57 protein-coding genes, 1 tRNA gene and 1 pseudogene (2 of these 59 running past the window's edge) are annotated in these 57,671 nt (G+C 37.7%); 45 read left to right on the top strand and 14 right to left on the bottom strand.

Going from position 1 to position 57,671, the window contains the following annotated elements; genetic code table 11:
* Both A8M50_RS04550 and fabA read left to right on the top strand, forming a co-directional pair.
* Positions 1 to 93 carry the 3' portion of an AAA family ATPase gene (locus tag A8M50_RS04550; protein ID WP_005644706.1) on the top strand. Its footprint begins 1,683 nt before the window's first position, so only the last 93 of its 1,776 coding nucleotides appear in the window; its start codon lies beyond the left edge, outside the window; the stop codon is at positions 91 to 93.
* Between the two features lie 168 nt (positions 94 to 261).
* On the top strand, positions 262 to 795 hold the full coding sequence (gene fabA, locus A8M50_RS04555) for a bifunctional 3-hydroxydecanoyl-ACP dehydratase/trans-2-decenoyl-ACP isomerase (protein WP_005631615.1): 534 nt from the start codon (positions 262 to 264) through the stop codon (positions 793 to 795).
* Positions 796 to 903: 108 nt separating this feature from the next.
* Here the strand turns inward: fabA and A8M50_RS04560 are convergent, their stop codons facing one another.
* Complete coding sequence (locus A8M50_RS04560; RefSeq protein ID WP_005633591.1) at positions 904 to 1,470, bottom strand: YceB family lipoprotein; 567 nt, start codon at positions 1,468 to 1,470, stop codon at positions 904 to 906.
* Positions 1,471 to 1,543: 73 nt separating this feature from the next.
* On the opposite strand from A8M50_RS04560, the gene A8M50_RS04565 reads away from it, so the two are divergent.
* The 6 genes from A8M50_RS04565 (at position 1,544) to infB (ending at position 7,272) form a co-directional block, all read left to right on the top strand.
* Complete coding sequence (locus tag A8M50_RS04565) at positions 1,544 to 2,266, top strand: BUD32 family EKC/KEOPS complex subunit (RefSeq protein ID WP_005633593.1); 723 nt, start codon at positions 1,544 to 1,546, stop codon at positions 2,264 to 2,266.
* Positions 2,266 to 2,400, top strand: a complete 135-nt coding sequence (locus tag A8M50_RS09060; RefSeq protein ID WP_005645009.1) for a hypothetical protein — start codon at positions 2,266 to 2,268, stop codon at positions 2,398 to 2,400. The genes A8M50_RS04565 and A8M50_RS09060 overlap by 1 nt, the downstream gene beginning before the upstream one ends.
* Positions 2,401 to 2,502: 102 nt before the next feature.
* Positions 2,503 to 2,579: transfer RNA gene (locus tag A8M50_RS04575), tRNA-Met, on the top strand.
* 186 nt (positions 2,580 to 2,765) lie between these two features.
* On the top strand, positions 2,766 to 3,221 hold the full coding sequence (gene rimP / locus A8M50_RS04580) for a ribosome maturation factor RimP (RefSeq protein ID WP_005633597.1): 456 nt from the start codon (positions 2,766 to 2,768) through the stop codon (positions 3,219 to 3,221).
* Positions 3,222 to 3,238: 17 nt separating this feature from the next.
* Entirely contained in the window at positions 3,239 to 4,726 is a 1,488-nt protein-coding gene (gene nusA, locus A8M50_RS04585; protein ID WP_005645077.1) for a transcription termination factor NusA, read from the top strand.
* A gap of 11 nt (positions 4,727 to 4,737) precedes the next feature.
* Entirely contained in the window at positions 4,738 to 7,272 is a 2,535-nt protein-coding gene (infB, locus tag A8M50_RS04590) for a translation initiation factor IF-2 (protein WP_005644748.1), read from the top strand.
* Positions 7,273 to 7,350: 78 nt separating this feature from the next.
* Here the strand turns inward: infB and A8M50_RS04595 are convergent, their stop codons facing one another.
* From A8M50_RS04595 to A8M50_RS04610, 4 genes are all read right to left on the bottom strand, one after another.
* Positions 7,351 to 10,515, bottom strand: a complete 3,165-nt coding sequence (locus tag A8M50_RS04595) for a type I restriction endonuclease subunit R (RefSeq protein WP_005644827.1) — start codon at positions 10,513 to 10,515, stop codon at positions 7,351 to 7,353.
* A gap of 198 nt (positions 10,516 to 10,713) precedes the next feature.
* Positions 10,714 to 11,346: a hypothetical protein gene (locus A8M50_RS04600; RefSeq protein ID WP_005644839.1), complete on the bottom strand. Its 633-nt coding sequence runs from the start codon at positions 11,344 to 11,346 to the stop codon at positions 10,714 to 10,716.
* Between the two features lies 1 nt (position 11,347).
* Complete coding sequence (locus A8M50_RS04605) at positions 11,348 to 12,691, bottom strand: restriction endonuclease subunit S (protein WP_005644713.1); 1,344 nt, start codon at positions 12,689 to 12,691, stop codon at positions 11,348 to 11,350.
* On the bottom strand, positions 12,684 to 14,360 hold the full coding sequence (locus A8M50_RS04610; RefSeq protein WP_005645054.1) for a class I SAM-dependent DNA methyltransferase: 1,677 nt from the start codon (positions 14,358 to 14,360) through the stop codon (positions 12,684 to 12,686). The genes A8M50_RS04605 and A8M50_RS04610 overlap by 8 nt, the downstream gene beginning before the upstream one ends.
* 164 nt (positions 14,361 to 14,524) lie before the next feature.
* On the opposite strand from A8M50_RS04610, the gene rbfA reads away from it, so the two are divergent.
* The 3 genes from rbfA (at position 14,525) to tyrA (ending at position 17,045) form a co-directional block, all read left to right on the top strand.
* Positions 14,525 to 14,911 (top strand): 30S ribosome-binding factor RbfA, encoded by a 387-nt coding sequence (rbfA, locus tag A8M50_RS04615; protein ID WP_005628626.1) that lies wholly within the window; start codon positions 14,525 to 14,527, stop codon positions 14,909 to 14,911.
* Entirely contained in the window at positions 14,911 to 15,831 is a 921-nt protein-coding gene (gene truB / locus A8M50_RS04620) for a tRNA pseudouridine(55) synthase TruB (protein ID WP_005644751.1), read from the top strand. Before rbfA ends, truB begins: the two co-directional genes overlap by 1 nt.
* A gap of 89 nt (positions 15,832 to 15,920) precedes the next feature.
* Positions 15,921 to 17,045: a bifunctional chorismate mutase/prephenate dehydrogenase gene (gene tyrA / locus A8M50_RS04625; protein WP_005645059.1), complete on the top strand. Its 1,125-nt coding sequence runs from the start codon at positions 15,921 to 15,923 to the stop codon at positions 17,043 to 17,045.
* 30 nt (positions 17,046 to 17,075) lie between these two features.
* Here tyrA and queF read toward each other — a convergent pair whose 3' ends face one another.
* The 5 genes from queF to A8M50_RS04650 are packed head-to-tail and all read right to left on the bottom strand — an operon-like array spanning position 17,076 to position 20,806.
* Complete coding sequence (gene queF, locus A8M50_RS04630; RefSeq protein ID WP_005644763.1) at positions 17,076 to 17,915, bottom strand: NADPH-dependent 7-cyano-7-deazaguanine reductase QueF; 840 nt, start codon at positions 17,913 to 17,915, stop codon at positions 17,076 to 17,078.
* A gap of 54 nt (positions 17,916 to 17,969) precedes the next feature.
* A complete protein-coding gene (locus A8M50_RS04635; RefSeq protein ID WP_005644930.1) occupies positions 17,970 to 18,755 on the bottom strand; it encodes a Zn-ribbon-containing protein in 786 nt (261 codons plus the stop codon).
* Positions 18,746 to 19,126: a SufE family protein gene (locus A8M50_RS04640; protein WP_005645018.1), complete on the bottom strand. Its 381-nt coding sequence runs from the start codon at positions 19,124 to 19,126 to the stop codon at positions 18,746 to 18,748. Before A8M50_RS04640 ends, A8M50_RS04635 begins: the two co-directional genes overlap by 10 nt.
* Positions 19,123 to 20,322 carry a cysteine desulfurase gene (locus A8M50_RS04645; protein WP_005644694.1) on the bottom strand — a complete coding sequence of 400 codons (1,200 nt, stop codon included), beginning with the start codon at positions 20,320 to 20,322 and terminating at the stop codon, positions 19,123 to 19,125. Before A8M50_RS04645 ends, A8M50_RS04640 begins: the two co-directional genes overlap by 4 nt.
* Complete coding sequence (locus A8M50_RS04650; protein ID WP_005628640.1) at positions 20,312 to 20,806, bottom strand: thermonuclease family protein; 495 nt, start codon at positions 20,804 to 20,806, stop codon at positions 20,312 to 20,314. Before A8M50_RS04650 ends, A8M50_RS04645 begins: the two co-directional genes overlap by 11 nt.
* A gap of 118 nt (positions 20,807 to 20,924) precedes the next feature.
* On the opposite strand from A8M50_RS04650, the gene A8M50_RS04655 reads away from it, so the two are divergent.
* The 4 genes from A8M50_RS04655 to A8M50_RS04670 all read left to right on the top strand — a co-directional run bounded on the left by A8M50_RS04655 (position 20,925) and on the right by A8M50_RS04670 (position 25,586).
* Positions 20,925 to 21,356 (top strand): CidA/LrgA family protein, encoded by a 432-nt coding sequence (locus A8M50_RS04655; RefSeq protein WP_005645063.1) that lies wholly within the window; start codon positions 20,925 to 20,927, stop codon positions 21,354 to 21,356.
* Between the two features lie 19 nt (positions 21,357 to 21,375).
* Complete coding sequence (locus tag A8M50_RS04660; RefSeq protein ID WP_005631777.1) at positions 21,376 to 22,071, top strand: CidB/LrgB family autolysis modulator; 696 nt, start codon at positions 21,376 to 21,378, stop codon at positions 22,069 to 22,071.
* 92 nt (positions 22,072 to 22,163) lie between these two features.
* On the top strand, positions 22,164 to 23,549 hold the full coding sequence (locus A8M50_RS04665; RefSeq protein ID WP_005644684.1) for an anti-phage deoxyguanosine triphosphatase: 1,386 nt from the start codon (positions 22,164 to 22,166) through the stop codon (positions 23,547 to 23,549).
* A 93-nt stretch (positions 23,550 to 23,642) separates the two neighbouring features.
* Positions 23,643 to 25,586 (top strand): ABC transporter ATP-binding protein, encoded by a 1,944-nt coding sequence (locus A8M50_RS04670; protein ID WP_005644986.1) that lies wholly within the window; start codon positions 23,643 to 23,645, stop codon positions 25,584 to 25,586.
* Between the two features lie 26 nt (positions 25,587 to 25,612).
* Here A8M50_RS04670 and can read toward each other — a convergent pair whose 3' ends face one another.
* Both can and asnS read right to left on the bottom strand, forming a co-directional pair.
* A complete protein-coding gene (gene can / locus A8M50_RS04675; protein ID WP_005645039.1) occupies positions 25,613 to 26,302 on the bottom strand; it encodes a carbonate dehydratase in 690 nt (229 codons plus the stop codon).
* A 75-nt stretch (positions 26,303 to 26,377) separates the two neighbouring features.
* Positions 26,378 to 27,781, bottom strand: coding sequence for an asparagine--tRNA ligase (asnS, locus tag A8M50_RS04680; RefSeq protein ID WP_005644835.1), 1,404 nt, complete (start codon positions 27,779 to 27,781; stop codon positions 26,378 to 26,380).
* A gap of 225 nt (positions 27,782 to 28,006) precedes the next feature.
* On the opposite strand from asnS, the gene ribH reads away from it, so the two are divergent.
* From ribH to dapB, 6 genes are all read left to right on the top strand, one after another.
* Entirely contained in the window at positions 28,007 to 28,480 is a 474-nt protein-coding gene (ribH, locus tag A8M50_RS04685; RefSeq protein WP_005644746.1) for a 6,7-dimethyl-8-ribityllumazine synthase, read from the top strand.
* 3 nt (positions 28,481 to 28,483) lie between these two features.
* Positions 28,484 to 28,918 (top strand): transcription antitermination factor NusB, encoded by a 435-nt coding sequence (gene nusB / locus A8M50_RS04690; protein WP_005628659.1) that lies wholly within the window; start codon positions 28,484 to 28,486, stop codon positions 28,916 to 28,918.
* 66 nt (positions 28,919 to 28,984) lie between these two features.
* The gene (gene thiL / locus A8M50_RS04695) at positions 28,985 to 29,965 is read left to right on the top strand and encodes a thiamine-phosphate kinase (protein ID WP_005644924.1); all 981 of its coding nucleotides are present in this window, start codon (positions 28,985 to 28,987) and stop codon (positions 29,963 to 29,965) included.
* 2 nt (positions 29,966 to 29,967) lie between these two features.
* The gene (locus tag A8M50_RS04700) at positions 29,968 to 30,459 is read left to right on the top strand and encodes a phosphatidylglycerophosphatase A family protein (protein WP_005644973.1); all 492 of its coding nucleotides are present in this window, start codon (positions 29,968 to 29,970) and stop codon (positions 30,457 to 30,459) included.
* Positions 30,459 to 31,088: a LysE family transporter gene (locus tag A8M50_RS04705; RefSeq protein WP_005645079.1), complete on the top strand. Its 630-nt coding sequence runs from the start codon at positions 30,459 to 30,461 to the stop codon at positions 31,086 to 31,088. The genes A8M50_RS04700 and A8M50_RS04705 overlap by 1 nt, the downstream gene beginning before the upstream one ends.
* Positions 31,089 to 31,104: 16 nt before the next feature.
* Positions 31,105 to 31,917 (top strand): 4-hydroxy-tetrahydrodipicolinate reductase, encoded by an 813-nt coding sequence (gene dapB, locus A8M50_RS04710; protein WP_005644928.1) that lies wholly within the window; start codon positions 31,105 to 31,107, stop codon positions 31,915 to 31,917.
* Here the strand turns inward: dapB and yfaE are convergent.
* Positions 31,912 to 32,160 (bottom strand): class I ribonucleotide reductase maintenance protein YfaE, encoded by a 249-nt coding sequence (yfaE, locus tag A8M50_RS04715; protein WP_005644791.1) that lies wholly within the window; start codon positions 32,158 to 32,160, stop codon positions 31,912 to 31,914. The two genes, dapB and yfaE, sit on opposite strands and share 6 nt — an antisense overlap.
* Positions 32,161 to 32,208: 48 nt before the next feature.
* Here yfaE and A8M50_RS04720 point away from each other — a divergent pair, with 48 nt between their 5' ends.
* The 10 genes from A8M50_RS04720 (at position 32,209) to A8M50_RS04765 (ending at position 41,294) form a co-directional block, all read left to right on the top strand.
* A complete protein-coding gene (locus A8M50_RS04720; RefSeq protein ID WP_005644971.1) occupies positions 32,209 to 32,886 on the top strand; it encodes a hypothetical protein in 678 nt (225 codons plus the stop codon).
* Between the two features lie 148 nt (positions 32,887 to 33,034).
* Positions 33,035 to 34,024: a phenylalanine--tRNA ligase subunit alpha gene (gene pheS / locus A8M50_RS04725; RefSeq protein WP_005644831.1), complete on the top strand. Its 990-nt coding sequence runs from the start codon at positions 33,035 to 33,037 to the stop codon at positions 34,022 to 34,024.
* Positions 34,025 to 34,057: 33 nt separating this feature from the next.
* Positions 34,058 to 36,445, top strand: coding sequence for a phenylalanine--tRNA ligase subunit beta (pheT, locus tag A8M50_RS04730; RefSeq protein ID WP_005637840.1), 2,388 nt, complete (start codon positions 34,058 to 34,060; stop codon positions 36,443 to 36,445).
* Position 36,446: 1 nt separating this feature from the next.
* Positions 36,447 to 36,737: an integration host factor subunit alpha gene (locus A8M50_RS04735; protein WP_005637839.1), complete on the top strand. Its 291-nt coding sequence runs from the start codon at positions 36,447 to 36,449 to the stop codon at positions 36,735 to 36,737.
* Between the two features lie 52 nt (positions 36,738 to 36,789).
* A complete protein-coding gene (locus A8M50_RS04740) occupies positions 36,790 to 37,275 on the top strand; it encodes an NlpC/P60 family protein (RefSeq protein ID WP_005637838.1) in 486 nt (161 codons plus the stop codon).
* Positions 37,276 to 37,340: 65 nt separating this feature from the next.
* A complete protein-coding gene (locus A8M50_RS04745) occupies positions 37,341 to 38,294 on the top strand; it encodes a helix-turn-helix transcriptional regulator (RefSeq protein WP_005637837.1) in 954 nt (317 codons plus the stop codon).
* A 58-nt stretch (positions 38,295 to 38,352) separates the two neighbouring features.
* Positions 38,353 to 39,243, top strand: coding sequence for a 5' nucleotidase, NT5C type (locus A8M50_RS04750; protein WP_005637836.1), 891 nt, complete (start codon positions 38,353 to 38,355; stop codon positions 39,241 to 39,243).
* A 3-nt stretch (positions 39,244 to 39,246) separates the two neighbouring features.
* Positions 39,247 to 39,957 (top strand): SIR2 family NAD-dependent protein deacylase, encoded by a 711-nt coding sequence (locus A8M50_RS04755; protein WP_005637835.1) that lies wholly within the window; start codon positions 39,247 to 39,249, stop codon positions 39,955 to 39,957.
* A gap of 112 nt (positions 39,958 to 40,069) precedes the next feature.
* Complete coding sequence (locus A8M50_RS04760; RefSeq protein ID WP_005637834.1) at positions 40,070 to 40,564, top strand: opioid growth factor receptor-related protein; 495 nt, start codon at positions 40,070 to 40,072, stop codon at positions 40,562 to 40,564.
* A gap of 13 nt (positions 40,565 to 40,577) precedes the next feature.
* Positions 40,578 to 41,294, top strand: a complete 717-nt coding sequence (locus A8M50_RS04765; RefSeq protein WP_005637833.1) for a hypothetical protein — start codon at positions 40,578 to 40,580, stop codon at positions 41,292 to 41,294.
* A 57-nt stretch (positions 41,295 to 41,351) separates the two neighbouring features.
* Here A8M50_RS04765 and A8M50_RS04770 read toward each other — a convergent pair.
* A pseudogene (locus A8M50_RS04770) lies at positions 41,352 to 42,353 on the bottom strand (virulence RhuM family protein/type II toxin-antitoxin system death-on-curing family toxin).
* 218 nt (positions 42,354 to 42,571) lie between these two features.
* Here A8M50_RS04770 and A8M50_RS04775 point away from each other — a divergent pair.
* The 14 genes from A8M50_RS04775 to recB all read left to right on the top strand — a co-directional run.
* A complete protein-coding gene (locus A8M50_RS04775; protein ID WP_005637831.1) occupies positions 42,572 to 42,772 on the top strand; it encodes a DNA translocase FtsK in 201 nt (66 codons plus the stop codon).
* Positions 42,769 to 43,614, top strand: a complete 846-nt coding sequence (locus tag A8M50_RS04780; RefSeq protein ID WP_005644863.1) for an SIR2 family NAD-dependent protein deacylase — start codon at positions 42,769 to 42,771, stop codon at positions 43,612 to 43,614. Before A8M50_RS04775 ends, A8M50_RS04780 begins: the two co-directional genes overlap by 4 nt.
* The gene (locus A8M50_RS04785; protein ID WP_005644771.1) at positions 43,614 to 44,366 is read left to right on the top strand and encodes a PP2C family protein-serine/threonine phosphatase; all 753 of its coding nucleotides are present in this window, start codon (positions 43,614 to 43,616) and stop codon (positions 44,364 to 44,366) included. Before A8M50_RS04780 ends, A8M50_RS04785 begins: the two co-directional genes overlap by 1 nt.
* A 38-nt stretch (positions 44,367 to 44,404) precedes the next feature.
* A complete protein-coding gene (locus A8M50_RS04790; RefSeq protein ID WP_005644869.1) occupies positions 44,405 to 45,730 on the top strand; it encodes a DUF262 domain-containing protein in 1,326 nt (441 codons plus the stop codon).
* Between the two features lies 1 nt (position 45,731).
* On the top strand, positions 45,732 to 47,723 hold the full coding sequence (locus A8M50_RS04795; RefSeq protein ID WP_005644660.1) for a DUF262 domain-containing protein: 1,992 nt from the start codon (positions 45,732 to 45,734) through the stop codon (positions 47,721 to 47,723).
* Between the two features lie 78 nt (positions 47,724 to 47,801).
* Entirely contained in the window at positions 47,802 to 49,853 is a 2,052-nt protein-coding gene (locus tag A8M50_RS04800) for an AAA family ATPase (protein ID WP_005644765.1), read from the top strand.
* Positions 49,854 to 50,056: 203 nt separating this feature from the next.
* A complete protein-coding gene (locus A8M50_RS04805; RefSeq protein ID WP_005644906.1) occupies positions 50,057 to 51,736 on the top strand; it encodes a solute:sodium symporter family transporter in 1,680 nt (559 codons plus the stop codon).
* Entirely contained in the window at positions 51,736 to 53,181 is a 1,446-nt protein-coding gene (locus A8M50_RS04810) for a sulfatase family protein (protein ID WP_005637825.1), read from the top strand. Before A8M50_RS04805 ends, A8M50_RS04810 begins: the two co-directional genes overlap by 1 nt.
* Positions 53,182 to 53,264: 83 nt before the next feature.
* The gene (locus tag A8M50_RS04815; RefSeq protein WP_005637824.1) at positions 53,265 to 54,077 is read left to right on the top strand and encodes a D-hexose-6-phosphate mutarotase; all 813 of its coding nucleotides are present in this window, start codon (positions 53,265 to 53,267) and stop codon (positions 54,075 to 54,077) included.
* Positions 54,078 to 54,254: 177 nt separating this feature from the next.
* Positions 54,255 to 54,752 carry a translation initiation factor IF-3 gene (gene infC / locus A8M50_RS04820; protein ID WP_428844780.1) on the top strand — a complete coding sequence of 166 codons (498 nt, stop codon included), beginning with the start codon at positions 54,255 to 54,257 and terminating at the stop codon, positions 54,750 to 54,752.
* Positions 54,753 to 54,968: 216 nt separating this feature from the next.
* The gene (gene rpmI / locus A8M50_RS04825; RefSeq protein WP_005596065.1) at positions 54,969 to 55,166 is read left to right on the top strand and encodes a 50S ribosomal protein L35; all 198 of its coding nucleotides are present in this window, start codon (positions 54,969 to 54,971) and stop codon (positions 55,164 to 55,166) included.
* A gap of 65 nt (positions 55,167 to 55,231) precedes the next feature.
* Positions 55,232 to 55,585 carry a 50S ribosomal protein L20 gene (rplT, locus tag A8M50_RS04830; RefSeq protein ID WP_005596075.1) on the top strand — a complete coding sequence of 118 codons (354 nt, stop codon included), beginning with the start codon at positions 55,232 to 55,234 and terminating at the stop codon, positions 55,583 to 55,585.
* Positions 55,586 to 55,923: 338 nt separating this feature from the next.
* On the top strand, positions 55,924 to 56,250 hold the full coding sequence (locus A8M50_RS04835; protein ID WP_005637823.1) for a tetratricopeptide repeat protein: 327 nt from the start codon (positions 55,924 to 55,926) through the stop codon (positions 56,248 to 56,250).
* A gap of 93 nt (positions 56,251 to 56,343) precedes the next feature.
* A protein-coding gene (recB, locus tag A8M50_RS04840) for an exodeoxyribonuclease V subunit beta (RefSeq protein ID WP_005637822.1) crosses the window boundary here: on the top strand, positions 56,344 to 57,671 show its 5' portion. Its footprint extends 2,281 nt past the window's final position; only the first 1,328 of its 3,609 coding nucleotides appear in the window; it begins with the start codon at positions 56,344 to 56,346; its stop codon lies off the right edge, out of view.

Below are 57,671 nucleotides of genomic sequence, written 5' to 3' on the forward strand. Positions count from 1 at the left end.
AAAACTGAGCCTTTATCTCGTCTCATTCAACGTCGAATTGAGGGAAGAGCTGATTCAGAAAGAAAAGGTTTTTGGAATTTTTTCCGCCCTTAATAGATAAAAGCGAACATTTGTTCGCTTTTATTTCTTCTATAATCTATCAAAGTGACTGCTCCGACAAGTTTTGCGAACAAGTGTTAGCTATTTACACTTTGCTATGTTCTCTTTAGAATGTTTTATATCAGTTTTAAACTGAATTTCTCATATATAAAGGAACCTAAAATGCAAAACACTTGTACACCTAATAAAAAAAGTAGCTATTCTTATGATGATTTGCTCGCGTCAGGTCGCGGCGAATTATTTGGCAAAGAAGGGCCACAATTGCCCGCTCCAACCATGTTGATGATGGATCGCATTATTGAAATGAATGAGGAAACAGGTGCTTTTAGCAAAGGGTATATTGAAGCTGAACTTGATATTAAGCCTGAATTGCCGTTTTTTGGTTGTCATTTCATTGGAGATCCAGTGATGCCTGGTTGTTTAGGATTGGATGCTATGTGGCAGCTTGTTGGGTTTTATTTAGGCTGGATTGGTGGCAAAGGAAAAGGCAGAGCATTAGGGGTTGGCGAAGTAAAATTCACAGGACAAATTTTGCCAACGGCTAAAAAAGTGGTGTACCGAATTCATATGAAACGAGTAATTAATCGTAAACTAGTTATGGGAATGGCTGATGGTGAAGTTGAAGTTGATGGCCGCGTTATTTATACAGCAACAGATTTAAAAGTTGGGCTATTCCAAGATACCTCTGCATTTTAATTTTTCTTTATTAATTCATACAAAAGGGCGGTGAAAATTTTTCTTAGATTTTCATCGCCCTTTTTATCCTTCTATCAACAAGCAACGTTCAATTACATCATATGAATATCATTGGAACATGCTGGTCTCTAAGGATAGTTGTCCTTTTTCTATACGGATTTCTTTAGCAAATTTTTTTATAAGCACATCACGCATATTGTTTTTATCTAATGTATAAACCGGAATATGTTCCAGTAATTTAGCGACATTCTCATTTAAAAAAGGCATGATTGCTTGCATTTGTTGCATATATTGCTGTGGTTCTCCTGACCAACGTAAAATACGCATTTTCTTTAAATAAACCGCGCCTTCTTCAGGATTATAATAAGGAATTGTATCGAAGGTCAGATTTAATTTTCCAGGCAGTTTTTTATTGCCAAATTGAAATAAACCCTCTAAAGTACCGCTCATTTCTACACGTTTATCATTAGTTTGCCCAATTTTCGTACTCAAATTTCTTATTTGATAATCAAGAAAAAATAATCCGGGTAAGCCAAATTTATCTGCAATAGCTCCTTTCTCTTGTAGATATTGATTGATTTGAGATTCAGTTATTGAAAAAGGTGAGGCCAATATATTAGGGGATATCGCTAAAATAGACATTGACGTAAGAAATAATAATTTAATTTTTTTCATATCTAATTTTTAGTTAAATTAAAAGCAAAATGGTGGATTAATATACCATAAATAGAAATGGAGTGATGTAATAATGAGCCCTGAGTTTAGGCAATATGTTAATCAATTAGTTATAGAGCATCGTGATGAACGCATTTACCCTTTTCAATATGAAGGAAAGAAATTTTGGTTGAAGCAACCTGAAAAATTGAAAGGTATTTGGTTATTATTGAAACCGTATCCGAAGCAATCTTTTAAAAATGAACTACAAACTTTGTTAAATCTTGCTGAAAAAAAAGCACCTGTTCCAAAAGTCTCTTATTATGATGAGGATTTTTTTGTATTGGAAGATGCGGGAATCACTTTATCACAATGGTTATGTGATAAGGAGGTAAATAATCAGCAAAAATTTTCGATTATTTATGACGCTTGTCTCGCTTTGATTGATTTACATACTAAAAATCTGGTGCATGGTCGTCCTGCTATTCGAGATATTACTTGGGATAAGGGAAAAGTTACTTTTCTTGATTTTGAATCTCGTTCAAGTAGTCAAAATCAAAATTGGTTAATCGTTCGAGATATGCTATTTTTCTTTGATAGTTTATGTCGAGAAGAAGATATTTCAGATGATTTTATTCAAAAAGTGGCATTGTATTATAAAGCACATTGTGAGGTACAAAATTGGCATAATATGATTATGTATTTGCAGCGTTTTCGCTGGATTTACTATCTTTTGTTACCTTTTAAACCTATTGCAAAGACAGACTTAATTGCAGTTTATCGCTTATTTGAAATTTTATTAATAAAGGAAAAATGATGAAGAAAACACTTTCTATTATTGTATTATCAAGCATATTAGCTGCTTGTACTGTAGGTGGTGGCGTCAGCGCTGGTGGCGGAAGTAACGGCGTTGGATTAGGACTAGGGATTGGCTCTGGTATTCGATTCTAGTGATGATGAAAAGTGCGGTAAGTTTTAGTAAAGTTTTTAAGGAACTTGTAAAACTTCTTGCATTTTAAATTTTTATCACTATAATGCACCCCATATTTCGGACGCGGGGTGGAGCAGCTTGGTAGCTCGTCGGGCTCATAACCCGAAGGCCGTCGGTTCAAATCCGGCCCCCGCAACCAATAATAAGTTCAGTAAAAGAACCCCAGTATTGGGGTTTTTTTCTATAAGAAATTTAATAAAAACTGGGCTTAGGTTCCTGTGAACCTAACCCTTTTTTTATGCCTAAAATTTTTTGTAGAAGTTTTTAGATTAATCAAAAGAAGTTATTTTGACTAAAAACTGACACTACAGTATAGGAGTAGAAATTGGCTACATTAGAACAAAATTTACAAGAAATGCTACAAGGTGCAGTAGAGGATTTAGGCTGTGAACTTTGGGGCATTGAATGTCAACGCGCAGGCCGTTTTATGACTGTGCGTTTATTTATTGATAAAGAAGGTGGCGTAACTGTCGATGATTGTGCTGATGTAAGTCGTCAAGTGAGCGCAATTTTAGACGTAGAAGATCCAATTGCGGATAAATATAATCTAGAAGTGTCGTCACCAGGTTTAGATCGTCCACTATTTACCTTGCAACAATTTGAACGCTATATTGGGCAAGATATCATAGTGCATTTGCGAATTCCAGTGATGGAACGCCGTAAATGGCAAGGTAAGTTAGAGCGTATTGAAAACGATATGGTTATTTTAATCGTTGATGGACAGGAACAAGTTTTAGTCTTTGGTAACATTCAAAAAGCGAATGTTGTTGCAAAATTTTAAAAGGAGCAAAAGAAAAAATGAGTAAAGAGATTTTACTGGCGGCAGAAGCCGTATCCAATGAAAAGTTATTACCACGTGAGAAAATTTTTGAAGCGTTAGAAAGTGCAATTGCGCTTTCTACCAAGAAAAAATATGAATACGAAACTGATATTCGTGTATCAATCAACCCAAAAACAGGTGATTTTGATACTTTCCGTCGTTGGTTAATCGTTGATGAAGTCAAAGTGCCAACGAAAGAAATCACTTTAGAAGCGGCACAATTTGAAGATCCAAATCTTCAACTAGGCGATTATGTAGAAGATCAAATCGAATCTATCGCATTTGACCGTATTGCAATGCAAACTGTACGCCAAGTAATTAGCACTAAAATTCGTGAAGCTGAGCGTGCAAAAGTTGTAGAACAATTCCGTGCTGAAGAAGGCAAAATTGTCACCGGTACTGTGAAAAAGGTAAGTCGTGACAGCATCATCTTAGATCTTGGCAATAAAGCAGAAGCGATGATTGCTCGTGAAGACATGTTACCACGTGAAAATTTCCGTCCAGGTGACCGTGTGCGTGGTGTGCTTTATAAAGTAAATCCTGAAGGTAAAACTGCACAATTATTTGTGACACGTTCTAAACCAGAAATGTTGATCGAATTATTCCGTATTGAAGTGCCTGAAATTGGCGAGGAAATGATTGAAATTCGTGGTGCGGCTCGTGATCCCGGCTCTCGCGCTAAAATTGCTGTGAAATCAAACGATAAACGTATTGATCCAGTTGGTGCTTGTGTGGGTATGCGTGGTGCGCGTGTTCAAGCCATTACCAATGAACTTGGTGGTGAGCGCGTAGATATCGTGCTTTGGGATGATAATCCAGCACAATTTGTGATCAATGCAATGGCACCAGCTGATGTGTCTTCTATCATTGTTGATGAAGATAACCATTCTATGGATATTGCTGTTGAAGCAGCTAACCTTGCGCAAGCAATTGGTCGTAATGGTCAAAATGTGCGTTTAGCAACACAATTAACAGGTTGGACACTAAATGTAATGACTACTGATGATTTAAATGCAAAACATCAAGCAGAAGATAACAAAGTTTTAAACTTATTTATGAACGCATTAGAACTTGATGAAGAATTTGCACAAATCCTTGTAGAAGAAGGCTTCACAAGTTTAGAAGAAATTGCTTATGTTCCAATGAATGAATTGACTGCAATTGATGGTTTAGAAGATGAAGATCTTGTAGAAGAGCTTCAAACTCGTGCTAAAAATGCGATTACAGCCGCAGCAGTTGCTGAAGAAGAAGCATTGAAAAAAGCGAATATTGAAGATCGCTTATTGAATTTAGATGGCATGAATCGCCATGTGGCATTCAAATTAGCTGAAAAACAAATTACTACTCTCGAAGAACTCGCCGAACAGGGTGTAGATGATTTAGCAGATATTGAAGAATTAACAGCAGAACAGGCAGCAGATTTAATTATGGCTGCACGTAATATCTGTTGGTTTGGCGAAGAATAAGGAGAGTAGTAATGACTGAAGATGTTAAGGCTGATGCGCCAAAGAAATTAAGCATTCAACGCAGAACAAAAACAACAGTGAGCAGTACCACAACTGGCGGTAAAAGCAAAGAAGTACAAGTAGAAGTACGTAAAAAACGCACAGTAAAAACTGATATTGCTCAACAAGAAGAAGCAAAATTAAAAGCACAGCAAGAAGCGGAAGCGAAAAAAATTGCCGAACAAAAAGCGGCAGAAGAAAAAGCTCGTTTAGAAGCTGAAAAAGCGGCTGCTAAGAAAGAAGCTGATGAAAAAGCAAAATCTGAAAAAGCGAAAGCAGAAACAGCTAAGCCAGCAAAAAGTGCGGTAGATTCTAAAGCTAAATCTGTTGATCCTGAAAAAGAGAAACGTAAAGCAGAAGAAGCAGAACTTCGTCGTAAAGCTGAAGAATTAGCTCGTCAAAAAGCAGAAGAACAAGCTCGCCGTGCAGCAGAAGAAGCGAAACGTTATGCTGAAGCAGATGATTCAGACAATGAGTCTTCTTCAGAGGACTATTCTGATTACAACTTAAGTTCAAGATATGCACTTGAAGCAGAAGATGAAGAAGATCGTCGTAACGAAAATCGTGGCCGTGGCAAAAATAAAGTAGCGAAAGCGAAAAAAGGCGGTCGCGACGATGAAAATAGCAAAAACTCAAAAAATGAGCGCGAATCTAATCGTAAAAATCAAAAAGACGCTAAGTTTGGTAAAGGTAAAAACGGCAAAAAAGGTGCCGCACTTCAACAAGCCTTTACTAAACCAGTTCAAGCTGTAAAAGCAGATGTTGTCATTGGTGAAACCATCACCGTTGCTGAATTAGCGAATAAGATGGCTGTAAAAGCGACTGAAATCATTAAAACGATGATGAAGATGGGCGAAATGGTTACTATTAACCAAGTTATCGACCAAGAAACCGCTCAATTAGTAGCGGAAGAACTTGGTCATAAAGTGATTCTTCGTAATGAAAATGAGCTTGAAGAAGCGGTATTAGGCGATCGCGATGTAAACGCAGAAAAAGTAACGCGTGCGCCAGTTGTAACCATCATGGGTCACGTTGACCATGGTAAAACTTCTTTACTTGACTATATTCGTAAAGCGAAAGTTGCAGCAGGTGAAGCGGGTGGAATTACCCAACATATCGGTGCGTATCACGTAGAAATGGATGATGGCAAAATGATCACCTTCTTGGATACACCGGGGCACGCCGCGTTTACTTCTATGCGTGCGCGTGGTGCGAAAGCAACAGATATCGTTGTTCTTGTTGTCGCGGCCGATGATGGTGTGATGCCTCAAACTATCGAAGCGATTCAACACGCCAAAGCAGCGGGTGCACCTTTAGTGGTTGCAGTAAATAAAATCGATAAACCAGAAGCCAATCCAGACCGTGTTGAGCAAGAATTATTACAACATGATGTAATTTCTGAAAAATTCGGTGGTGATGTGCAATTCGTTCCAGTATCAGCGAAGAAAGGTACAGGGGTTGATGAGTTATTAGATGCAATCTTACTTCAATCTGAAGTACTTGAATTGACCGCTGTAAAAGACGGCATGGCAAGTGGTGTAGTCATTGAATCTTACTTGGATAAAGGTCGTGGCCCTGTGGCAACTATCTTGGTTCAATCAGGTACCTTACATAAAGGTGACATCGTACTTTGTGGTTTTGAATACGGCCGTGTACGTGCAATGCGTGATGAAAACGGAAAAGAAGTGGATGAAGCAGGTCCTTCAATTCCAGTTGAATTATTAGGTCTTTCAGGTGTGCCTGCAGCGGGTGATGAAGCAACCGTTGTACGTGATGAGAAAAAAGCACGTGAAGTGGCGTTATATCGTCAAGGTAAATTCCGTGAAGTGAAATTAGCTCGTCAGCAAAAAGCGAAACTTGAAAATATGTTTAGCAATATGTCTGAAGGCGATGTGGCTGAATTGAACGTCATTGTGAAAGCGGACGTACAAGGCTCTGTAGAGGCGATTGTTCAAGCGTTAAATGAACTTTCTACCAATGAAGTAAAAGTTAAAGTGGTTGGTTCTGGTGTAGGTGGTATTACTGAAACTGATGCAACTTTAGCTGCAGCATCTAATGCCATTATTGTTGGCTTTAACGTTCGTGCTGATGCATCTGCGCGTCGTGTCATTGAAGCGGAAAACATTGATTTACGTTACTACTCAATCATCTATGAATTGTTGAATGAAATTAAAGCAGCAATGAGCGGTATGTTAGAGCCTGAATTTAAACAAGAAATTATTGGCTTAGCTGAAGTTCGTGATGTATTCCGTCATCCGAAATTTGGTGCAATCGCAGGTTGTATGGTGACCGAAGGTGTAGTGAAACGTAACAACCCAATCCGTGTATTACGTGACAACGTCGTTATCTTTGAAGGGGAATTAGAATCTCTTCGCCGTTTCAAAGATGACGTATCTGAAGTTCGTAACGGTATGGAATGTGGTATCGGCGTGAAAAACTATAACGATGTAAAAGTCGGCGACCAAATCGAGGTGTTTGAAGTGGTTGAAGTTAAACGTTCAATCTAATCTTTAACAAATCAAAGGGCGGTTAAAAATCATCTGGTTTTTAACCGCCCTTTTGTTATTAAAGAAACCGCATCAAAATTATAAACCAGTTAAATCCTCTGCAATTTCTTCAGCTTGTTTAATCACATAAGTTACCGCTTCTTCCTGTTTATCGGGTGGATATTTGTAGCGTTGTAGGGCGCGTTTAACGAGAATACGCATTTTTGCCCGTACCGCTTCTTTGTATTGCCAATCGATTGTGACCGATTTTCTAAGTGTTTCCGTGATTTCTTTCGCCAGTTTAGAAAGCACTTCATCACCCATCAAATCTTTTGCACTTTGATTTTGAGATAGAGCTTCATAGAAGGCAAGTTCTTCCTTGGTTAATCCTAGTTTTTTCCCTAATGCTAAACGTTCTTGGAAGTCTTGGCTCATTTTAAAGAGTTCCTCCAAAATCTCTACCACAGTCAAATTGTGATTGTGGTATTGATTCAATGCTTCCTTCAAACGCTGTTCAAAATCTTTTTGCAAGGTTAAGTTTGTGCCTGATTTAACTTTAATTTCACTTGCTAAATAACGTTCCATTGCCGTAACCCATAAATTTTTAGTTGGGCTATTTTTAACAGTTTGTAAAAATTCTTCGGAAAGCAGGCTGATTTGTGGTTGTGGTTTTTCTAGCAGATCAAATAAATCAATCACGCCTTCAGAATACACAGTTTGATTAACCAATTTTTTCAATAAAATCTGTCTTTCATTTGTGCCTGTGCCTTTTTGTTCGCGTTTAGTTAAAATTGCCCGTACGGCATCATAAAAGGCGATTTCTTGGTTATACGGCTCAACTTCAGCCAATGCGCCGCATAGCATATAGCCTTTTTTCACCAAGCCTGCTGCTTTCAAAAAGGCTTTTTTGCGAGGTTCTGTTTCTTTTTTATCAAACCAATGTTGCTCGTGTGCTTTGCCATCAAACGGTAATTGATCGAGGCTTAAAATATGATTGGCAGCAAACCGAATCGCCATCAAAAGATCATTCGGATTATCTTTTTCTAAGGCAGCCTGAACATCAAAGGTTTTCCCTTCAACCGGCGTTGCAAACAGGCTGCGGACGAACTCTAAATGCTCTTTCATTTTAAAGAATACATCAATCACGTTATCAGTCAGCTTGCCCTTGCCTTGCGAGTTAGTATATTGCTGGGTGGCTTCTCTGAGCTTGTCAGCAATACCTACATAATCCACAATCAAGCCACCATTTTCTCGGCTCTTATTGCGGAATACACGGTTAACCCGCGCAATCGCCTGCATCAGATTATGCCCCTGCATCGGTTTGTCGATATACATCGTATTACAGCAAGGCGCATCAAAGCCCGTCAGCCACATATCGCGCACAATCACCACTTTCAGCGCATCGTTCGGATCTTTAAAGCGGCGTTCAAGCGTTTGTTTTTCTTGTTTACTGTAAACGTGTTTCTGCATTTCTGGTGCATCAGAAGCAGAACCCGTCATCACAATTTTAATCTCCCCTTCGTTAATATTGTCCGAATGCCATTCAGGGCGCAGTTTGATGATTTCATTGTATAAATCCACGCAAATCTGACGGCTGGAAACCACCATCATCGCTTTGCTGTCCACCACTTCATTGCGTTTGGCAAAATGCTGCACAAAATCCGCGGCTAAATCAGCCAAGCGGGCTTGCGAACCCAGCAATTTTTCCTGCAAACGCAGGGCAGGGGATTGCTCCTCTTCCAGTAAATCATCAATTTCTTTGAATAGCTCATCGTGTTCTTTTTCGTTTAAGCGGATTTGGCGCGCTTCATACACAATCGGCACGGTTGCGCCATCTTCCACTGCATCTTGCAAGTCATAAATTGACACATAGCGACCGAACACATCTTGCGTGTCCTTATCTTCTAGGCTAATCGGCGTACCGGTAAAACCGATAAATGAAGCATTAGGCAGCGCATCGCGCAAATGACGGGCGTAGCCTGCCTGAAATTTGCCGTTATGCAATTTTTGCGTAAAGCCATATTGGCTACGGTGTGCCTCATCGCTGATTACAATAATATTGCTGCGCTCATTTAAAACAGGGAAGCGGCTTTCTTCCTCATTTAAGGCGAATTTCTGAATCGTAGTAAAAAACACGCCGCCGACTTCATTTTGTGCGAGCAGTTGGCGCAGTTGATCGCGGTCTTCCACTTGTTGCGGTGTTTGCTTGATTAAATCTTTGCCTGAAGAAAAGGTTTGGAAAAGCTGACCGTCCAAATCGTTGCGGTCGGTGACCACCACAATGGTCGGATTTTTCAATTCAGGCTGCGCAAGCAGTTTGCCGGCATAAAACAACATGGAAATCGACTTACCCGACCCCTGGGTATGCCACATCACGCCAATGCGGCGGTCGCCTTTTTCTGAAGTCGCCCAAATGGTGGAATCTACCGCTTCATTTACGCCGTAATATTGATGGTACGCCGCGATTTTTTTAATGGTTTTGCCAACGGAATTCCGTTCAAACAAGATGAAATAGCGAATATAGTCGAGCAAATCTTTGGGCTGCAGCAAGCCATTAAGCAGGCTTTGCAATTCATCATCAAAGTATAAGCGCGCGCTTTTATTTTTTTCATCGACCACTTTCCATGGTGTAAAGCGTTGAAAGTCTGCCGAAAGCGAACCCAAACGGGCGGCAATGCCGTCTGAAATAACCAGGGCTTGATTGTAAACAAACAGCTCGGCAATTTCATCTTTATAGGTTTCAAACTGATTAAATGCCTGTAATAAATCCGCCGATTCACGCAGCGGATTTTTGAGCTCAAATACCACTAAGGGCAGACCATTTACAAAGCCGATAATATCAGGAATCCGTTTACCTCCTTTACGGCTGCGGATTTCCAGTTGATTCACGGCAACAAAGCGGTTGTTTTCCACATGCTCAAAATCCATCAAACGTGCCATTTCGATTTTTTGCTCACCGTTTGCCTGATATTCCACCCGCACGCCATCACGCAACAGTTTATAAAACGCCTGATTACGCACCACCAAGTCGCCAATATCGCTTTTCGTCGCCGATTTGACCACAGAATCAACCGCACTTTCAGGCAGCTGCGGATTAAACTTACGCACCGCTTCACGCAGTTGCTCAACAAAGACCACACCGCTCAAATTGCCACGGGCAAACTCACCCTCATGAACAGGCAAGTCTTTACCATAGCGATATTCCCAACCGAGGGATTGCAGGCGTTGAAGGGTGAGTTGTTCGATGTCGTTTTCGTTGAGCATAGAGTGTTCCTTAGAGTGTGGTTTAAATCTCCCCTCCCCCCTCTTTACGAAAGAGGGGAATGGTATTGAGCGTAGTTTTAGTTTAGGTGTTTTTTATGAGTAATTTTTCTGCTAATCCGACCGCTTGCAGCTAACAAACCTCCTAAATAGTTCCCCTCTTTAGCAAAGAGGGATAGGGGAGATTTGGCAGATGCCAAATCAGCCTTGTAATTTATATTCCAAATCAAGAGAATCATAGAATTTTAGAAATTCATCTTTTAGGTATTGGTATTTTTCATTAAAAAATGGAGCATTGTTCCCTAATCCATTTTCAGAAACAACATCAGAAAGAATTTCTCTCAAATTATATTTTTGTATAAATTGATTAATAATTTCATTAAATTTAGGAGATACATGGATTAGTTGATAATCTGAAGGATTTCCTGATAAATTGTTTTCTGTCATGAGTTGCAATTTCTTTTCTAATTTTTTATTTTGTAAAATAAAAGAACAAGCTTGAGAAAAATTAGCTAATGTAGAAGTGGCTGAGAATTTTTCAACACTAAATGAATTTTGTTTCTCATCATCTTGAATATATAAGGAATAGTTTTGGGGATAATCTGGAGATTTTGAAACAAAGAAACGGCAATTCCTTATATCATAATTATTAATAAAAAATTCTTTTGAAGGATGATAATCCTCAAGGAAATCTTGCAAATCAGCAATATAATCAGGATTAGATATATATCTTTCAGTTTTATGCTCGTCTCGAATTTTTTGTAGCCTATTCTTAAGGAATTTTTGAGTTTTGTAATATAGATCTCTAGTTTTTAAATAATATGTTTTTGACATTTTAAACATCCTGTTTTAATAATTTAGGTAATAGAGAGTCTCTAGTTTTCATGAGAGTATTATTCTCTTCTTTTAAGTTTCTTAAACTATCAAGATATGTATTACTTATTTTCGAGAAAATATTTAATATAAAGTTAGAAGGAATAACAACATTAATACCTTTAAAGGTTGAAGTATTTAAAGATGCTCTAGTTGAAGCTCCAGAGGCCTGCTCAAAATATGCTTTCTGCTTAGGTTGCATAAGAAACCAACGTAAATATTCGGTTAAATTGTTATCATTTAAGACAATTTTAGCTAATGCGATATTATAAACCCCACTAATACCAAAACGAATTTTTCCTGCATCACCATATCGATCAATTAAAATATCTTTTTCTGTGCATCGTTTGTTTTTTTTTGATATTTCTACATAAGTTATATGATTGTTGCTTGAATAATCTCTATTCTGAATAAAACGTTCATAACCTTCTTTTGCTTCATATATATGTTCTTCTTTTGGAATCTGTGTTCCGCTAATTAATGCAAACAATCCTGATAAAGGGGTAACCTCCCACCCCTTCGGCACTTCAACCCCATCAACCTCCACTATCTCATACGGAAACGCTTTGGCGGTTTCTGCTAATTCGGCGTAACGTTCAGGCTGTGTTTGTAAAAGTGCGGTCAATTCTTCGGGTGTTTTTCCGCTGATTGTCTGCATGGCTGCCAGCTCCGCTTGTTCAAGGCTAAGGCCGTCTGAAAGGGCTTGGACTTTGGCACGCACGGGATCGAAATCGACAAACCAGCTTTTAAACAGGGCTTGGGCGATTTGTTCCAAGGTTTGGTTGATTTGGGTGTTTAGTTCTATTTTTTGATCTAAAGTATTTAGAATATATCCAATTTCCTTTTGCTTATTTATATCTGGAAGTAATAATTTAACTTTACTTAAAGCTGATACATATAGATTTTTTTGGACACTACCTTCAGCTAAAGTTTCAATTTGTTCTTTGCTATTTAATAAGGTATAAAAAATAAATAATGGATTACAAATATTTTCATTAACTTTGATATTAATTACAGCTCTATTTCCACACATGTAATCTTTTAAGATTCCAATTCGTCCAATAGTTCCTGATTTGCTAATTGCTAAACTATCTGGTTCAAATAATACAGCACTCTTCTTTGCACTTAAAAATCCTTTTTCTGTTAAAGTTTGAGAGGTTTTATACACAAAACCATTGTTTAAATCTGTTGCTCTCAACCATTTAATCGTTCCTCCAAAGTAGCTTGGTTCATTTTTTGATGGATTAACATAACCTTCTTGAAATGAAGCGCAATCAGCTAAAGTTACAACCTTCCAATCATTCATACCCCAATCCCCCTAAGTTCTTCTTAATCTCCGCTTCCAATTCCGCACTTTTCGCAAATTGTTCCTTTAAAAGCGCGGTCAGATTTTGCATTTTTTCTGCAAATGGTACGCCGTCGTCTTCTAGTTCTGCAGTGCCGACGTAGCGCCCCGGTGTGAGGACGAAGTCGTTGTCTTTAATTTCTTCTAAAGTGGCAGATTTGCAGAAAGCGGCTTGGTCTTCATAGCCGTCTGATTTTTGCCAAGCGTGGAGGGTATTGGCGATTTTGGCGATGTCGTCAGCGGTGAAATCACGCAATACGCGGTCTTTCATATAGCCGATTTGGCGCGCATCGATAAACAATACTTCGCCTTTGCGCTTTTTGTTGCGGTTTAAAAACCAAATACAGGCGGGGATTTGGGTGTTGGTGAAGAGCTGGCCGGGCAGGGCGACCATACATTCCACCAAGTCGGCATTGATGATGGCTTTGCGGATTTCACCTTCGTTGTTGGTCTGGCTGCTCATGGAACCGTTGGCAAGCAATAATGCCATTTTGCCGTTGGGCGAGAGGTGGTAAATCATGTGTTGCAGCCAAGCGAAGTTGGCGTTGCCTTTAGGCGGCGTGCCGTATGCCCAACGTGGGTCGTCGACTAGGGATTCGCTCCACCAATCGCTGATATTGAATGGCGGGTTTGCCATAATGAAATCCATCTTTTTGTCGATGTGTTGCGGCTGCGTGAAGCTGTCGGCGTTGTGTTTGCCGAAGTCGTAATCAATGCCGCGGATGGCCATGTTCATGGCGGCGAGTTTCCAGGTAGTGGGGTTGAATTCTTGCCCGTAGATGGAAACGTTGTTGATATTGCCTTGATGGGCGGTGATAAAGCGTTCGGTTTGCACGAAAAAGCCGCCGCTGCCCATAGCCGGGTCATATACGCGGCCGGAGTATGGCTCGAGCATTTCGACAATCAGGGAAACAATGGATTTTGGCGTGAAATATTGTCCGCCGCGTTTGCCTTCGGCTTGGGCAAAGCGACCGAGGAAGTATTCGTAAACGTGGCCGAGAATGTCTTTTGCGCCTAAATGTACGGGCTCGCCGTTGTAAGTCGGACGGGTAAAGTGGGTATCGGAGAAGAGGATAATCAGCCCGCGCAGGGTGTCTTCGTTTACCGCATAGCCGCTGATGCGTTGGAGGACGCCTTTGAGTTTTTCGTTGTCTTTTTCAATAGCATCGAAGGCGTCATCAATGAGTTTTGCTACGCCGGAAAATTTCCCTCCCCAGGGTAGCTCTGCGCCGATGTTTAAGATGGAAACGGCTTTAATCTCATCCCAACGGGCTTGCTGCGGCACCCAGAACACATTGTCGGCGGTGTAGTAGTCGCGATTTTCCAGTTCGGCGGTTAAGGTTTCTTGATATTCTTCTTCGGTGTCGTAAAAAGTGCGGTCAAGATAGAGCGCGTTTTCAGGATCGGTGAGTTCAGCCTGAATTTTGGCTTGTTGGTGGGTAAAACTATCGGAAATGTATTTTAAGAAGATAAGACCAAGAACGATATGTTTATAGTTTGCGGCATCAAGTTGTTGGCGGAGTTTATCAGCAGACACCCAAAATTTTTCATCTAATTCATTTAAAAATGCTTGTTGTAATGCATGATTTTCATCGACAATCTTGGTCGTCTCGTCTCGTCTCGCTTGCATAAATTATGCCCTCTGTAAAGTGATTTTTATCGGAAGTTTGAATATTCAAACAAATTACTAGGTGTCATTCTATCGAAAAACAGTATCAGGTTGAAAGGGATTTTTGCGTGCTAAATCCAATGATTTCCAGTAGAATGGGGCGATTTTATAAATAAGGAATAACTATGGCAAGAGAATTTAAACGTAGCGATCGCGTCGCTCAAGAAATACAAAAAGAAATAGCAGTCATTTTACAACGCGAAGTGAAAGATCCCCGTATTGGCATGGTGACGGTTTCTGATGTAGAAGTATCGAGTGATTTATCTTACGCAAAAATCTTCGTGACTTTTTTATTCGATCACGATGAAACAGCAATTGAGCAAGGCATGAAAGGCTTAGAAAAAGCATCGCCTTATATTCGTTCGTTACTAGGCAAAGCAATGCGTTTACGTATCGTGCCAGAGATTCGCTTTATTTACGATCAATCCTTGGTGGAAGGGATGCGTATGTCAAATCTTGTGACCAATGTTGTGCGTGAAGATGAGAAAAAACACGTTGAGGAAAGCAACTAATGTCTAGACCTCGTAAACGCTGGCGTGATGTTGATGGTGTGTTTTTGTTGGATAAACCACAAGGCATGTCATCAAATGATATCATGCAAAAGGTAAAGCGTTTATTTCAAGCGAACAAAGCGGGGCATACTGGCGCGCTCGATCCGTTGGCTACGGGGATGTTGCCGATTTGCTTGGGCGAAGCAACTAAGTTTTCACAATTTTTGCTTGATGCCGATAAGCGTTATCTTGTTACGGCAAAATTAGGCGAACGTACCGATACTTCCGATGCGAAAGGGCAAGTCATGGAAACTCGTGAAGTTCATGTTGAAACTCAGCAAATTTTGACCGCACTTGAACAATTTCGTGGTGATATTTTGCAAGTGCCGACAATGTTTTCTGCACTAAAACATAACGGTAAACCGCTTTATGAATATGCTCGACAAGGTATTACGGTTGAGCGTGAGGCACGCCCAATTACGATTTTTGAACTCAATTTTATTGAATATAACGCGCCTTATTTAACCTTAGAAGTGCATTGTTCAAAAGGCACTTATATTCGCACCTTAGTAGATGATTTAGGTGAAGTGCTAGGTTGTGGCGCGCATGTGACAATGTTACGCCGTACAGCCGTGGCGGATTACCCCGTAGCAGAAATGATGCCAATCGATGAGTTACAACTACTTGCTGAAAGTTTTCCGTTAAGTGAATTAGATCGTCTATTACTGCCAACTGATACCGCTGTAAGTAAATTGCCCGCTTTACGTTTGGATGCAGAGCAGAGTAAAGCCATTGGTTTTGGTCAGCGAGTAAAATTTGCTAACGAACAGCAATTAAGCGGTCAAGTGCGGTTATTTTCAGCGGAGAATTTATTCTTAGGCGTAGCCTTAATCGATGGAAATATTATTCGCCCACAACGCTTAATTACGCAATCCGCATAACTTCATTGTCTTTTCTATAAAATTCTAGTAATCTCATCTGTAATTAATTTTTTACAAAATATGTAAACTAAATTTTGCAGGTGAGTTTTATGGAAACCCTTAAGGATTTACGTTCTGAAATTGATTCGCTTGATCGCGAACTTATCCAACTTTTTGCTAAACGTCTTGAGTTGGTTTCTCAAGTCGGTAAAGTTAAACATCAACATGGATTACCTATTTATGCGCCAGAGCGTGAAATAGCAATGCTCCAAGCGCGTCGTTTAGAGGCTGAAAAAGCAGGCATTTCAGCCGATTTGATTGAAGATGTTCTACGCCGTTTTATGCGTGAATCCTATGCTAATGAAAACCAATTTGGTTTTAAAACCATCAATCCTGATATTCACAAAATTGTTATCGTGGGTGGCTATGGTAAATTAGGTGGTTTATTTGCTCGTTATTTACGTGCATCTGGCTATCCAATTTCTATTTTAGATCGTGAAGATTGGGCGATAGCTGAAAGTATTTTAACGAATGCAGATGTCGTGATCGTTTCCGTTCCCATCAATATTACTTTGGAAACGATTGATCGACTAAAACCTTATTTAACAGAAAATATGTTGCTTGCAGATTTAACCTCTGTTAAGCGCGAACCACTAGCGAAAATGCTTGAAATCCATTCTGGTGCGGTGTTAGGTTTACATCCGATGTTTGGGCCAGATATTGCAAGTATGGCAAAACAAGTGGTTGTGCGTTGTGATGGACGTTTTCCTGAACGTTACGAATGGTTACTTGAGCAAATTCAAATTTGGGGCGCAAAGATTTATCAAATAGATGCCACAGAACACGATCACAATATGACTTATATACAAGCCTTGCGCCATTTTTCAACTTTCGCGAATGGTTTACACCTTTCCAAACAGCCCGTTAATCTTGCTAATTTATTGGCGCTTTCTTCTCCTATTTATCGCTTAGAACTTGCGATGATAGGTCGTTTATTTGCGCAAGATGCAGAGCTTTACGCCGATATTATTATGGATAAGCCAGAAAATTTAGCGGTAATCGAAACGCTAAAAAAAACTTACGAAGAAGCTTTAACTTTCTTTGAAAATAATGATCGTCAAGGTTTTATTGATGCTTTCCATAAGGTGCGTGACTGGTTTGGCGATTATTCAGAACAATTCTTAAGAGAAAGCCGTCAGCTATTGCAGCAGGCAAATGATTTGAAGCAAGGGTAGTAAAATGCGGTGAAATTTCACCGCAGTTTTTTACTGTCTCGCCAATCTTAAATTTTCAGGTAAATTCTCAAAATTAGAGCGGAATGGATTAATGTCTAAGCCGCCGCGTCGGGTATAGCGCGCGTAAACAGTGAGTTTTTCTGGTTTAGCGTAGTGGATTAAATCGCAGAAAATGCGCTCGACACATTGCTCGTGGAATTCATTGTGTTGACGGAAAGATACAACGTAACGCAATAATTTTTCGTGATCGATTTTTTTACCAACATAATGAATATGCAAGGTGCCCCAGTCTGGCTGATTGGTAATGAGGCAGTTGGATTTTAGCAAATGGCTGACTAATTTTTCTTCGACAATTTCATCAGATACGCAATCTTTCAGCCAATCAGCGTTAAATTCGTAGCTGGTAATTTCAATATCTTGTTCATCAATGCAATCGCCTTGTAAATGATCAATTTTTTGAGAATCATAAACTGCCACTGGATTTAACCGCACTTTTACATCGCCTTGCGCACATTCGTTTAAATCGCGTTGCATAGTTTTTTGAATGGCATTGAAGTCGGCAAATTTGCTTTGGTTGAAGCTATTTAAATAAAGTTTAAAACTTTTTGACTCAATCAAATTTTGGCTTTGATAATCCAGATAAATGTCTGCGATAGCCACTTGTGGTAAGCCTTTTTCGTTGAGCCAAGAGATTTCATAAGCCGTCCAAATATCGGCGCCGATAGTAAATGGTTGGTTTTGAGTAATGCCCAATCCATCACGATTTAACGCGCGTGGCACAGGCTGTAATAAAGTGCGGTCATATTGAGAGGCGTATTCTGTTTTTTGACCGAGTTTTAAGGATTTTAAGCTGTTGTCTTGGTAATTCATCTTTTCTCCGATTAGGTGTTCGAATTTTGCAAATTTCGACACTTTATAAATTAATTACAAAAAATTCCACGATAGATTCGAAACTAATCGACAGGTATCGCATTTAAAATGAAAGGTATCAAAAATCGCGTCTTTTAACGCCCAGTTTGCCCCACAAGAAGGGCAGCAACGAGATTTTTCAGATTCTAAAAATTGCCCACCTACACGATATAAATAATAGTAAGTCGGTATGCTCGTTTCTTTTTCTATTTCTTGGGACAAATAGCGCCCATGTTTTGAAAGTGTGCTTTGGTACTCAGAAATTTCTGCCAAAGATTGTTGTTCTAATACCGCACCATTCATTTGTAGTTGATCGCAGGCTTGCCAATTTTCTTGCCATTTAATCAGATCTTGGCTTAAGTGTGGTTGATTTTTCAACTGTTTATACAAGGGGATTGGGGCGAGATTTTCTCCGCTGTGAATCGGCGAGCAACTTTGTAAATGGGTTGTGTAAAGCACTTGCCAAGCTGGCGATGCATTTTCTGCCGTTTGATCTGAATTGAAATCATCGCCCACAACTTGAAAACCATCAAAAATTACGCCGCACTTTTCGGCTTCTTGTAATGCCCGATTCACTTCTGCGTTATTATTTTGAGGAAATAGACTGTCTTGCTCAGGGCAAATGACACGCATAGCAAAGCCTTGTGCGCCATCTTCTTCCGCTAAATATAAAGGAATTTCACGTCCGATAATTTGCCCGTTATACCGCCATTGATCGATCACGGCATTAAGTAAACGGCTTTGCGATTCAATGTTATTTTCAAGGGCAGTCAGGCGAAAATAGGTTTCGATTAAATACATAAAATTTTTAATTGCTGTCCGATTTGGTTTAAGCCGTTTAAACGCGTTTCACTTAAACGTTGTGAAATGCCGAGTTCGCTAAAAAATGCAGTAATATCAAATGTATTCAATTCATCCGCTGTTTTACCATTGATTTTATTGAATAAAATCCAAAGCAAGCCATTCATAATTCTGGCTTCGCTAAACCCGTTGAATTGAAAAGTGCGGTCATTTTTAGGAATAATTTGAAACCACATTTGTGCTTCGCAGCCAGTAATAGGTTGCATTTGAGCGAGTTCATCATCGCTTGGGCGAGGTAAATTTTTGCCAGCTTGAATAATCAGGCGATAGCGTTCTTCCCAATTTTTAGCTTGTTTTAATTGTTCTATCATTGTAATAAATCCAATGCCTTATCTAAAGTTGTAAAAAATGCCTCTACATCTTCCTGCGTATTATAAGGAGCAAAAGAAAGACGCAATGTGGTGCGTTCGCCTAAGCGTGATAAATAAGGCTGGGCACAATGTTCTCCCACTCGGAGCGCAATATTTTGTTCGCTCAAAAGTGTAGAAAGATCGGAACAGTCAATGCCCTCAAATATAAAACAAACGACGGTGCTTGGTTGAGGTGAATCGAATAATCGGCAATTCTCGTAAGATTTTAACCGCACTTTGACAAATTCAGCCAAAGATATAGCATGCTGTTCTGCTGCGGTAAAATCCCATTTTTGTAACCAATCCAGTATGGCATTAAAGCCAATAACCCCAGCAATATTGGGTGTCCCTGCTTCTAAACGATAAGGCAATTCGGCAAAAGTAATGCGCTCACTTGATACACGATCAACCATTTTTCCACCAAAAAAGAGCGGTTGAAGTTGAGAAAGTGCGGTCAATTTTCCTGTTAAAACGCCAAGCCCATTTGGGCCATAAATTTTATGGGCAGAAAATGCGAGAAAGTCTGCATCTAAATCTTGTAAATCAATTTTGATATGACTAATCGCTTGTGCTGCATCCACTAAAACCAAGGCATTGCTATGTTTTCTAATAAGTTGAATCAGGCGTTTAATCGGCTGTTCTGTGCCTGTGACATTTGAAACAAAATTCAGTGCAACGAGTTTTGTTTTTTCAGAAAGAGCAGAAATAAGCGCATTTTCATCAATTAGCCAATTATCTAAAATCGGTAAAACTCGAATTTTTGCACCGCACTTTTTCGCCGTTTCGTGCCAAGTGACAAAATTAGCATGATGATCTGCTTGGCTAATCAGAATTTCATCTTCTGCGTTTAATTGCGGTAGTAATCCATTTGCCACTAAGTTTATTGCGTGAGTTGTACCCGAAGTCCAAATAACAGTGCGTTTATCTTCTGCATTAACCCATTCTTTCACTTGTGTGCGAGCCTGTTCATATTGCGCAGTTTGGGTAGCATCATATTGGCTACGATGCACTGAACCCGCAGAAGCATAAAATTCAGCAGTGCGATCAATTAACACTTGAGGTTTCAACGAGGTGGCAGCGTTATCTAAATAAACAACCGCATCTTCACGTTGGAAATAAGGAAATTCTTGACGGAAAGTTTGATAATCAAAAGCCATATTGATTTTTCTCTTGTCTGCGCCATTGACTTGGTTCAATCGGATTATTGTCCGCCCAAAGACCAATTCGTTTGGCTTGTGCATTTTCTTGCGCTTGAAGATAAATCGGATCATGGGAATATTGCTTATAAGCCCATGCCATACCTTGTTTAACCATTTCTAAATTAATATTTTTATCTTGATAATAAACAATCGCCAATGTGCGTTGATAGCGATCTTGGCCTTTTAAAGAAAGACGTACATCACGGAGATAAACCATATCAGACAATGCTTTTTTAGATTTTTGCCCAAAAGCTTGTTTTTTCTCTGGCGCATCAATTTCAGCTAGTCGCACTTTGATTTGTCGATTATTTTTAGCAAGACAGGTAAGCGTATCACCGTCACTAATGCCAACGACACGACAAGTATTTTCTTCACTAGAGCACGCAGAAAGTGCGGTAAAAATTAGTAATAAAATAGCAAATAGCGATTTTCGATTTATCATTTTGCAAGGTTCTTGATCTAAGTCTGGTTATTTTACCGAAAAAAACTGGTCAATTCAGAAAAAAAAAGCGTAAAATAATTTTGAAACATTATGAGAAAAGTTGAAAAAAAGGTTGTATATGATTCAAAAATTATTTTTATTGGCCCGTTCGTTGGTCATTTTGTACATTATGTTATATCTCGGAAATCTTATCGCTCATTATGTGCCAGCCGGTGTACCTGGAAGTATTTGGGGATTGTTATTGCTCTTTTTAGGTCTAACGACACGATTAATTCATTTAGATTGGATTTATTTAGGCGCGAGCTTATTGATTCGTTTTATGGCGGTGCTTTTTGTGCCAGTGAGTGTTGGAATCATTAAATATTCAGATTTATTAATAGAACAAGTGAATATTTTACTGATTCCGAATGTTGTCAGCACTTGCGTAACTTTGGTCATCATGGGCTTGTTAGGGAATCATTTATTCCATTTACAATCTTTTACACATAAACGTAAAAAAGTGATTAAACGCCGTGAAAACCAAGCTAAACAAATGAATGAATCAGCTTAATATAGTGGGAAAGTTTTATATGCAGCAGTACATTATTTATCTTTATACATTTTTGACAATTTTCGGATTTTGGCTCGCACTACAAATTAGCAAACGTTGGAAATCAATGATTTTTAATACTTTTATTTTAACGGTATTAATTTTGGTTGTGATTTTAGTGATAGGTAAGATTCCTTATGATGATTATATGGCAGGAAATGCGCCTATTAATAATCTACTTGGCTTGAGTATCGTCGCTCTTGCATTACCTCTTTATGAACAACTTCGCCAAATTGCCAAACAATGGAAGATTATTTTATCTATTGTGGTGATCGCGTCTTTTTTCTCGATGCTAAGCGGGGCGGTGTTAGCGCTCATACTTGGTGCATCACCTGAAATGGTGGCGACAGTATTACCAAAATCAATCACCACACCAATCGCGATGGAAGTTTCGCATAATCTAGGCGGGATTCCAGCCGTCACTGCAGTTGGGGTCGTTGTTGCAGGTTTGCAAGGCTCTGTATTTGGTTATTTAGTGTTGAAAAAATTACGCGTTAAACATCAAGAAGCGATTGGCTTATCTGTTGGAGCGGTATCTCATGCACTTGGCACTGTAAGTTGTATGGAAACCAATCCAACAGCAGGCAGTTACAGTTCTATTTCTCTTGTGCTTTGTGGGATTATTAGTTCTATTCTCGCCCCATTTGTATTTAAGCTCATTTATTTCTTTGTTTAAATATCAATAAAAATTCAACCGTACTTTATTTATTCTAGATTTTGTTTGTTCTAGATAAAGTGCGGTTGTTTTTTGTGCTAAATGATTAGATAATGCAGAAAAATGAAATAAAACAAAGCGATATGAAACCACTTATCATTGATTCTTCTTGGACAGAACGTTTTCTCCCCGATCCTCCACGCGAAAAAGATAATCGTCCGCCATTTCGTCGGGATCGTGGGCGAATTTTACATTCTGCCGCTTTTCGTTGCTTACAAGCAAAAACCCAAATTCACGCAATTGGCGAAAATGATTTTTATCGCACTCGCTTAACTCATTCTTTAGAAGTCGCACAGATTGGTAGTAGTCTCGTTGCACAGCTTAAATTTGTAGAAACCTTTGAAAGCCTTTCGCAAACATTAAATATTGATAAAAACGAGTTGCAAAAACAATTAAAACCTTTATTGCCAAGTAATGATCTTATTGAGAGTTTGTGCTTTGCTCATGATATTGGGCATCCACCTTTTGGGCATGGTGGCGAAACGGCATTAAATTATATGATGGCAGAGCAGGGCGGTTTTGAAGGCAATGCACAAACCTTTAGAATTTTAACGAAACTTGAGCCTTATACTGAAAATGCAGGAATGAATCTAACGCGTCGAACACTATTGGGTGTAGTGAAATATCCCGCGTTGTTAGATGTGGCCTCGCCTCAATATGCAGAACTTAATTTTTCTCGCAATATTGATCCTCGTTTTGTGCGTATTCACGATTGGATTCCGGGAAAAGGCATTTTCCGTGATGATTTAAAAATGTTTAATTGGTTGCTGGAAAATCTTTCTGAAAATGACCGCACTTTATTCTGTCAATTTAAAAAAGTGCGGGAAAATCCAGCTGAATCTTTACATACTCGGTTTAAATCGCTGGATTGCAGCATTATGGAATTGGCAGATGATATTGCCTATGGCGTGCATGATTTAGAAGATGCGATTGTGACCGGCGTGGTAAATCCTCATCAATGGCAAGTAGCACATTCCGCATTAAAACAAATTTCCTCAGCTTGGTTGCATGAAAATATTGATTCAATTAGTCAACGGCTTTTCTCTGATAAACATTTTGAACGCAAACAAGCCATTGGTGCATTGGTGAACTTTTTTATTACTAATGTGCGGTGGAAATTAACGGCAAATTTTGATGAACCTTTGTTACGTTATAACGCAGAGTTGCCACCTGAAGTGATTGCCGCGCTTGGTGTATTTAAAAAATTCGTTTGGGATTATGTTATTCGCAATGTGGATACCCAACGAATCGAATATAAAGGACAGAGAATGTTGACAGAAATGTTCCAGATTTTTGAATCTGATCCAGAACGTTTATTACCGCGAAATACTGCAAATCGTTGGCTTAATGCACCAGAAGAAGGGAAGAAACGGATTATTTGCGATTATATTGCAGGCATGTCGGATGCACACGCATTGCGGGTATATCAACAACTTTGATTTAAGAGAGAATCCCATTGAATTGATGGGATTTTTTATGCAAACCGTATAGAATAGCGCGGTTAATTTTCACTGAATTTTTATGGGGCAGTTGTGGCATTAATTAGTTTAACCAATGGATATCTTTCCTTTAGTGATGCACCTTTGTTAGATCACGCAGAACTACATATTGAACCGAATGAACGGGTTTGTTTAGTTGGGCGTAATGGCGCAGGTAAATCAACTTTATTGAAAATCATCGCAGGCGATGTGCTTATGGATGATGGCAAAATCCAATACGAAAAAGATCTTGTGGTTTCTCGTTTAGAGCAAGACCCACCGCGTAATGCGCAAGGTAATATTTTTGATTATGTCGCGGAAGGCGTTGGGCATTTAACGGATTTATTGAAGGAATATCATCATATTTCTGTTCAATTGGAAGAAAATTACAGTGATCAAATTTTAAGTCAATTAGAGCAAGTTCAGGCTAAATTAGAACACGCTGATGGCTGGCGATTTGAAAATAAAATCAATGAAGTGCTGTTAAAACTAGGCTTGAATCCAAACACAAAATTATCCGCACTTTCGGGCGGTTGGTTACGCAAAGCGGCTCTAGCACGCGCATTAGTGTGCGATCCTGAAGTGTTATTACTTGATGAACCAACCAACCACTTGGATGTGGAAGCTATTGAATGGTTGGAAAATTTCCTACTTGATTTTCAAGGTAGCATTGTATTTATTTCCCATGACCGTTCTTTTATTCGAAAAATGGCAACACGCATTGTGGATTTAGATCGCGGTCAATTAGTGTCTTATCCAGGCAATTACGATTTATATTTAACCACGAAAGAAGAAAATCTACGCGTTGAAGCCTTGCAGAATGAATTATTTGATAAACGTCTTGCACAGGAAGAAGTGTGGATTCGCCAAGGTATCAAGGCTCGCCGTACAAGAAATGAAGGGCGAGTGCGCGCATTAAAAGCGATGCGTGAGGAACGCCGCCAACGCCGTGACGTAATGGGAACAGCTAAATTACAGTTAGATACCTCAAGTCGTTCAGGCAAAATTGTCTTTGAAATGGAAGACGTGAGCTATGAAATCGCAGGAAAAACCTTGTTAAAAGATTTTTCAACAACGATTTTACGTGGAGATAAAATTGCGCTTGTTGGGCCAAATGGCTGTGGGAAAACCACGTTCATTAAATTATTGCTGGGAGAAATTCAGCCAACATCAGGCAAAATTCGTTGTGGTACTAAATTAGAGATTGCTTATTTTGACCAATATCGTGCTGATTTAGATCCTGAAAAAACCGTGATGGATAATGTGGCGGATGGTAAACAAGATATTGAAGTCAATGGTGTAAAACGCCATGTGCTAGGGTATTTGCAAGATTTCTTGTTCCCACCAAAACGAGCAATGACGCCAGTTAAAGCCTTATCGGGGGGAGAACGAAATCGTTTATTGCTCGCAAAATTATTACTCAAACCAAATAATTTATTGATTCTTGATGAACCGACCAATGACCTTGATGTAGAAACATTGGAACTTTTAGAAGAAATTTTGACTGATTATCAGGGGACATTATTAATTGTGAGTCATGATCGTCAATTTATCGATAATACTGCGACAGAATGTTATTTATTCGAAGGTGAAGGGCGTTTGAATAAGTATGTGGGTGGATTCTTTGATGCTAAACAGCAACAAGCCAATTTCTGGGCAAGCAAAACAGCAGAAGAACAGGCTAAAGCGAAGAAAACTGAACCGCCAAAAGAAGAAAGTGCGGTGAAAAATGACCGCACTTCTAAGCCGAAATCCGTGAAACTTTCTTATAAAGAACAACGTGAGTTAGAACAACTTCCACAACTTTTGGAAGAGTTGGAAACCAAAATCACCGCACTGCAAGCTGAAATTGCCGATCCAGCATTTTTCCAACAGGCTCATGATATTACCGACTCTCAATTAAAAGCATTGGCGGATACTGAAGCCGAATTAGAAACAGCATTTTTACGCTGGGAAGAATTGGAAGAAAAGAAAAATTTAGCTGACGGTAAAGCTTAAAAATAACGCCCGAAAGGGCGTTTTCTTTAGATATTTTCAAGATGATCTTTTTTCAAAATGCTTTCTTCATCAAGTGTTGATAAACGAGCAATAGCGTTTCGATAAGAAATTTCAAGGGTTTCTCTGCTGGTTGCCATTACGCCTTGATCCACTAAAAATCCATCATTTACATCATATACCCAGCCGTGTAATGAGAGTTTTTGCCCGCGTTCCCAAGCACTTTTTACAATTGAAGTGCGCCCAAGATTGTAAACCTGTTCTGCTACGTTAATTTTAGTCAACATATCCGCACGTTTTTCTGGAGAAAGTTTACCGAGAAGATGACCGTGTTTAAACCAAATATCACGAATATGAAGGAGCCAGTTGTTGATAAGCCCTAAATCTTTATCTGCCATCGCCGCATGAATACCACCACAGTTGGTGTGGCCACAGATAATAATATGTTCAATTTTAAGCACATCGACGGCATATTGCACAACAGAAAGGCAATTAAAATCTGTGTGAATCACTTGGTTAGCAACATTACGATGAACAAATAATTCACCTGGTTCAAGATTCGTCAATTTCTCAGCGGGTACACGGCTATCAGAGCAACCAATCCAAAGGTAATGTGGCGTTTGATGATCCGCAAGTTCTTTGAAATAAGTAGAATTTTCTTCCTTCATTCTTTGCGCCCAGCTGTAATTGTTGGCAAAGAGTTGTTTAATTTTATCCATTTTGCTCTCCTTAAAATTTTTAAAAAATTAACCGCACTTTTAGGTAAGTGCGGTCAATTTTAAAGTTAAATTGAATTAGAAATTCGCATTTCTTGGCGCGCGTGGGAATGGAATTACATCACGAATATTTTGCACGCCAGTTACATAAACGATTAAGCGTTCAAAACCAAGACCAAAACCAGAATGTGGAACGCTGCCGTATTTACGCAGATCGCGATACCACCAATAATCATCTGGATTTAATCCCATTTCTTCCATACGTTTATCAAGCACCTCTAAACGTTCTTCACGTTGTGAACCACCGATGATTTCACCAATTCCTGGTGCTAACACGTCCATTGCCGCCACAGTTTTTCCATCATCATTTAAACGCATATAGAATGCTTTAATGTCTTTTGGATAGTTTTTCACAACAACTGGTGATTTGAAATATTCTTCCGCTAAGAAACGTTCGTGTTCAGAAGAAAGATCGATACCCCAAGAAACAGGGAATTCAAATTTCTTACCAGATTTTAATAACACATCAATGGCATCAGTATAGTCAATTTGCGCAAAATCTGAGTTTACAAAGTTTTCTAAACGCGTAATAACATCTTTATCTACATGTTTTTCAAAGAATTGTAAGTCATCTTTACGCTCAGCAAGCACCGCACGGAACACGTATTTCAACATGTCTTCTGCTAATTTAGCATTGTCAGCAAGCGTTGCAAACGCAACTTCAGGTTCAACCATCCAGAATTCAGCAAGGTGACGAGTTGTATTTGAATTTTCAGCACGGAATGTTGGGCCGAAAGTATAAATTTTGCTTAATGCACAAGCATAGGTTTCGCCGTTTAACTGACCTGAAACCGTTAAAAATGATTCTTTACCGAAGAAATCTTGGCTGAAATCAACTTTTCCATTTTCACTACGTGGAAGATTTTCTAAATCAAGTGTAGAAACACGGAACATCTCACCCGCACCTTCAGTATCTGATGCAGTAATTAATGGGGTTGCCACCCAGTAGAAACCTTGCTCATGGAAGAAACGGTGAATTGCTTGAGATAAGCAATGGCGAACACGTGCAACTGCACCAATGATATTGGTACGAGGGCGTAAGTGAGCTACTTCGCGTAAATATTCAATAGAGTGGCGTTTTGCTGCCATTGGGTAAGTATCAGGATCTTCAACAAACCCTGTCACTTCCACTTTTTCTGCTTGTAATTCAACCGCTTGTCCTTCTGCAGGTGATTCAACAACTTTACCTGTTACAATTACAGAACAGCCTGTTGTTAAACGTAAAATTTCGCTTTCGTAATTTTCAATATCGTTATTAATAATCGCTTGAATTGGATCAAAGCAAGAACCGTCATAAACTGCTAAGAAAGATAAACCTGCTTTAGAATCGCGACGGGTACGCACCCAACCACGCACAGTGACGGTTTCACCAATCGCCACTTTCCCTTGTAATACATCAACAATTGATGCCACTTTAGACATATTAAACCTCTGTAACTGAATGTAATTCACATAAAATTGCCGATAGTTTACCTTAATGAAGGAAATTTTCCATAAAAATATAGTGTTGGTGCGGGTTATGAACAATAAAATCGCCTTAAAAATGAGCCCTAAATAAAATAGGGTAAAGCCTTATTAATATTGAATATACTCTATTTTATGTTAAAATCTCGGGCCAAATCATTATGGCTAATAATAGGAAAAAATATGAAAGTTTTAGAAGGCTCAGTTGCAGCACCTAATGCAAAAGTTGCAGTAGTAATTGCTCGTTTTAACAGTTTTATTAATGAAAGTTTATTAGAAGGCGCAATTGATGCATTAAAACGTATCGGCCAAGTGAAAGATGAAAATATCACTATCGTGCGTGCCCCAGGCGCGTATGAGTTGCCATTAGTTGCTCGTCGTTTAGCTGAAAGTAAAAAATTTGATGCGATTGTGGCATTAGGTACAGTTATCCGTGGTGGTACTGCACACTTTGAATATGTCGCAGGGGAAGCGAGCAGCGGTTTAGGAAAAGTTGCAATGGATGCTGAAATCCCTGTCGCTTTTGGGGTATTAACCACAGAAAATATTGAACAGGCGATTGAACGTGCTGGTACTAAAGCAGGAAATAAAGGTGCAGAAGCAGCCTTAACCGCACTTGAAATGGTTAATCTTATTCAACAAATTGATGCGGCATAAATCATGACAGAACAAAAACAAGTGAAAAAGCCTTCTGCTCGTCGTCGTGCGCGTGAATGTACTGTTCAAGCTTTGTATTCTTGGGCGGTATCTGGCAATACTGCAGAACAAGTTGAATTAGCCTTTGTGTTAGATCAAGATATGGATGGGGTAGATAAACCTTACTTCCGTAAATTATTTCGTCAAACAGTAGAAAATATTGAAACCGTTGATTTTTCAATTTCGCCTTATATTGACCGCGCTTTTGATGAGCTTGATCCTATTGAAACTGCAATTTTACGTCTGGCTGTTTATGAATTACGCTTCGAGTTAGATGTGCCATATAAAGTGGTTATCAATGAAGCAATTGAAGTGGCAAAAGTATTCGGTGCAGATGAAAGTCATAAATATATCAATGGCGTACTTGATAAAATCGCACCTGCATTAGGGCGTAAATAATCCTTTTAAACTGAAAATGGCACGCATTTTTAACGCGTGCCTTTTCTTTTATAAGATAGGTGAAAAATGGCAATGGGTGAATTTGATTTAATTAAACGATATTTTCAGCAACAAATATTAGTTGATGATTCCGTTCAATTATCTATTGGCGATGATTGTGCGCTGGTTTCCGTGCCAGAGAATTATCAGCTTGCCATTACGACCGATACAATGGTGGAAAATACGCATTTTTTACCAACCATTTCACCTGAGGACTTGGCTTATAAGGCGGTTGCAACAAATTTAAGTGATCTTGCTGCAATGGGGGCACAGCCAAAATGGGTTTCTCTGGCATTAACTTTGCCAAATGTAGATGAAAATTGGATTTCAACATTTAGCCAAAGTTTATTGCACACGTTAAAACAATACAACGTCACATTAATTGGCGGTGATACTACAAAAGGTAATTTGTCTATTACGATTACGGCACAAGGCTTTGTCGAAAAAGACAAAGGAATTTGTCGGCATAAAGCACAAATCGGCGATTTAATTTATGTTTCAGGCACCTTAGGCGATAGCGCGGCAGGTTTAACGCAAATTTTATCGGACAAAAGTGCGGTTGATTCTGATGATGTTTTTTTGCAACAACGACATATTAGACCCACACCTAGAATTGAACTTGGGCGAGCATTAATTGATATAGCTCATGCTGCCATTGATCTTTCCGATGGGTTAATCTCTGATTTAGGCCATATTCTTGAACGAAGTCAATGTGGCGCAGAAGTTGAACTTTCTGCTTTACCTCTTTCATCATCGATTTTAAACAAATATGATCGCACTCAAGCGGAACAATTTGCCTTAAGTGGTGGCGAAGACTATGAACTTTGTTTTACCATACCGCCCGAATATAAAGATGAATTAGAATTACGCTTGAAAAAACTGAACGTGCCTTGTACTTGCATTGGTAAAATCACTGAAAAGTGCGGTGACTTTTCGATCCATTTTTTACGTGATGGAAAACCTGTGGATATTACGTTTTCAAGTGGTTTCGATCATTTTAAGGAATAAAAATGACAGAAAATAATCCTCTTAAAAAAATCTCTCTTTTAAATCCTATTCATTTGCTTGCCGTAGGTTTTGGCTCGGGCTTAATTCATCCTGCTCCCGGTACTTGGGGGAGTTTAGCTGGAACAATGTTAGGCGTGATTTTGCTTTCTTTGTTAGGTGTAAAAATCTTTTTAATTTTTACCGCACTTTGTTTTCTATTCGGTTGCTATCTTTGTCAAAAAACCACAGCAGATATGGGCGTGCACGATCATGGTTCTATCGTCTGGGATGAATTTGTCGGTGTATTTATTGTATTAGCGGCGATCCCGTCATTATCTTGGCAATGGATTTTGTCTGCTTTTGCGTTATTTCGCTTTTTCGATATTTTAAAACCGTTCCCAATTCGTTATTTTGACGAAAAACTAGAAAGTGGTTTTGGCATTATGGTCGATGATGTATTAGCGGCAATTTATGCCGTGATTGTCGTATTTGCTATTCAATATTGGATGTTGTGATGCTGAATTTAATCATTGTGCATTTATTTGGCTTAATGACGCCAGGCCCTGATTTCTTCTATGTAAGCCGAATGGCGGCAAGTAACTCTCGTCGTAATACAGTTTGTGGCATTTTAGGCATAACGCTTGGCATCGCCTTTTGGGGAATGCTTTCTATGTTGGGATTGGCGGTGTTATTCGTTACTATTCCTGCATTACATGGCGTGATTATGTTGCTAGGCGGTAGTTACCTAGCATATATCGGTTTTTTAATGGCCCGCAGCAAAAAACACGCTCAATTTGAACCGCACTCTGATACCGAATTTAATCATCAAACCACGATCAAAAAAGAAATTGTGAAAGGGCTTTTAGTGAATTTATCCAATGCAAAAGTCGTGGTGTATTTTAGTAGCGTGATGTCGCTTGTCTTGGTAAATATCACTGAAATGTGGCAAATTATCTTGGCTTTTATAGTGATTGTGGTAGAAACATTTTGTTATTTTTATGTGATTTCATTGATTTTTTCACGTAATATTGCCAAGCGTTTATACAGTCAATACAGCCGTTATATTGATAATATGGCAGGTATTGTATTTTTATTTTTTGGTTGTATGCTTGTTTATAGCGGCATCAACGAAATAATTCATTAATAAAAAAGGAAGTAACATGACATTAAAAATTGCAATCGCTGGTGCTGGCGGAAGAATGGGGCGTCAATTAATTCAAGCGGTCCATTCTGCGGAAGGAGTAGAACTAGGTGCAGCTTTTGAACGCAAAGGATCATCTTTAGTCGGGACGGATGTGGGAGAATTGGCGGGAATTGGTCAACTTGGTGTAACAGTTTCAGACGATCTTGAAAGCCAAAAAGATAAATTCGATTTATTAATCGATTTTACTCGACCAGAAGGCACCCTTGAACATATTGTATTTTGCGTAGCAAATTATAAAAAAATGGTGATCGGTACAACAGGTTTTGATGAAAATGGTAAAGCAGCGATTAAAGCAGCTTCAGATCAAATTGCTATTGTGTTTGCATCAAATTTCAGTGTTGGCGTGAATTTAGTCTTCAAGCTTTTAGAAAAAGCGGCAAAAGTGATGGGCGATTATTGCGACATTGAAGTGATCGAAGCACATCACCGTCATAAAGTCGATGCGCCATCTGGCACCGCACTTTCTATGGGCGAACATATCGCGAAAACCTTAGGTCGCGATTTAAAAACGCACGGGGTGTTCTGCCGCGAAGGAATCACAGGCGAACGTAAACGTGATGAAATTGGTTTTTCTACTATTCGCGCTTCGGATGTGGTGGGAGAACACACGGTTTGGTTTGCAGATATTGGAGAACGTGTAGAAATTTCCCATAAAGCATCAAGCCGTATGACATTTGCTAATGGCGCAGTGCGAGCTGGTAAATGGTTAGAAAATAAGGCGAATGGCTTATTTGATATGACGGATGTATTAGATTTAAATAATTTATAAATCAATTTCAATGTCACTTTCTACGTGACAGCAGCATAATAAAATTTCATCAGGTTGAATAAAGGCAAGGGGCGTATCTTTATAGGATACCTTGCCTTTTTTGATCTTTACACGACAAGAACCACAATAGCCACTACGGCATTGATATTCATGGTGAATATTATTTTTCTCGAGATGATCAAGTAAATTTGTTTCATTATTGAATTCTAATGTGGTTTGACTGTAGATTAGATGAATTTTCATAATAACAATGCAGTGAAATTTGCTGGGCATTATATAAGGAAAATCCATATGTTAAAAATACTGTGTTTTATAACCGCACTTTTTATTACTGCTTGTAGTTCTATTAGCAAAGAACCGGTGAAGACGGTGGATGTTTATATCAAACCTTATTATTCTGCTGAAAATGGAAAAGCAGAAAATGTATTTGTACATAAAGAAATTGATCCTATACTACGTGAAAATACGATAAAAGGTTATAAAAGTGCGGTGAAATTTGTAGAAGAAAATCCAGCTCGTATTTCACCCATGACGATGTTCACGTTAGCCGCTCGGGCTTACGATTTTGGTTTAAGAGATGAAGCCGTTACTTGGTTTTATCGTGGACAAAATCGTTTGATCACCGCACTTTATGTGTTGGATTTACCAAAACAAACGGTGCAGGATAATACAGGATTCAGCCATGTAGTGGGGCAGTTTGTTAATGCTTATGCGTTTTGTAATTTTGATAAACAAAGTCGTGCTGCCGAAAATGCAGTGAAATGGACAATTATGCATCCTTATGAAGTGATTTTCTTACCAGCATTACCCGCAAAATTTGTAGATCGTCAAAAAGCGTTAAAAGAAGCAGAAGAAAAATTAGTCCAACGTTTACAGGAACAAGCACGTTTTTTTGCTAATCCAAAAAATAAAGAAAAATGGCAAAAAGAGCGGTCAGAAAATTTTGTGAATGAACGATTTTGTTGGTAATAAGAAAAAATGGAATAGCGATAACGTTATTCCATTTTTATTTTTGATAAACCAATGATTTTTCGTATTATTCTTTTACTTTTTAAGTGCTTGGTATTATCATTACTCGGTTTTTTATTTTATAGAGAAAAGAGAAGCAGGGGAAACTATGCAACATCTGAACGAGCTTGTCGAGAAAGCAAAATTAGCGATAGAATCCATTCAGGATAAAAGTTTAACGGTTTTGGATGAAATCCGTGTCGAATATTTTGGTAAGAAAGGGCATTTTACTCAATTAATGCAAGAATTGCGTAATGTGTCAGCAGAAGAACGTCCAGCTATGGGCGCAAAAATTAACGAAGCAAAACAAGCTGCGTTAGAATTTTTAAATGCAAAAAAAGCGGAGTGGGAACAGGCTGAACTTAACGCAAAATTAGAAAAAGAACGTGTGGATGTGAGTTTGCCCGGTCGCAAAGTTGAAACAGGTGGCTTACACCCAGTTACCATGACGATTAATCGTGTAACAAAATTTTTCTCAGAACTTGGCTTTTCAGTTGAAAATGGCCCTGAAATTGAAAGTGATTATTACAACTTCGATGCTTTAAATATTCCTAAACATCACCCAGCACGTGCCGATCACGATACTTTCTGGTTTAATCCAGAATTATTACTCCGAACCCAAACGTCTGGCGTGCAAATTCGTACTATGGAAAAAATGCAGCCACCAATTCGTATTATGGCTCCGGGACGTGTGTATCGTAATGACTACGATCAAACGCATACGCCAATGTTCCACCAAATTGAACTCCTTTATGTGGATAAAAAAGCAAATTTCACAGAATTGAAAGGCTTATTACACGATTTCTTACGTGCTTTCTTTGAAGAAGATTTACAAGTGCGTTTCCGTCCATCTTATTTCCCATTCACCGAACCTTCAGCCGAAGTGGATGTGATGGGTAAAAACGGTAAATGGTTAGAGGTGTTGGGCTGCGGTATGGTACACCCAAATGTGTTGCGTAACGTTGGTATTGATCCGAATGAATATTCTGGTTTTGCCGTGGGAATGGGCGTTGAGCGTTTAACAATGTTACGTTATAACGTAACAGATTTACGTTCCTTCTTTGAAAATGACTTACGTTTCTTAAAACAATTTAAGTAATTTCTCGGATTTGAATTAAAAGGATAACAACAAATGAAATTTAGTGAACAGTGGGTAAGAGAATGGGTGAATCCATCCGTTTCAACCGAGCAATTATGCGAGCAAATTACCATGCTTGGCTTAGAAGTGGATGGTGTAGAAGCCGTTGCGGGTACATTTAATGGTGTCGTTGTTGGTGAAGTGGTGGAATGCGCACAACATCCAGATGCGGATAAATTACGTGTAACTAAAGTGAACGTAGGCGGCGATCGTTTATTGGATATCGTGTGTGGCGCACCAAATTGTCGTCAAGGCTTAAAAGTCGCTTGCGCAACAGAAGGTGCGGTATTACCTGGCGATTTCAAAATTAAGAAAACGAAATTACGTGGTCAACCATCAGAAGGGATGCTTTGTTCATTTTCTGAATTAGGTATTGATGTTGAAGCGGATGGTATTATTGAATTGCCACTTGATGCACCAATCGGTACAGATTTACGTGAATATTTAGGTTTAAACGATAATGCCATCGAAATTAGCTTAACGCCAAACCGTGCGGATTGTTTGAGCATTGCAGGTATTGCGCGTGAAATTGGTGTGGTAAATAAACAGCCAGTAAATCAACCTCACTTTGCAGCGGTGCCAGCAACAATTTCTGATAAAGTTCAAATTGATTTACAAGCACCAGAAGAGTGCCCGCGTTATTTATTACGTATGGTGAAAAACGTTAATGTGAAGGCTGAATCGCCAATGTGGATGCAAGAAAAATTGCGTCGTTGTGGCATTCGTTCTATTGATCCGATTGTTGATATTACTAACTACATTTTGCTTGAGCTTGGTCAGCCAATGCACGCGTTTGATGCGGCTAAAGTTGCACAACCCGTTCAAGTTCGTTTAGCAAAAGAAGGTGAAGAATTAGTATTATTAGATGGTTCAACAGCAAAACTTCAATCAAATACTTTATTAATTGCCGACCAAAATGGGCCTTTAGCAATGGCAGGGATCTTTGGTGGTGCTGCAAGTGGAGTGAATAGCGAAACGAAAGATGTGATTTTAGAATCCGCATTTTTCGCCCCATTAGCGATTGCAGGCCGTGCAAGACAATATGGTTTACATACGGATGCATCACACCGTTTTGAACGTGGTGTGGATTTTGAATTAGCCCGTAAAGCTATGGAACGAGCAACCGCATTATTGCTTGGAATCTGTGGTGGTGAAGCGGGTGATATTTGTGAAGCAAGCAGTGAAACCCATCTTCCTAAAGTCAATACAGTTCAACTTCGCCGTAGTAAATTAGATGCACTTTTAGGTCATCATATTGAAACAGAAAGCGTAACAGAAATTTTCCATCGTCTTGGTTTCGATGTTACTTATGCAAATGATATTTGGACGGTAACTTCTGCAAGCTGGCGTTTTGATATTGAAATTGAAGAAGATTTAATTGAGGAAGTGGCGCGTATTTATGGTTATAACAGCATTCCAAACAATGCGCCATTAGCGCATCTCCGCATGCGTGAGCACAAAGAATCTGATTTAGATTTAGCTCGAATTAAGACCGCACTTGTGGATGCAGATTATCAAGAAGCCATTACTTATAGCTTTGTGGATCCAAAAATTCAAAGTTTATTACATCCACATCAAGAAGCACTTGTATTGCCAAATCCTATTTCTGTGGAAATGTCAGCAATGCGCGTGTCTTTAATCAGTGGTTTATTAGGTGCAGTGCTTTATAACCAAAATCGCCAACAATCTCGTGTTCGTTTATTTGAAACAGGATTGCGTTTTGTGCCAGATGCCAATGCTGAATTTGGCGTACGTCAAGAATTTGTTTTAAGTGCGGTAATTACTGGAACGGCAAAATCTGAACATTGGGCAGGTAAAGCAGAATCTGTATATTTCTTTGATCTTAAAGGCGATTTAGAATCAGTACTTTCTTTAACTGAAGGGGGTAATAGAGTTCGTTTTGTTGCAAAACAATTTGATGCATTACACCCTGGTCAATCTGCTGCTATTGAATTAGATGGTCAAGAAATTGGTTTTATTGGTGCAATTCATCCATCTATTAGCCAAAAACTAGGATTAAATGGCAAAACTTTTGTATTTGAAATTCTTTGGAATGCAATTGCGGCACGTAATGTGGTGCAAGCAAAAGAAATTTCTAAATTCCCAGCAAACCGTCGTGATTTAGCTTTAGTTGTCGCGGATAGTGTACCAGCAGGGGAATTGATCGCAGCATGTAAACAAGCAGGCGGTGAAAAATTGGTGCAAGTGAATTTGTTCGATGTATATCAAGGTGTGGGCGTCGCTGAAGGCTATAAGAGTTTAGCGATTAGCTTGACTGTCCAAGATAATGAAAAAACACTTGAAGATGAAGAAATTAATGCAGTGATTTCAGCAGTATTAGCGGAGGTAAAACAACGCTTTAATGCTGAATTAAGGGATTAATATGGCTACGATAACCAAAATTGATATTATTGAATATTTAAGTAATAAATATCAGTTATCTAAACACGATACGAAAAATGTGGTGGAGAACTTTTTAGAAGAGATTCGTTCATCGCTAGAATCTGGTCATGATGTAAAATTATCAGGATTTGGTAATTTTGAACTACGTGATAAGTCATCGCGCCCAGGTCGTAACCCGAAAACTGGTGATGTCGTTCCAGTTTCTGCTCGCCGAGTGGTGACATTTAAACCAGGGCAAAAGTTACGTGCTCGTGTGGAAAAAACTAAATAGTAAGCAACAAAAAGTGCGGTGAATGTCTACCGCACTTTTCATATGAAAAGGTATGAAAGTATATAAATCATTTTTAATCGCTACTGTCTCGTTGTTTTTATTCGCTTGTTCCAGTTTTCAAAACGATGATTATGCGATGAACTATAAAGGTCAAATCGGTGATCCTATTATGGCTATAGCCATGTTGAGCGAACAACAACATGAATGGGCGGGTACACCTTATGTGCTCGGCGGTGTTTCACGTCGTGGCGTAGATTGTTCCGGTTTTGTGCAGAAAACTTTCTTCGATCGTTTTAATCTTCGTTTGCCAAGAAGCACAACTGAACAAGCCAATTATGGTAAACACGTTCGCAAAGAAGATATTCAAACGGGTGATTTAATTTTCTTTAAAACCGGCCGAGGCCCTAATGGTTATCATGTGGGGATTTATGTAAAAGAAGACAAATTTCTTCATGCTTCCACCAGAGGGGGCGTTGTCTATTCTTCAATGAATAACCCTTATTGGTCGAAAGCCTTCTGGCAAGTAAGACGAATTTAGAAAGTATAATGCTGGAATTTTCCAGCATTTTTTATAATGATTTTTTTCAAATTTGGGAGATAAAAATGCCCTCAAACTTAACCGCACTTCAAATTCAACTTGAAATTTTACGCCTTATTCCAAAAACACGTTTTATTACTGCAGAAGAAATCTTACAAAAACTTGCTGATATTGGCGTTCAACGTGATATTCGTTCAATTCAGCGCCAGCTAGAAAGCTTATCTCAACAGTTTGAAATTGAGCGAGATATGCGTGATAAACCTTATGGATATCGATGGAAATCAAATGCTAAAGGCTTGGATTTACCGATTTTAAATGAACAGCAATCACTTGTGCTTATGCTTGCTAAACAATATCTCAATGGCATTTTACCTTCTAGTATTATGAGCTCAATGGAGGCGTTCTTTCAACAGGCCGAATATAATTTGGTTTATGACAGCCATAAAAAATCAGGGGCAGAATGGCTTAATAAAGTTGCTATTGCGCCAACTAGTCAGCCGTTATTACCTGCCAAAATCAATCCAGAAATTTTTTCTCAAATTAGCACCGCACTTTATCAAAATCGATTTTTACAGGTGCATTATCGGAGTATTCACGGTAAAGAACATAAGGCTCAGGTCAAGCCATTGGCTTTGGTACAACAAGGACCAAGTAGCTATTTAGTCGCACAATATGAGAATGGCGATATTTTACACCTTGCTTTGCATCGTTTGCTTAAGGTAACAGTGAGTACAATGATATTTGAACGCCCTGATTTTAATTTGAAATCTTATGTAGAAAGCCAAAAGTTTGGTTTTACCTATGGTCGAAAAATTCGATTAACTTTCCGCATTAATAAAGATATTGGTGGATTTTTAACAGAAACACCATTATCAACAGATCAAACAGTAAAAGATTCTGGGGATGATTATGAAATTTCAGCAACTGTGATCGAAAGCCAAATGCTGGATTGGTGGATCGCTCACTTTGGTGAAAATTATCAAGAAATTGAGCGTGTATATTTAGAAGAAACAGTATAACGACATAAATTGTCGCTTTGTGCTTTATGATAAATCTATCTGAAGAGAGGACATTCAAATGAAACAGATTGTGTACATTGATATGGATAATGTGATGGTAGATTTCCCATCAGGTATTGCAAAACTAGATGATAAAACCAAGCAAGAATATGAAGGTCGATATGATGAAGTCGAGGGTATTTTTAGCTTAATGGAGCCGATGCCTAACGCGATTTCGGCTATACATAAATTGATGAGAAAATATCATATTTATGTGCTTTCTACTGCGCCTTGGCATAATCCTTCCGCTTGGAGTGATAAAGTAAAATGGATTCAACATTATTTCGGCGAAGAAAAAGGTTCAGCCTTATACAAACGATTGATTTTATCCCATCATAAAAATCTCAACCAAGGCGATTATTTAATTGATGATCGCACTAAAAATGGTGCTGGCAAATTTCAAGGCGAACATGTTCATTTTGGTACAGAACAGTTTCCTAATTGGAATTGCGTCTTATCTTACTTAGGCTGTGGGCCTTTTACACCAAGTGATATTTTGCAAGATTGTTTGAAAAAGCCAGCCGCCCTTGTGCAAGTTGAAAATGAGGAGCAAAGCCGAGTCATTGGTGCTTTTGCTGATCGCTATAAATGGCAAGTGTTTAATTTGGCATGTGTTTATACGGATGAAACAACAACCGAACAGAAAACTGTCTATTTAATTATCAGTCCTTATCACAGTGATGAATTTAAATTGCGTATTGATGCCATGTGCGCTCATCTTCAAGCTGAATATGAAGTGTTATTACGCTCAAAATCACAGCTAAAACAATATTTCCAACGCCTTTCAGATAAGCCATTCTTGCACATTGAAACCTATACTTATCAACCGCTTTATAAAGCAGGGAATATTTTTGGCATGATGGCGAGAGATAGACAGATTGATGAAATTTTAGAACAAAAAGGAGCCTGAAAAATGACAGAGAAAAATAAACCAATTTGCGTAGTATTAACCGGTGCTGGCATAAGTGCCGAAAGTGGTATTCCTACTTTTAGAGCAGAAGATGGTTTGTGGGCAGGGTATAAAGTAGAAGAAGTTTGTACGCCCGAAGCCCTAAAGAAAAACCGTGCAAAAGTATTGGCGTTTTATAATGAACGACGTCGTAATGCTCAAGCTGCAGAGCCAAATGCTGCACACTTGGCTTTGGTTGAATTGGAAGAGTTTTATGAAGTTCATATAATCACTCAAAACGTGGATGATTTACATGAGCGAGCGGGAAGTACTAACGTACTCCATTTACATGGTGAATTGAATAAAGCCCGCAGCAGTTTTAATACCGATTACATTGTTCCATGTTTGGATGATCAACTGTTAGAGGATAAGGATAATCACGGTCATCCAATGCGTCCACATATAGTCTTTTTTGGGGAAAATGTACCCATGTTTCCTAAAGCAGAAAAGTTAGTGAAAAAGGCAGATATTGTGATTGTTATTGGCACTTCATTACAAGTTTATCCAGCTAATGGATTGGTAAATCTCGCTCCATACGGTTCACTTATCTATTTGATCGATCCTAATCCCAATACCGGATTTGTTCGTAAGCAAGTTATCGCAATAAAAGAAAAAGCGGGTGAGGGCGTTCCGAAAGTGGTCGCCGAGTTATTGGAGAAAGTTAAAAATACATAGAAAAACGACCGCACTTTTTAAACAAATAGCGATTTTTATGTGGTTATTTTTTAACGACACGAATTGTCGCTATGCTGTGCTATTTTATTGTTTATGAATTAACGAGAAATGTATGCACCCCGTAATTGAATTTTATTTAGAGCAAAGAAAAAACCAATATAATTTATCTTTGCAAGATGTTTGGGCGATGCCCAAAAGAATGATTGGCGATGCTTATTTTTATATTCCTTGGCTTTTGCCTGTTACTGAAAGCTCCAAATGGAATCGTTCAGTACCGGTTTTTAACGAAGAAGACCTGGTTATTTTTATTGGAGATGAAGCAATTCAAAATAAATATTTACATTCTATTGATATTATTCTGGATTACTTCTGTTTATATCGTGAAGATAATAAAATATTCCCTAAACCTGAATTAACTGAACGTAAAGTTTGGCTACGCAATATTGGGCATGAAAGTAAGAAGATTTCCCGCATCATTCGTAGTTTAAATTATTGCGGTCATCCTGAGTTGGCTAAAAGTTTACAGCAACTGGCAATAAAATTAGGTCAAGAAAAAGGCGTAATTCAAGAAGAAACCATAGGAATTTGGACAAATCTACTTAAATAATGAGGATAAAATAATGGTAACAGAAGAGTTTAAAAAAGTAGCGGTATCTTTTGCTGGTGGAGATGGTGGAAATCCTAACTCAGATGTTTGGTTTTGTGGGTTAGAATGGGGGATTGGTGATGAAGCTTATCCTGATGATTTTTATAAGAAATTTAGTTTAAGCCCTAAATTAATACCGCACTCTTGGTTAGAGGACGATTTTGATGGTAGTTGGACTACGCAATATAATCAAAAATTATGTTGGTTTTTGTGGTACTACTATAATTTAGATTGGAAAAGTGGTGAAAGCTATGAGTATTTTGTTAGTACTTATAATGTGCTTTATCCACAGGGTATTGGTTTTAAACTAAATATGCTACCAATCAATTTCAAAAATAGAGCATCAATTCAATGGAATGAACAATTCATTAAGATGACAGGATTTGAAACATTCGATGAATATAGAGAATGGTGTGTTGAAAATCGTGGTGCTTTTTATCGTCAACTTATAGATGAATGTAATCCTAAAGTGATTATTTGTACGGGAGTCACTGAAAAAGATAACTTCTTTAAGTTTTTTACTGGAGAAGCCGTATATGAAACTAAAGCGTTGAAAGAATTTAATATCTTCTATCGCAAGTACAATGATACTTTAATTTGTGTTTGCCCATTTTTTGGTGGCCCAAGTGGCATTAATTCTTACGATAAAATGGAAGCATTAGTAGAGTCAGTAAAAGAATTATGTAAATAATTTTTTTATTAAGTTTAACGTTGATAGACAAATAGCGACTTCGGTTGCTATTTATCATTACTTATCTTGCTTATATTTAAGCATGTGCATAATAAGCCTAATAAGCGTTTCTTTTTGTTTCGGATCAGATTCTGCAACTAATAAAGTGAGTGCAGCAAGCCCAGTATCATTGATAACTGGGTATCCATTATGATCCAACAAACGCCCATTTCTATGTAAGAAATCTACAAATAAAAATGCGCCACTACGTTTATTACCATCTGAAAAAGGATGGTTTTTGACGACAAAATAAAGTAAATGCGCTGCTTTCGCTTCAATGCTTGGATAAGCGGGTTCACCAAACACACTTTGATCTAAATTGCCTAAAATCGCAGATAAGCCATTGTCTCGTTCACGTCCAAATAGATCACTTGCTTCACCTTTTGCCATTAGCTGAAATTTTAACTCCGCTAGTGCAGAACAAGCCTCAGCATAAGTCGGTAATGTACCGCCTTGCTGTGTTTGTGGTTCGGCAAGTAAACCTTCATCATATTGTTATAGCCATAAAAACGTATGCGTATAACGGCTGACAATATCCACTAATCCACGACCACTTTCTAGCGTTAATTCCGATGAATTTGCCGTTTTTTGAATAAGCGTAAGTGCTTGTTCTAATTCGTGAGCATTTTGCTGTAAACGTTTTTGGTTAATAGTATAGCCTTGAGTCAGATATTCTTTTAAACGTGCAGTTGCCCAAATTCTAAAATTTGTTGCAGATTTAGACTTCACTCGATAGCCTACAGAAATAATAGCATCCAAATTATAATGTTTAACCTTACGAGTAACTTGTCTTTTCCCTTCTTGTCGAACTACCGAGAAATCCTCGGTAGTTAAATTTTCATCAAGTTCTGCTTCATTAAAAATATTTTTTAAATGTAGGCTTATGTTATCTGAGCTAGTATCAAAAATATTTGCCATCTGCGCCTGGGAAAGCCAAACGGTGTCATTTTCAAATCTCACTTCCACTTGCGTTGTGCCATCTTGAGCTTGGTAAATTTCAATCGGATTTTGGTTATTCATATTCTTTTCCTTAATAAGCTATATGTATATATAAACAGATAAATATGCATATTGCAATACAGATTATCTTATTTGCAAAAAATCTTCTAAAAATAACCGCTTTCAACATTCGCTAACGACACAAGTTGTCGCTTCCTTTCATATAATTTCTCCATAAAGAGAAATTCTTTACTTCTTACATATTTATAAAGCCTTTAATTAAGAAAAAGGAGCAAATAATGGCAATGAAAGTAATTATGGCAAGAGATCCACTTTTTGAGGATGTAAAAAAATTTGTGCAACAACAAAAAGTTGCATCTTGCTCGATGATTCAACGCAGATTTATGTTAGGTTTTAATCGAGCTGGACAAATTTTAGAACAGTTGGAACAAGCGGGTATTATTTCATCAATGAAAAATGGACAGAGAAAAGTATTATGAAAAATGATTTGAATTATGCAGTGGAGCTTATTCGCAAAGCGGATGGCATTTTAATTACAGCTGGCGCGGGTATGAGCGTGGATTCTGGGCTGCCCGATTTCCGCAGCGTTGGTGGATTTTGGAATGCTTATCCTATGTTTAAAGAACATAATATATCTTTTGAAGACATCGCGACGCCACTAGCTTATAAGCATAATCAGGAACTAGCTTATTGGTTTTATGGACATCGATTAGTTCAATACCGAAATACTATTCCTCACGAAGGGTATCAGATTTTAAAACGCTGGGCAGGATCTAAATCTCATGGATATTTTGTTTTTACCAGTAATGTTGATGGGCATTTTCAAAAGGCTGGTTTTGATGATAGCCATGTTTATGAAGTACACGGTACTTTGGAGCGTCTTCAGTGTGTCAATAATTGTCGAGGATTAAGTTGGTCTGCATCAAGTTTTCAACCTGTCGTGGATAATGAAAACTTATGTTTAACCAGTGAAAAACCACATTGTCCTTATTGTGAGGGCTTTGCTCGTCAAAATGTACTAATGTTTAATGATTGGAGTTATGCAAGTCAATATCAGGATTTAAAAAAAGTGCGGTTAGAATCGTGGTTAAAAGAAGTGCAAAATCTCGTCGTCATCGAACTGGGAGCAGGAAAAGCCATTCCAACTGTGCGTCACTTTTCTGAACGTACGGCGAAAGCAAAAAAGGGTAGATTTATCCGTATTAACCCACAAGATGCAGGCGTGCCGAAAATGCATTTTTTAAGTCTCGAAATGAAGGCGTTAGATGCGTTAAAAGCGATTGATTGTCTTCTAAATCCTTCTCAACAAGCGATTGAATAATGGAAAATTTTTGCGAAATTACCTTCTGCCAACAAATTGGCAGCAACAAGCGACGCAACCAAGATGCCCTTTTTAATGGCGAGTCGGTGTTTCAATATAAACTCAAAACAGCTGAAAAATGTCTTGAAACCCGACCGCACTTTATTGTGGGCGTGGCAGATGGTATTTCCAATAGTAATCGACCTGAAAAAGCGAGCAAGTTGGCTATGCAATTGTTAAGCCAAATGGAAAGCATAAGTCGCCAAACGATCTACGATTTACAATCCAATTTATCTGCAGAATTGGCAGAGGATTATTTTGGCTCAGCAACCACGTTTGTGGCAGCTGAAATTGATCAAATCACCCGTAAAGCCAAAATTCTCAGCGTAGGCGATAGTCGTGCTTATTTAATTGATGCCCAAGGTAAATGGCAACAGATTACCCAAGATCATTCAATTCTTTCTGAATTATTGTCGGATTTTCCCGATAAAAAAGAGGAAGATTTCGCCACGATTTATGGTGGCGTTTCTTCGTGTTTAGTTGCGGATTATTCCGAATTTCAAGATAAAATCTTTTATCAGGAAATTGAAATTCAACAAGGGGAAAGTTTATTACTGTGTTCTGATGGATTAACAGATGGACTTTCTGCTGAAGTAAGAGAAAAGATTTGGAAACAATATGATAATGATAAATCAAGATTGACGGTGTGTCGTAAATTAGTTGCAAAACAAGGGTTTTATGATGATTTATCAGTTATAATCTGTGTTTTTTGATTTATATTATAAAAATATTCTAAGGAACCAAAATTATTATGAGTGAAGAAAAAGCAAAAATACTTAAGATTAATGATATATTAAAATTAAATTTGAGAATTCCAGACTATCAAAGACCATACAAATGGACAATAAAACACGTTCAACAATTACTTGATGATTTACTTACCCATTTTCGTAATCAGGAACAAGTTTATCGTATCGGGACAGTTGTAATACATAAAGACGGAAAAAATTTCGATATTGTTGATGGCCAACAACGTTTAATTACGCTTTCATTATTGCTTCATAGTTTGAGTAGTGAAAATAACCTATTGAACCAACCTTTAACACATAGTATTAGTAAGAATAATATAATTAATAATTATAATTTTATTAAAAATTATTCTATTTCCCATAAGGAAGAATTTAAAAACTATATTTTAGAAATTTGTGAGATGGTTTATGTTGAATTAGATGATTTAGACGAAGCCTTCCAATTTTTTGACTCACAAAACTCAAGAGGGAAACCTTTAGAATCTTATGATTTGCTGAAAGCTTATCATTTACGAGAAATGAAAGATAAACCAAAAGAGATTATCCATCATTGTGTTGAACGTTGGGAGAAATCTGCACTTTCTCAAGAAATTAATAATTTAGATAAAATTATCAACTATATTCTTTTTAGATTACGCCGATGGCACTATCAAGAAAGCGGAGAGTTTTTTACATCGGATGAACTTGAGACATTTAAAGGCGTATCAGAAAGTACTAACTATCCTTATCTTAGCCCACTATTTGCAACAAAGGCTGTAGAGAAATTAGCTCAACAAAACCCTATGTTGTATCACCCAAGATTTGTGAAAACAAGTTTTCAAACGATACAAACGTTAATAAATGGTGAGCAATTTTTTGATTATATTCAGTATTATTCTGAAAGTTATGAAAAATTATTTAAAGAAGGAAGTGGGCTTGTTGATAAAGTGAAAAAAATCAACGGTAAAGATATAGAAAAAGGCGTAAATACTTTTCTCAATAATCAAGATTATTGCTATCGAGTAGGGGATAAATATTTGAAAAATTTATTCGAATGTACCGTATTATTCTATTTTGATAAGTTTGGTGAAGTATATTTAGATGAATTTATAAGTAAAGCATTTTTATGGGTTTACCTGATTCGTTTTAAACATCAACGTATCCCATTTAAAACAGTAGAAGATGAAGCTTGCTCAAAAAGCGGATTACTTTCCCATATAGAGCGTTCTTTAACACCATCTCAAGTATTAAAATACCCTTCAAGACTCCCGTTAAGTGAAGATACAGTAGCTTTTCCAAATGTAAATGGAAATATAGATGGTAAAATAAGAGAAGTTTTTGGAGTATAAGATGACTAATAATATAAAATATGTAAAAACATTAACCGTGTCTGATTTATTTGATAATGATAATAAATGTAACTATATTATTCCAATCTACCAACGTAATTATGCTTGGGGTGATGATGAAATTAGTTCATTACTTCAAGATATAAAAAATGCTTGTGAAAAAAATAAAGAACAAGATAAAAATTATTATATTGGAAGCTTAGTTGTCTATCGCCGAGAAAATGATGATTTTGAAGTGATTGATGGCCAGCAAAGACTAACAACACTTACGTTAATAATGCATCATCTTGACAAATTAGTTTTTAGAAATGTTTGTTTTGAACATCGAGATGAATCTGAACAAGCATTATCTAATCTTAATTCTGAAAAATTACCAAGTAATTTTTCACAAGCATTAAAAACAATTAAGAAAGTAATTGATGGATGGGGGAATAATAAAGATGAAATTGTAAAATTCCTTTTGGATAAAGTTGAAATTATCCGAACTGAAGTGCCAGAAGGCACAGATTTAAACCATTATTTCGAAATTATGAATACCCGCGGAGAACAGCTTGAAAAGCATGAAATTCTAAAAGCTCGTTTGATGAAAGTGTTGCCAACACCTATTGAGCAATCATTATTTGCAAAAATCTGGGATGCATGCTCAGATATGAGTCGTTATGTTGTGATGGGGGTTGATTCTGAATTAAAAGAAGTCATTTTAGATGGTGATTGGAGAAAAGTACGTGGATTTTTTAAGACTATTTTGAATGAAAATTCTGAAAATTCTGAAAATTCTGAAAATTCTGAAGAATCTGAAAATAGTATCGTAAAACTTATTAAGGCTGAGGTAAAAATAGAAAAAAATGAAGAACAATCACAGGATAAATATGATGGTGAATTTACTTCAGTAATTGATTTTCCTAATTTCTTAATGCATGTTTTACGAATTTATTTAGAAATGTTTGATAAGTATAAATATTCTACAAAAAATGATCCATGCAATGTTTCATTAGATGAAAAGTTACTATTAAAATCATTTGAAGGTAAGTTTGAAGGAAAGCCTAAAAAAGTTAGAATATTTATTTATACATTATTGGTTTGTCGTTATTTATTTGATTTATATGTGATTAAATCTAATATGATTCGAACTGATTATGAAAACTGGTCGTTATGGAAAGTAGTTAAAGGAGAATCAGGTTATTACTACTATAAAAATGCATTTGGTAGTTATAAAAATGTGTCTGTCGACAATAATTTAGATAAAAATGATGATGAAGCACTTAATGATGCAGATCCTACAAAAAAAGCCGTGATGTTACTTTCAATGTTCCATGTTTCTAACCCATCTCGTATTTATAAAAACTGGTTATACGCTGTGTTACGTTGGTTATTTGATAATAGAGATAATATTGAACAAAGTGATTATATTAAATTTTTAGAAGAACTTTGTGATAAATTCTATTTTGGTAATAATTGCCAAGAAAAAGATATTACAAATATTATTTTAGATAAAGAAGAAATTTGTTTTTCTTCTGATGAAAAGTGGGGTTATGGTGTATCTGTTCCTAATTTTGTATTTAATCGATTAGATTATCAGTTATGGAAATTTTTCCACGAACAAGAACAAGAACAAGAACAAAAAGTAGAAATTTTGTCAGAAAATGACAAATGGTTAACTATTAAAAATAAAGAGGCTATTTGGAAAAAATTTAGATTTACATTTAGAAGTTCAGTAGAGCATCATTATCCACAACATCCTAGTGTTGGAGATGAATTAGAGTCAGGATTAAATGATTTTGGTAATTTGTATCTACTTTCTCAAAGTAAAAATTCTAGCTTAGGTAATTCTTCTCCAGAAGAGAAAAAGAAACACTATACTAATAATGAATACGATAGCTTAAAACAAGCCATAATGATGAGTTATGATAAATGGGAAGAAAACGAGATAAAAGGACATGGAGAAAAAATGCTCGAAATTCTAAATCAACCTTTATCCAAAGCTGATTCCTAACGACACAATCTGTCGCTCTACTTTTTAAACTATGCTCAAACCTATTAGGTTTGAGCATTTTTTATTGGAGTAATGATTATGTCTAAATTCAAACTTAACCCACCATCAGTTTCCCCTTATACCGAAAAATTAATGTTGCAACTTTTATTAGAATATCAAGGATTCTCAGAGGTTTTTAATGAAAATGTTTGGCACTATGACAATATTGCAGCGGCTTTAGGTTTACCGAGTGAAATGGAGCGTTGCGATGATTTCCGTTCGAAAGTAAAAAAATTATTACAAGCACGAAATAAAACGTTGCCAAAATTGACCGCTCTTTGCGTAAACGAGAATCCAATTATTCAACAAAATATTGATACGCTGACCCAATTATTATCATTGAATACTACTGAGCAGACGCTTTTCCGTTTATCGGTTCAGTTACGCTTAGATGAGCCGTTGAAAAAATTGAGCGAGGCATTACCAAAATCTAATTTAATAGGGGTAAGTGAGTTATTATCAAATTTATTTGGTTTGCCAAAATCAGACATTATTTCAGCCTTAAAAGATAAGGGAAAACTATTAGGTTATAGCTTGCTTGAACGAAACTATAATCCAGATAGGTTCCATGACTATTTGGATTGGGGAAAAATGTTAGATTTTGATGAATTCATCTCAGAACCATTAAATGAACAGGTGTTATTAAAAGTTTGTACAAAACCAGCTATTGAGCCTAGTTTGAGTTTAGAAGATTTTGCTTATTTAAATGAGATGAAAACAATGATGCTGGATTATCTTCAGTCCTCATTTGCGACTCATAGAAAGGGGGCGAATATTTTAATTTATGGTGCGCCAGGTACAGGCAAAACGGAGTTGGCCACTTTGTTGGGGAAAGTGTTGAGCGTTTCGGTAAATAATATTACCTACATGGATGAAGATGGGGATGTGATTAGCGCTGAAGATCGTTTGAATAAATGTCGTTTTGCGCAAAAGGTGTTAGAAGGGCAATCTTCGTTATTGATTTTTGATGAAATAGAAGATGTTTTTCGTGCCGGTTTTTTTGAACGTTCAGTAGCGCAGAAAAATAAAGCTTGGATGAATCAGTTATTGGAAAACAATAACGTGCCGATGATATGGTTATCGAATTCAGTTTCTGGCATAGATCCTGCTTTTTTACGTCGCTTTGATTTAATTTTAGAAATGCCAGATTTGCCATTGAAAAATAAGTCAGCACTGATTACGCAACTGACTGAGGGAAAATTAAGTCCGGCTTATGTACAACATTTTGCTAAAGTGCGGTCATTAACACCTGCGATTTTAAGCCGCACAATTCAGGTGGCAAAGGAACTCAATACATCAAATTTTGCTGAGACTTTGCTCATGATGTTTAATCAAACGTTAAAATCGCAAAATAAACCGAAAATTGAACCGCTTGTTTTAGGCAAAGCCGACTACAACTTGGATTATGTGGCTTGTAATGACAATATTCATCGTATTAGTGAAGGGTTAAAACAGTCGAAAAAAGGACGGATTTGTTGCTATGGCCCGCCAGGAACAGGAAAAACTGCTTGGGCTGCGTGGCTTGCGGAACAGTTGGACATGCAGCTATTGCTAAGACAAGGCTCTGATCTGCTTAATCCTTATGTGGGCGGGACAGAACGGAATATCGCACAAGCTTTTGAGCAAGCGAAAGCTGATAATGCATTATTAGTGCTAGATGAAGTGGATACATTCTTATTTTCTCGAGAAGGCACCAATCGAAGTTGGGAGCGTTCTCAAGTGAATGAAATGTTGACACAAATTGAACGCTTTGAAGGCTTGATGGTGGTATCAACAAATTTAATTGAGGTGCTTGATCCAGCAGCCTTACGCCGTTTTGATTTAAAATTGAAGTTTGATTATTTAACGCTCAAACAACGTTTAGATTTTGCTAAACAGCAGGCTGAAATTTTAGGGTTGCCGTTGTTATCGAAAGAGGATTTAAGTCAGATTGAATCGCTTAATTTGCTGACGCCTGGAGATTTTGTTGCAGTGGCTCGTCGTCACCAATTTTCGCCTTTTCAGAAAGTACAGGATTGGTTGAGCGCATTACAAGGAGAATGTGAAGTGAAACCAGCGTTTTCTGCAACGACAAGACGAATAGGATTCTAATCAAAGTGCGGTCAAAATTTTTATGGTTTTTTGATCGCATTTTTATTGTTTTTTCAACTGCCAGAAAATAAAAACCATTGAATTTATCTTCAATTATTATTTCTGTGATCCACCTCACAATCTTAATATGACAATTATCATAACCCTTTAGAGAGCGTTATATTATCTTTACGCTATGTTGATCGATATAGGGAGGACAACATATGCTCATGACGATACTCAGCTTCCTCATTGTAACTGGTGTGGTTGCTTATATTTCTTGGTTAAAAACAAAAGGGGATGATTTAAGTACATCCAAAGGGTATTTCTTAGCTGGCCGTGGTTTAGGTGGGTTAGTGATAGGATGCTCAATGGTATTAACTTCACTCTCAACAGAACAACTGATCGGCGTAAATGCGGTCTCTTATAAAGGAAACTTTTCCATTATCGCATGGACAGTTCCAACGGTTATTCCGCTTTGTTTCTTGGCACTTTATATGTTGCCGAAATATTTGCGTAACGGTTACACAACAGTGCCAGAGTTTTTTGAAAGCCGTTTTGACCGTCAAACACGCTTGATTATGTCAACATTATTCTTGGTGTTTTATCTTTTCATCGTAATTCCAACCGCACTTTATACTGGTGCAATCGCCTTCAATAAAATCTTCAACTTAGAAACCGCATTTGGCTTAAGCTATGGGGCAGCTATAACTTACACGGTCATTGCGATTGGCGTTGTTGGGGCTATTTACGCAATTTTTGGTGGTTTGAAAGCAGTGGCGGTATCAGACACGATCAATGCGGTGATTTTAGTCATTGGCGCATTGCTTGTACCATTCTTTGCCTTGATGTATTTAGGCGATGGTAGTTTCTCTGAAGGTTTACACACAATCACAACAACGCACATTGAAAAATGGAATGCGATTGGTAGCGAAACCGATGCCACACCTTGGCCAACGATTTTCACAGGTATTATGGTTGTCCACTTTTTCTATTGGACAACTAACCAAGCTATCGTACAACGTTGCTTAGGTGCGAAAGATTTACAATCAGGTCAAAAAGGTATTTTGATCGCGGCATTATTCTTATTAACTTTACCGATCATTTTAAACCTTCCTGGTTTATTGAGTTTTCATATTTTAGGTGAAGGCGTAAATCCAATTGATGCCTCTTATCCATTATTAGTAAACAAAGTATTGCCAACTTGGTTACAAGGTTTCTTTATTGCTGCATTATTTGGCGCAATTTTAAGTACCTTTAACTCATTCTTAAATTCAGCAGCAACCATTTACTGTAAAGACTTATTGCCTTCTATCAGCAAAAAAGTGCGGTCAGAAGAAGAATTAATTTCTTACGCGAAAAAAGTTTCTACCATTATGGCCATTGTTACTATGATTTTCGCTCCGTTACTCATGTTTGGTACAGATGGTATCTTCTTAATCACTAAACGTTTCGCAGGATTTGTGAATATTCCAATCGTTGCTTTATTTGCCGTAGGTATGTTTAACAAAACTGTATCTGGCAAAGCGGCACGCATCGCTTTACTTGCTCACGTTATCTTGTACTTCTGCATCGTTTGGGTGTTTAATGTCAAAATCAACTTTGTGTATGTTATGGGCGGATTATTCTTATTTGATGTCGTATTAATGCTCATCTTAGGTCAATTCTTACGCCGTGAACCTTACATTGAAAACAAAGAAAACTTAGGTAACGTAGATTTAACTAACTGGAAATACTTAAAAGTAACCAGCGTATCTTTAATCTTAGGTTTACTTGCGCTTTACACTTTCCTTTCACCACTTGGTATGGCATCAGAATCTGGCAATCCATCAATGGTGCTAGGCGTATGGGCGGTGTTACAAATTATCGTGTTATTTGTTGTACGAGACAAAGAGGCTAAATAATGAACATTATTTATATTCTACTGGATCAAATTCGTAAAGATATGTTGGGGCCTTATGGTCACCAAATTGTGAAAACCCCGAATTTAGATCGTTTGGCAAAAGATGGCGTTCGCTTTAATAACGCCTTCACTCCAGCGTCTGTTTGCGGTCCTGCACGCACTTCACTTTTTACCGGATTAATGCCGTCGTCTCACGGCATTATTAAGAATGGGGAAAAAGGCGGTACAGGTGAAATTAGCCAAGAAAAACCGAATATCGGTAAACTAGCTGGCTATAACACTTATGTTGTAGGGAAATGGCACGTAGGTACTAAATCCGTACCCGAAGATTACGGGATTAAAGGCCATAACTTTGATGGTTATGGCTATCCTGGCAGTGGAGTATATAAAAATTTAGTCTTCAACCAACCGCCAACACATTCCAATCGTTATAAAGAATGGTTAGAAGAAAAGGGGTATGAAATCCCAGAAGTAAGCCGAGCCTACTTTGGTGATAACCCGCATTTAAGGGTACAAGAACTTTGCGGTTTGCTATCAGGCACAAAAGATCAAACTATCCCTTATTTCATCATTGATGAAGCGAAAAAATATATTCAAGAATCATTAGATGAAGGCAAGCCGTTCTTTGCATGGATAAACTTCTGGGGGCCTCACACGCCTTGTATCGTGCCAGAACCTTATTATTCCATGTACCGAAAAGAAGATGTGGTGCTTGATAAAAGTTTCTTTAAACCGTTAGAGGGCAAACCAGGTCATTTCCGCACAATTTCAAAAATGTGGGGAATGTGGGAGGCGAGCGAAGATCATTGGAAAGAAGTTATCACAAAATTCTGGGGATATATCACCTTAATTGATGATGCAATTGGTGAATTATTCGATTACTTAGAAAAAAACGGCCTTTATGACCGCACTTTCTTGGTAGCAACCGCAGATCATGGTGATGCAATGGGGGCGCATCGAATGATTGAAAAAGGTGAATTTATGTTTGATGCCACCTACAACATTCCGATGATTATCAAAGATCCAAATTCAGACCGAGTCAATCAAGAAGATGATAACTTTGTCTATCTTCACGACTTAACCTCGACAGTTTTTGATTTAGCTAATCAAAAAGTTCCTGAAAGTTTTGAAGGGCAGAGTGTTCTTCCGATTATGCGCCAACACCAAGATAACCAAAGAAAAGGTGTGCTTGGTCAGCTCGCAGGGCATTTTGTGTATTTTGAACAACGTATGTGGCGTCGTAAAGATTACAAACTCGTATTTAATGCGACTGATGTTTGTGAACTTTACAACATCCGTAACGATCCAGAAGAAATGCATAATTTATTCTATGATTCACAATATAACAGCATCAAAAAAGAGATGTTGGAAGAAATGCACGCAGAGATGAAACGTCTGAATGACCCACTGGAAAATTGGGTTTATCGAATTATTGACGAAATTTAACCAAAGTCGTAGATTAAGGGCGTATCTGTACGCCCTTTGTTATCTCTGAATCTTATTTATCTTTTAAAACCACAGGAATAAACATGAAAACAACATTACTAAAAACACTGACACCAGAACTTCACCTTGTTCAACATAACAACATCCCAGTTCTTCATTTAAAACATGCGGTTGGAACGGCAAAAATTTCCTTGCAAGGGGCTCAGCTTATCAGTTGGAAACCGCAAAATGCGAAGCAAGATGTATTATGGTTAAGTGAAGTAGAATCATTCGAAAATGGCAATGCTATTCGTGGTGGTGTACCGATTTGTTATCCTTGGTTTGGTGGTGTAAAACAACCTGCACACGGCACAGCTCGTATTCGTTTATGGCAGTTGAGTCATTACGATATTTCAGCGCATAAAGTGTGGTTAGAATTTGAGTTATTTTCTGATTTAAATATTATCGAAGCTAAAATTGTAATGGTGTTCACAGACAAGTGTCATTTAACCTTCACACATTATAGCGAAGAACCTGCGCAAGCAGCATTGCATACCTATTTCAATATTGGGGATATTAATCAAGTGGAAGTACAAGGTTTACCTGAAACTTGTTTTAATAGCTTAAACCAACAACAAGAAAATGTTCCGTCACCGCGTCACATTTCTGAAAATGTTGATTGCATTTATTCCGCAGAAAAAATGCAGAATCAAATCGTAGATAACAGTTTCAATCGTACGATTGCACTGCATCATCATAATGCAAGCCAATTTGTTCTTTGGAATCCTTGGCATAAAAAGATGGGTGGAATGAGTGAAACTGGCTATCAAACGATGTTATGTTTAGAAACTGCTCGCATTCATCACTTGCTTGAATTTGGCGAAAGTTTAAGCGTAGAAATTTCGCTTAAAGGCTAAATTTTGTTGCATAAGTGGTGTGAATACTATAGAATTCGCGGGATTTTGCTCGTTCCTTGCGGGCAACAAATTTGAAATCTTTTATTTTTAGCGAAAAGATTTTTACTATTAACCAATAGAAGGAATACGATTATTAAAACCGTAAAAAAAGCGCCGGCAGTAAATCGCCCAAACCGTATCAATGAAGAGATTCGTGTAAAAGAAGTTCGTTTAATTGACCAAGATGGTGAACAAGCAGGGATTGTTTCTATTCAACAAGCCCTAGAAATGGCAGAGCAAGCAGAGCTTGATCTTGTTGAAATTAGCCCAAATGCAGAGCCGCCGGTTTGTCGCATTATGAACTACGGTAAATTCCTTTACGAGAAAAGTAAAACCGCTAAAGAACAAAAGAAAAAACAAAAAGTTGTGCAAGTTAAGGAAATTAAATTCCGTCCAGGCACAGACGAAGGTGACTATCAAGTTAAATTACGTAGCTTAATCCGTTTCTTAGAAGACGGTGACAAAGCAAAAATTACCGTGCGTTTCCGCGGTCGTGAAATGGCTCACCAAGACATCGGTTTTGATGTGTTAGAGCGCGTAAAAAATGATTTAGCTGAAATTTCTGTCGTTGAATCTGCACCGGGTAAATTAGAAGGCCGTCAGGCTGTAATGGTGTTAGCACCTAAGAAAAAATAAGAATTTTGCTGAGATTTCTCAGCAAATCTTTTTGTTTAAGTTTAAGTTTGACTTAAATGAAAAGACAACTGCATGTTGGGCACACTACGCAGCCTAACTGCTTTTGAAAAGGCAATTTAATTTGCCTTATGATGGAAATGATCAGTGCTTCCAAGTAACTTTTTAAGTTCGCCTGATTATGTTGTTTTAAACGAAAAATGCGGAGTTATTTTAACAATGCCTAAAATCAAAACAGTACGCGGCGCAGCGAAGCGCTTCAAAAAAACTGCTTCTGGTGGTTTCAAGCGTAAACAATCTCACTTACGTCATATTTTGACTAAAAAAACAACTAAACGTAAACGTCATTTACGTCATAAATCAATGGTTGCGAAAGCAGACCAAGTTTTAGTAGTAGCTTGCTTACCATACGCATAAGCCGTTATTTAAGCAAAACGTACGATTAGTTCATTTTAGAAAAATATTACATAGGAGATTAAATAATGGCTCGTGTAAAACGTGGTGTTATTGCAAGAGCACGCCATAAGAAAGTTCTTAAGGCTGCTAAAGGTTATTATGGTGCACGTTCACGCGTGTATCGCGTTGCTTTCCAAGCGGTGATCAAAGCTGGTCAATACGCATATCGTGACCGTCGTCAACGTAAACGTCAATTCCGTCAATTATGGATTGCACGTATCAACGCTGCAGCGCGTCAAAATGGTTTATCTTACAGCAAATTCATCAACGGCTTGAAAAAAGCATCTGTTGAAATCGACCGTAAGATTCTTGCTGATATCGCTGTATTCGACAAAGTAGCGTTTGCTGCATTAGTTGAAAAAGCAAAATCTGCACTTTAATTTTTTAAAGTTTAGATAAAAAGAATTAGGACGCTGAAAAGCGTCCTTTTTTCATTATTGTGATAGATAAGTCTATTTTTTCTATAAATTCTAAATTGATAATTTCGCTAAATTGTCCTCCTAAAACCAGTGTGTGTGTTTTAGCCTATTTCTATCATTTTAAATGATTAAATATTAATAAGAAAAAAGCATTTTTGTTAGTTATTTAAAGTTTAATTTTTAACCTTTTCGCACCCAGTATACTGGGTGTTGTTATCTCTTTACAGAGATAACAACAAAACATCTTGCTAAACAAAAAAAGTTTGGTATTTCAATTAAGGTTAATTAATAGGTATGTTATGAAACTGACAAAAACATTTCTCACTAGCGCATTGTTAGCTACTTCAATTTTTTCTTTTCAATCTACTGTTTGGGCAGATACGCCAGAACAGCAGTTTCAACAAGCCGTTGAATCCTACAATAAACGCGATTATCAAAAAGCCTTCAAACTTTGGCTGCCATTGGCTGAACAAGGCAATGTAGCTGCTCAAAATAATTTGGGTGTGATGTATAGAAATGGACAAGGTGTGAAACGTAATCTTTCTGAAGCTAAAGAATGGTTCCGTAAGGCTTGTGAAAATGGTCATCAAAAATCTTGTGATACTTTAAGGGAGTTAGAGAAATAGTTTTTAAATTAGGACGCTGAAAAGCGTCCTTTTTTGCATTTATGACTTTAAATTTTGTAAAATAATGCCATTAGTTCTCATCTGTTAAAATCTATGGCCGAAACAATCCCACTAAATCCCATCACGTTGCCTTTAAATCAAATTAGCTTAATCGAAGCATCTGCTGGTACGGGGAAAACCTATACTATTGGTTCTTTATATCTCCGACTTTTATTAAAGGCGGGGGAAAATAACTTTTCTCGTCCGTTAAATGTGGAAGAAATTCTGGTGGTAACATTTACGGATATGGCGACAGAAGAACTTAAGAAAAAAATTCGTGAGCGCATAACAGATGCGATTGATAAACTCACTGCCTTTGCAGAAAACCAAGATAAATCCGCATTTAAAAATGATGAATTTCTTACCGCACTTTGTGATAATTTGAACATTTTTGAGGCAATTCATCGCTTAAAGTTAGCTGAACAAAATATGGATTTGGCGGCGATTTATACCATTCACGGTTTTTGTCGCCGTATGTTGATGCAATATGCTTTCCATTCAGGCATTCACTTCAATTTAGAATTAATTAAAGATCAATCGGATTTGTTGGTTCGTTTTGCTAATGAATTTTGGCGAGAGCATTTTTATCCATTGCCTTTTGAAATGGCTGATTTTATTGCGAATGAACTAGGATCACCAGATTACGTATTATCCCTATTAGAATCGAATTTAGGCAAAAATTTAATTGTTGATTTGGAGAACCAGCAGGCATTATCCATTTCTATTACAGAATTTTTACAACAATATCTTGGTGAGTATTTTAAAGATATCAAGGCACTAAAACGCTTTTGGTTAGAAAGTGCGGGTAAAATTTCTGAATTAATTACAGAAGAATTGAATAAAGATTATGCAAAAGGTGAGCCCAAATCCTTAAGCCGTCGAAGCTATAATACATCACGTTTGGCGAAATGGATTGAGCAAGTAAACGTATGGGCAAATGATCCCCGTGATTATTTACTGAATGAAACCTTGATGTCGTATTTCACTCAATCAGCTTTAGGTGAAAAAGGTGAGGAGGGCGCATCTCCCTTTATTGCCCCGATTTTTACTGAATTAGAAAAGCGTGCAAATGCTTTAATATCCCCAGATTTACTTCGTCGAATTATTCTTTATCATTATCGACAAGGCTTACAACAAAAACTTTTAGACTATAAACTTAATCATCAAGAAAAATCTTTTGATGATTTATTGCGTTTGTTTTGCGAAGCCCTGCAAGGCGCACAAGGTGATGAATTAGCAGAAATGATTCGTTTCCAATATCCTTTTGCGATGATTGATGAGTTTCAGGATACGGATTCACAACAGTACGCTATTTTTTCAAAAATTTATCGTGATAATCCCGAAAAAAATACTGGTTTTATTATGATTGGCGATCCGAAGCA

It is taken from the genome of Haemophilus haemolyticus (assembly GCF_001679045.1).
Classification (GTDB): Bacteria; Pseudomonadota; Gammaproteobacteria; order Enterobacterales; family Pasteurellaceae; genus Haemophilus; species Haemophilus haemolyticus.

Bases quoted from the DNA above. Each gene is read 5' to 3' on its own strand.
- fabA (WP_005631615.1), top strand. From the start codon at position 262: ATGCAAAACACTTGTACACCTAATAAAAAAAGTAGCTATTCTTATGAT.
- A8M50_RS04560 (WP_005633591.1), bottom strand. From the start codon at position 1,470: ATGAAAAAAATTAAATTATTATTTCTTACGTCAATGTCTATTTTAGCG.
- A8M50_RS04565 (WP_005633593.1), top strand. From the start codon at position 1,544: ATGAGCCCTGAGTTTAGGCAATATGTTAATCAATTAGTTATAGAGCAT.
- A8M50_RS09060 (WP_005645009.1), top strand. From the start codon at position 2,266: ATGAAGAAAACACTTTCTATTATTGTATTATCAAGCATATTAGCTGCT.
- nusA (WP_005645077.1), top strand. From the start codon at position 3,239: ATGAGTAAAGAGATTTTACTGGCGGCAGAAGCCGTATCCAATGAAAAG.
- infB (WP_005644748.1), top strand. From the start codon at position 4,738: ATGACTGAAGATGTTAAGGCTGATGCGCCAAAGAAATTAAGCATTCAA.
- A8M50_RS04595 (WP_005644827.1), bottom strand. From the start codon at position 10,515: ATGCTCAACGAAAACGACATCGAACAACTCACCCTTCAACGCCTGCAA.
- A8M50_RS04600 (WP_005644839.1), bottom strand. From the start codon at position 11,346: ATGTCAAAAACATATTATTTAAAAACTAGAGATCTATATTACAAAACT.
- A8M50_RS04605 (WP_005644713.1), bottom strand. From the start codon at position 12,691: ATGAATGATTGGAAGGTTGTAACTTTAGCTGATTGCGCTTCATTTCAA.
- A8M50_RS04610 (WP_005645054.1), bottom strand. From the start codon at position 14,360: ATGCAAGCGAGACGAGACGAGACGACCAAGATTGTCGATGAAAATCAT.
- rbfA (WP_005628626.1), top strand. From the start codon at position 14,525: ATGGCAAGAGAATTTAAACGTAGCGATCGCGTCGCTCAAGAAATACAA.
- truB (WP_005644751.1), top strand. From the start codon at position 14,911: ATGTCTAGACCTCGTAAACGCTGGCGTGATGTTGATGGTGTGTTTTTG.
- tyrA (WP_005645059.1), top strand. From the start codon at position 15,921: ATGGAAACCCTTAAGGATTTACGTTCTGAAATTGATTCGCTTGATCGC.
- queF (WP_005644763.1), bottom strand. From the start codon at position 17,915: ATGAATTACCAAGACAACAGCTTAAAATCCTTAAAACTCGGTCAAAAA.
- A8M50_RS04635 (WP_005644930.1), bottom strand. From the start codon at position 18,755: ATGTATTTAATCGAAACCTATTTTCGCCTGACTGCCCTTGAAAATAAC.
- A8M50_RS04640 (WP_005645018.1), bottom strand. From the start codon at position 19,126: ATGATAGAACAATTAAAACAAGCTAAAAATTGGGAAGAACGCTATCGC.
- A8M50_RS04645 (WP_005644694.1), bottom strand. From the start codon at position 20,322: ATGGCTTTTGATTATCAAACTTTCCGTCAAGAATTTCCTTATTTCCAA.
- A8M50_RS04650 (WP_005628640.1), bottom strand. From the start codon at position 20,806: ATGATAAATCGAAAATCGCTATTTGCTATTTTATTACTAATTTTTACC.
- A8M50_RS04655 (WP_005645063.1), top strand. From the start codon at position 20,925: ATGATTCAAAAATTATTTTTATTGGCCCGTTCGTTGGTCATTTTGTAC.
- A8M50_RS04660 (WP_005631777.1), top strand. From the start codon at position 21,376: ATGCAGCAGTACATTATTTATCTTTATACATTTTTGACAATTTTCGGA.
- A8M50_RS04665 (WP_005644684.1), top strand. From the start codon at position 22,164: ATGCAGAAAAATGAAATAAAACAAAGCGATATGAAACCACTTATCATT.
- can (WP_005645039.1), bottom strand. From the start codon at position 26,302: ATGGATAAAATTAAACAACTCTTTGCCAACAATTACAGCTGGGCGCAA.
- asnS (WP_005644835.1), bottom strand. From the start codon at position 27,781: ATGTCTAAAGTGGCATCAATTGTTGATGTATTACAAGGGAAAGTGGCG.
- ribH (WP_005644746.1), top strand. From the start codon at position 28,007: ATGAAAGTTTTAGAAGGCTCAGTTGCAGCACCTAATGCAAAAGTTGCA.
- nusB (WP_005628659.1), top strand. From the start codon at position 28,484: ATGACAGAACAAAAACAAGTGAAAAAGCCTTCTGCTCGTCGTCGTGCG.
- thiL (WP_005644924.1), top strand. From the start codon at position 28,985: ATGGCAATGGGTGAATTTGATTTAATTAAACGATATTTTCAGCAACAA.
- A8M50_RS04700 (WP_005644973.1), top strand. From the start codon at position 29,968: ATGACAGAAAATAATCCTCTTAAAAAAATCTCTCTTTTAAATCCTATT.
- A8M50_RS04705 (WP_005645079.1), top strand. From the start codon at position 30,459: ATGCTGAATTTAATCATTGTGCATTTATTTGGCTTAATGACGCCAGGC.
- dapB (WP_005644928.1), top strand. From the start codon at position 31,105: ATGACATTAAAAATTGCAATCGCTGGTGCTGGCGGAAGAATGGGGCGT.
- yfaE (WP_005644791.1), bottom strand. From the start codon at position 32,160: ATGAAAATTCATCTAATCTACAGTCAAACCACATTAGAATTCAATAAT.
- A8M50_RS04720 (WP_005644971.1), top strand. From the start codon at position 32,209: ATGTTAAAAATACTGTGTTTTATAACCGCACTTTTTATTACTGCTTGT.
- pheS (WP_005644831.1), top strand. From the start codon at position 33,035: ATGCAACATCTGAACGAGCTTGTCGAGAAAGCAAAATTAGCGATAGAA.
- pheT (WP_005637840.1), top strand. From the start codon at position 34,058: ATGAAATTTAGTGAACAGTGGGTAAGAGAATGGGTGAATCCATCCGTT.
- A8M50_RS04735 (WP_005637839.1), top strand. From the start codon at position 36,447: ATGGCTACGATAACCAAAATTGATATTATTGAATATTTAAGTAATAAA.
- A8M50_RS04740 (WP_005637838.1), top strand. From the start codon at position 36,790: ATGAAAGTATATAAATCATTTTTAATCGCTACTGTCTCGTTGTTTTTA.
- A8M50_RS04745 (WP_005637837.1), top strand. From the start codon at position 37,341: ATGCCCTCAAACTTAACCGCACTTCAAATTCAACTTGAAATTTTACGC.
- A8M50_RS04750 (WP_005637836.1), top strand. From the start codon at position 38,353: ATGAAACAGATTGTGTACATTGATATGGATAATGTGATGGTAGATTTC.
- A8M50_RS04755 (WP_005637835.1), top strand. From the start codon at position 39,247: ATGACAGAGAAAAATAAACCAATTTGCGTAGTATTAACCGGTGCTGGC.
- A8M50_RS04760 (WP_005637834.1), top strand. From the start codon at position 40,070: ATGCACCCCGTAATTGAATTTTATTTAGAGCAAAGAAAAAACCAATAT.
- A8M50_RS04765 (WP_005637833.1), top strand. From the start codon at position 40,578: ATGGTAACAGAAGAGTTTAAAAAAGTAGCGGTATCTTTTGCTGGTGGA.
- A8M50_RS04775 (WP_005637831.1), top strand. From the start codon at position 42,572: ATGGCAATGAAAGTAATTATGGCAAGAGATCCACTTTTTGAGGATGTA.
- A8M50_RS04780 (WP_005644863.1), top strand. From the start codon at position 42,769: ATGAAAAATGATTTGAATTATGCAGTGGAGCTTATTCGCAAAGCGGAT.
- A8M50_RS04785 (WP_005644771.1), top strand. From the start codon at position 43,614: ATGGAAAATTTTTGCGAAATTACCTTCTGCCAACAAATTGGCAGCAAC.
- A8M50_RS04790 (WP_005644869.1), top strand. From the start codon at position 44,405: ATGAGTGAAGAAAAAGCAAAAATACTTAAGATTAATGATATATTAAAA.
- A8M50_RS04795 (WP_005644660.1), top strand. From the start codon at position 45,732: ATGACTAATAATATAAAATATGTAAAAACATTAACCGTGTCTGATTTA.
- A8M50_RS04800 (WP_005644765.1), top strand. From the start codon at position 47,802: ATGTCTAAATTCAAACTTAACCCACCATCAGTTTCCCCTTATACCGAA.
- A8M50_RS04805 (WP_005644906.1), top strand. From the start codon at position 50,057: ATGCTCATGACGATACTCAGCTTCCTCATTGTAACTGGTGTGGTTGCT.
- A8M50_RS04810 (WP_005637825.1), top strand. From the start codon at position 51,736: ATGAACATTATTTATATTCTACTGGATCAAATTCGTAAAGATATGTTG.
- A8M50_RS04815 (WP_005637824.1), top strand. From the start codon at position 53,265: ATGAAAACAACATTACTAAAAACACTGACACCAGAACTTCACCTTGTT.
- rpmI (WP_005596065.1), top strand. From the start codon at position 54,969: ATGCCTAAAATCAAAACAGTACGCGGCGCAGCGAAGCGCTTCAAAAAA.
- rplT (WP_005596075.1), top strand. From the start codon at position 55,232: ATGGCTCGTGTAAAACGTGGTGTTATTGCAAGAGCACGCCATAAGAAA.
- A8M50_RS04835 (WP_005637823.1), top strand. From the start codon at position 55,924: ATGAAACTGACAAAAACATTTCTCACTAGCGCATTGTTAGCTACTTCA.